53 protein-coding genes and 1 pseudogene are annotated in these 56,872 nt (G+C 65.5%); 35 read left to right on the forward strand and 19 right to left on the reverse strand.

Going from position 1 to position 56,872, the window contains the following annotated elements; genetic code table 11:
* Positions 1 to 127 precede the first annotated feature (127 nt).
* Positions 128 to 1,015, reverse strand: a complete 888-nt coding sequence (locus IWX64_RS05110) for a PAC2 family protein (RefSeq protein ID WP_196866088.1) — start codon at positions 1,013 to 1,015, stop codon at positions 128 to 130.
* A gap of 106 nt (positions 1,016 to 1,121) precedes the next feature.
* Here IWX64_RS05110 and IWX64_RS05115 point away from each other — a divergent pair, with 106 nt between their 5' ends.
* The 18 genes from IWX64_RS05115 to IWX64_RS05200 all read left to right on the forward strand — a co-directional run bounded on the left by IWX64_RS05115 (position 1,122) and on the right by IWX64_RS05200 (position 21,873).
* A complete protein-coding gene (locus IWX64_RS05115; RefSeq protein ID WP_196866089.1) occupies positions 1,122 to 1,910 on the forward strand; it encodes an HAD family hydrolase in 789 nt (262 codons plus the stop codon).
* Positions 1,907 to 3,064: a site-2 protease family protein gene (locus IWX64_RS05120; protein WP_196866090.1), complete on the forward strand. Its 1,158-nt coding sequence runs from the start codon at positions 1,907 to 1,909 to the stop codon at positions 3,062 to 3,064. Before IWX64_RS05115 ends, IWX64_RS05120 begins: the two co-directional genes overlap by 4 nt.
* Before the next feature lie 52 nt (positions 3,065 to 3,116).
* Positions 3,117 to 4,208 carry a tRNA (adenine-N1)-methyltransferase gene (locus IWX64_RS05125; RefSeq protein ID WP_196866091.1) on the forward strand — a complete coding sequence of 364 codons (1,092 nt, stop codon included), beginning with the start codon at positions 3,117 to 3,119 and terminating at the stop codon, positions 4,206 to 4,208.
* A 96-nt stretch (positions 4,209 to 4,304) separates the two neighbouring features.
* Positions 4,305 to 6,074, forward strand: coding sequence for a proteasome ATPase (gene arc / locus IWX64_RS05130; RefSeq protein WP_196866092.1), 1,770 nt, complete (start codon positions 4,305 to 4,307; stop codon positions 6,072 to 6,074).
* A complete protein-coding gene (gene dop / locus IWX64_RS05135) occupies positions 6,071 to 7,726 on the forward strand; it encodes a depupylase/deamidase Dop (RefSeq protein WP_196866093.1) in 1,656 nt (551 codons plus the stop codon). The genes arc and dop overlap by 4 nt, the downstream gene beginning before the upstream one ends.
* Positions 7,727 to 7,776: 50 nt before the next feature.
* Complete coding sequence (locus tag IWX64_RS05140; RefSeq protein WP_196866094.1) at positions 7,777 to 7,992, forward strand: ubiquitin-like protein Pup; 216 nt, start codon at positions 7,777 to 7,779, stop codon at positions 7,990 to 7,992.
* A 5-nt stretch (positions 7,993 to 7,997) separates the two neighbouring features.
* The gene (gene prcB / locus IWX64_RS05145) at positions 7,998 to 8,822 is read left to right on the forward strand and encodes a proteasome subunit beta (protein ID WP_196866095.1); all 825 of its coding nucleotides are present in this window, start codon (positions 7,998 to 8,000) and stop codon (positions 8,820 to 8,822) included.
* A gap of 2 nt (positions 8,823 to 8,824) precedes the next feature.
* Complete coding sequence (gene prcA, locus IWX64_RS05150) at positions 8,825 to 9,562, forward strand: proteasome subunit alpha (protein WP_196866217.1); 738 nt, start codon at positions 8,825 to 8,827, stop codon at positions 9,560 to 9,562.
* Positions 9,562 to 10,923: a Pup--protein ligase gene (gene pafA, locus IWX64_RS05155; RefSeq protein WP_196866096.1), complete on the forward strand. Its 1,362-nt coding sequence runs from the start codon at positions 9,562 to 9,564 to the stop codon at positions 10,921 to 10,923. Before prcA ends, pafA begins: the two co-directional genes overlap by 1 nt.
* A gap of 164 nt (positions 10,924 to 11,087) precedes the next feature.
* Positions 11,088 to 12,005, forward strand: coding sequence for an FKBP-type peptidyl-prolyl cis-trans isomerase (locus IWX64_RS05160; protein ID WP_196866097.1), 918 nt, complete (start codon positions 11,088 to 11,090; stop codon positions 12,003 to 12,005).
* Between the two features lie 39 nt (positions 12,006 to 12,044).
* On the forward strand, positions 12,045 to 12,440 hold the full coding sequence (locus IWX64_RS05165) for an FKBP-type peptidyl-prolyl cis-trans isomerase (RefSeq protein ID WP_171585200.1): 396 nt from the start codon (positions 12,045 to 12,047) through the stop codon (positions 12,438 to 12,440).
* 72 nt (positions 12,441 to 12,512) lie between these two features.
* Positions 12,513 to 14,480: a helix-turn-helix transcriptional regulator gene (locus IWX64_RS05170; RefSeq protein WP_196866098.1), complete on the forward strand. Its 1,968-nt coding sequence runs from the start codon at positions 12,513 to 12,515 to the stop codon at positions 14,478 to 14,480.
* An 87-nt stretch (positions 14,481 to 14,567) separates the two neighbouring features.
* The gene (locus IWX64_RS05175) at positions 14,568 to 14,909 is read left to right on the forward strand and encodes a hypothetical protein (protein ID WP_196866099.1); all 342 of its coding nucleotides are present in this window, start codon (positions 14,568 to 14,570) and stop codon (positions 14,907 to 14,909) included.
* Between the two features lie 75 nt (positions 14,910 to 14,984).
* Positions 14,985 to 15,284, forward strand: coding sequence for a Sec-independent protein translocase subunit TatA (gene tatA, locus IWX64_RS05180; RefSeq protein ID WP_196866100.1), 300 nt, complete (start codon positions 14,985 to 14,987; stop codon positions 15,282 to 15,284).
* A gap of 60 nt (positions 15,285 to 15,344) precedes the next feature.
* A complete protein-coding gene (gene tatC / locus IWX64_RS05185; protein ID WP_196866218.1) occupies positions 15,345 to 16,130 on the forward strand; it encodes a twin-arginine translocase subunit TatC in 786 nt (261 codons plus the stop codon).
* A 54-nt stretch (positions 16,131 to 16,184) separates the two neighbouring features.
* Positions 16,185 to 19,010 (forward strand): DEAD/DEAH box helicase, encoded by a 2,826-nt coding sequence (locus IWX64_RS05190; protein WP_196866101.1) that lies wholly within the window; start codon positions 16,185 to 16,187, stop codon positions 19,008 to 19,010.
* A 32-nt stretch (positions 19,011 to 19,042) separates the two neighbouring features.
* Complete coding sequence (locus IWX64_RS05195; RefSeq protein ID WP_196866102.1) at positions 19,043 to 20,701, forward strand: amidohydrolase; 1,659 nt, start codon at positions 19,043 to 19,045, stop codon at positions 20,699 to 20,701.
* Between the two features lie 425 nt (positions 20,702 to 21,126).
* Positions 21,127 to 21,873 (forward strand): polyprenol monophosphomannose synthase, encoded by a 747-nt coding sequence (locus IWX64_RS05200; RefSeq protein ID WP_196866103.1) that lies wholly within the window; start codon positions 21,127 to 21,129, stop codon positions 21,871 to 21,873.
* 176 nt (positions 21,874 to 22,049) lie between these two features.
* Here the strand turns inward: IWX64_RS05200 and IWX64_RS05205 are convergent, their stop codons facing one another.
* From IWX64_RS05205 to IWX64_RS05220, 4 genes are all read right to left on the reverse strand, one after another.
* Positions 22,050 to 22,397: an RNA polymerase-binding protein RbpA gene (locus tag IWX64_RS05205; protein WP_024477045.1), complete on the reverse strand. Its 348-nt coding sequence runs from the start codon at positions 22,395 to 22,397 to the stop codon at positions 22,050 to 22,052.
* Positions 22,398 to 22,659: 262 nt separating this feature from the next.
* The gene (locus tag IWX64_RS05210) at positions 22,660 to 23,595 is read right to left on the reverse strand and encodes an SPFH domain-containing protein (RefSeq protein WP_196866104.1); all 936 of its coding nucleotides are present in this window, start codon (positions 23,593 to 23,595) and stop codon (positions 22,660 to 22,662) included.
* Between the two features lie 82 nt (positions 23,596 to 23,677).
* Entirely contained in the window at positions 23,678 to 24,157 is a 480-nt protein-coding gene (locus IWX64_RS05215; RefSeq protein ID WP_196866105.1) for an NfeD family protein, read from the reverse strand.
* 104 nt (positions 24,158 to 24,261) lie between these two features.
* Positions 24,262 to 25,134 carry a putative RNA methyltransferase gene (locus IWX64_RS05220; RefSeq protein WP_196866106.1) on the reverse strand — a complete coding sequence of 291 codons (873 nt, stop codon included), beginning with the start codon at positions 25,132 to 25,134 and terminating at the stop codon, positions 24,262 to 24,264.
* A 76-nt stretch (positions 25,135 to 25,210) separates the two neighbouring features.
* Here IWX64_RS05220 and IWX64_RS05225 point away from each other — a divergent pair, with 76 nt between their 5' ends.
* Positions 25,211 to 27,280 (forward strand): S9 family peptidase, encoded by a 2,070-nt coding sequence (locus IWX64_RS05225; RefSeq protein ID WP_196866107.1) that lies wholly within the window; start codon positions 25,211 to 25,213, stop codon positions 27,278 to 27,280.
* 4 nt (positions 27,281 to 27,284) lie between these two features.
* Here the strand turns inward: IWX64_RS05225 and IWX64_RS05230 are convergent, their stop codons facing one another.
* Positions 27,285 to 28,727 (reverse strand): sensor histidine kinase, encoded by a 1,443-nt coding sequence (locus IWX64_RS05230; protein ID WP_196866108.1) that lies wholly within the window; start codon positions 28,725 to 28,727, stop codon positions 27,285 to 27,287.
* Between the two features lie 250 nt (positions 28,728 to 28,977).
* Between IWX64_RS05230 and IWX64_RS05235 the strand changes: the two genes are divergently transcribed.
* Positions 28,978 to 31,368 (forward strand): ATP-binding cassette domain-containing protein, encoded by a 2,391-nt coding sequence (locus tag IWX64_RS05235; protein ID WP_196866109.1) that lies wholly within the window; start codon positions 28,978 to 28,980, stop codon positions 31,366 to 31,368.
* Between the two features lie 32 nt (positions 31,369 to 31,400).
* Entirely contained in the window at positions 31,401 to 32,588 is a 1,188-nt protein-coding gene (locus tag IWX64_RS05240) for a VOC family protein (protein ID WP_245345633.1), read from the forward strand.
* Positions 32,589 to 32,812: 224 nt separating this feature from the next.
* Here IWX64_RS05240 and IWX64_RS05245 read toward each other — a convergent pair whose 3' ends face one another.
* On the reverse strand, positions 32,813 to 33,688 hold the full coding sequence (locus IWX64_RS05245) for a glycosyltransferase family 8 protein (RefSeq protein WP_196866110.1): 876 nt from the start codon (positions 33,686 to 33,688) through the stop codon (positions 32,813 to 32,815).
* A gap of 33 nt (positions 33,689 to 33,721) precedes the next feature.
* Entirely contained in the window at positions 33,722 to 35,104 is a 1,383-nt protein-coding gene (locus IWX64_RS05250) for a D-arabinono-1,4-lactone oxidase (RefSeq protein ID WP_196866111.1), read from the reverse strand.
* 168 nt (positions 35,105 to 35,272) lie between these two features.
* Here IWX64_RS05250 and IWX64_RS05255 point away from each other — a divergent pair, with 168 nt between their 5' ends.
* The gene (locus tag IWX64_RS05255) at positions 35,273 to 36,187 is read left to right on the forward strand and encodes a 2-hydroxyacid dehydrogenase (RefSeq protein ID WP_196866112.1); all 915 of its coding nucleotides are present in this window, start codon (positions 35,273 to 35,275) and stop codon (positions 36,185 to 36,187) included.
* A 4-nt stretch (positions 36,188 to 36,191) separates the two neighbouring features.
* Here the strand turns inward: IWX64_RS05255 and IWX64_RS05260 are convergent, their stop codons facing one another.
* From IWX64_RS05260 to IWX64_RS05280, 6 genes and pseudogenes are all read right to left on the reverse strand, one after another.
* A complete protein-coding gene (locus IWX64_RS05260) occupies positions 36,192 to 37,133 on the reverse strand; it encodes a glycosyltransferase (RefSeq protein WP_196866113.1) in 942 nt (313 codons plus the stop codon).
* 77 nt (positions 37,134 to 37,210) lie between these two features.
* Entirely contained in the window at positions 37,211 to 38,023 is an 813-nt protein-coding gene (locus IWX64_RS05265) for a glycosyltransferase (protein ID WP_196866114.1), read from the reverse strand.
* A 1,006-nt stretch (positions 38,024 to 39,029) separates the two neighbouring features.
* On the reverse strand, positions 39,030 to 39,977 hold the full coding sequence (locus IWX64_RS05270) for an oxygenase MpaB family protein (RefSeq protein ID WP_334683167.1): 948 nt from the start codon (positions 39,975 to 39,977) through the stop codon (positions 39,030 to 39,032).
* 162 nt (positions 39,978 to 40,139) lie between these two features.
* A complete protein-coding gene (locus IWX64_RS05275) occupies positions 40,140 to 40,328 on the reverse strand; it encodes a hypothetical protein (protein ID WP_196866115.1) in 189 nt (62 codons plus the stop codon).
* A 396-nt stretch (positions 40,329 to 40,724) separates the two neighbouring features.
* Positions 40,725 to 40,923 (reverse strand): annotated as a pseudogene (locus IWX64_RS16945) (recombinase family protein); the annotation flags it as partial.
* Positions 40,924 to 41,185: 262 nt separating this feature from the next.
* Positions 41,186 to 41,437 carry a hypothetical protein gene (locus tag IWX64_RS05280; RefSeq protein WP_196866116.1) on the reverse strand — a complete coding sequence of 84 codons (252 nt, stop codon included), beginning with the start codon at positions 41,435 to 41,437 and terminating at the stop codon, positions 41,186 to 41,188.
* A 196-nt stretch (positions 41,438 to 41,633) separates the two neighbouring features.
* Between IWX64_RS05280 and IWX64_RS05285 the strand changes: the two genes are divergently transcribed.
* The 3 genes from IWX64_RS05285 to IWX64_RS05295 all read left to right on the forward strand — a co-directional run bounded on the left by IWX64_RS05285 (position 41,634) and on the right by IWX64_RS05295 (position 43,728).
* The gene (locus tag IWX64_RS05285) at positions 41,634 to 42,176 is read left to right on the forward strand and encodes a DUF421 domain-containing protein (RefSeq protein WP_196866117.1); all 543 of its coding nucleotides are present in this window, start codon (positions 41,634 to 41,636) and stop codon (positions 42,174 to 42,176) included.
* Positions 42,176 to 42,916: a hypothetical protein gene (locus IWX64_RS05290; RefSeq protein ID WP_334683168.1), complete on the forward strand. Its 741-nt coding sequence runs from the start codon at positions 42,176 to 42,178 to the stop codon at positions 42,914 to 42,916. The genes IWX64_RS05285 and IWX64_RS05290 overlap by 1 nt, the downstream gene beginning before the upstream one ends.
* 107 nt (positions 42,917 to 43,023) lie before the next feature.
* Complete coding sequence (locus IWX64_RS05295) at positions 43,024 to 43,728, forward strand: alpha/beta fold hydrolase (RefSeq protein ID WP_196866118.1); 705 nt, start codon at positions 43,024 to 43,026, stop codon at positions 43,726 to 43,728.
* Positions 43,729 to 43,804: 76 nt separating this feature from the next.
* On the opposite strand, the gene IWX64_RS05300 is transcribed toward IWX64_RS05295, so the two are convergent.
* The 3 genes from IWX64_RS05300 to IWX64_RS05310 all read right to left on the reverse strand — a co-directional run bounded on the left by IWX64_RS05300 (position 43,805) and on the right by IWX64_RS05310 (position 45,395).
* A complete protein-coding gene (locus IWX64_RS05300; protein WP_196866119.1) occupies positions 43,805 to 44,566 on the reverse strand; it encodes a class I SAM-dependent methyltransferase in 762 nt (253 codons plus the stop codon).
* 36 nt (positions 44,567 to 44,602) lie between these two features.
* Entirely contained in the window at positions 44,603 to 45,013 is a 411-nt protein-coding gene (locus IWX64_RS05305; RefSeq protein ID WP_196866120.1) for a VOC family protein, read from the reverse strand.
* Positions 45,014 to 45,122: 109 nt separating this feature from the next.
* Positions 45,123 to 45,395, reverse strand: coding sequence for a DUF2277 domain-containing protein (locus IWX64_RS05310; protein ID WP_196866121.1), 273 nt, complete (start codon positions 45,393 to 45,395; stop codon positions 45,123 to 45,125).
* Positions 45,396 to 45,501: 106 nt separating this feature from the next.
* Between IWX64_RS05310 and IWX64_RS05315 the strand changes: the two genes are divergently transcribed.
* Genes IWX64_RS05315 through IWX64_RS05330 form a run of 4 tightly spaced genes read left to right on the forward strand, consistent with a single transcriptional unit; the run spans position 45,502 to position 47,767 of the window.
* Entirely contained in the window at positions 45,502 to 46,254 is a 753-nt protein-coding gene (locus tag IWX64_RS05315) for an alpha/beta fold hydrolase (protein WP_334683169.1), read from the forward strand.
* 31 nt (positions 46,255 to 46,285) lie between these two features.
* Complete coding sequence (locus IWX64_RS05320) at positions 46,286 to 46,702, forward strand: DUF3054 domain-containing protein (RefSeq protein WP_196866122.1); 417 nt, start codon at positions 46,286 to 46,288, stop codon at positions 46,700 to 46,702.
* Positions 46,703 to 46,757: 55 nt separating this feature from the next.
* Positions 46,758 to 47,039, forward strand: a complete 282-nt coding sequence (locus IWX64_RS05325) for an Lrp/AsnC family transcriptional regulator (RefSeq protein WP_196866123.1) — start codon at positions 46,758 to 46,760, stop codon at positions 47,037 to 47,039.
* Between the two features lie 2 nt (positions 47,040 to 47,041).
* Positions 47,042 to 47,767, forward strand: a complete 726-nt coding sequence (locus tag IWX64_RS05330; protein WP_196866124.1) for a copper homeostasis protein CutC — start codon at positions 47,042 to 47,044, stop codon at positions 47,765 to 47,767.
* Here IWX64_RS05330 and trpD read toward each other — a convergent pair.
* Positions 47,764 to 48,825: an anthranilate phosphoribosyltransferase gene (gene trpD / locus IWX64_RS05335; RefSeq protein ID WP_196866125.1), complete on the reverse strand. Its 1,062-nt coding sequence runs from the start codon at positions 48,823 to 48,825 to the stop codon at positions 47,764 to 47,766. The genes IWX64_RS05330 and trpD overlap by 4 nt on opposite strands.
* Before the next feature lie 148 nt (positions 48,826 to 48,973).
* On the opposite strand from trpD, the gene ctaE reads away from it, so the two are divergent.
* The 4 genes from ctaE to qcrB all read left to right on the forward strand — a co-directional run bounded on the left by ctaE (position 48,974) and on the right by qcrB (position 53,289).
* Positions 48,974 to 49,612, forward strand: a complete 639-nt coding sequence (gene ctaE / locus IWX64_RS05340; protein ID WP_196866126.1) for an aa3-type cytochrome oxidase subunit III — start codon at positions 48,974 to 48,976, stop codon at positions 49,610 to 49,612.
* A gap of 87 nt (positions 49,613 to 49,699) precedes the next feature.
* On the forward strand, positions 49,700 to 50,485 hold the full coding sequence (qcrC, locus tag IWX64_RS05345) for a cytochrome bc1 complex diheme cytochrome c subunit (RefSeq protein ID WP_196866127.1): 786 nt from the start codon (positions 49,700 to 49,702) through the stop codon (positions 50,483 to 50,485).
* Between the two features lie 94 nt (positions 50,486 to 50,579).
* Entirely contained in the window at positions 50,580 to 51,605 is a 1,026-nt protein-coding gene (gene qcrA, locus IWX64_RS05350) for a cytochrome bc1 complex Rieske iron-sulfur subunit (RefSeq protein ID WP_196866128.1), read from the forward strand.
* 1 nt (position 51,606) lies between these two features.
* The gene (gene qcrB, locus IWX64_RS05355; protein ID WP_196866129.1) at positions 51,607 to 53,289 is read left to right on the forward strand and encodes a cytochrome bc1 complex cytochrome b subunit; all 1,683 of its coding nucleotides are present in this window, start codon (positions 51,607 to 51,609) and stop codon (positions 53,287 to 53,289) included.
* Positions 53,290 to 53,374: 85 nt separating this feature from the next.
* On the opposite strand, the gene IWX64_RS05360 is transcribed toward qcrB, so the two are convergent.
* Complete coding sequence (locus tag IWX64_RS05360) at positions 53,375 to 54,106, reverse strand: GntR family transcriptional regulator (protein ID WP_442859032.1); 732 nt, start codon at positions 54,104 to 54,106, stop codon at positions 53,375 to 53,377.
* A 203-nt stretch (positions 54,107 to 54,309) separates the two neighbouring features.
* Here IWX64_RS05360 and IWX64_RS05365 point away from each other — a divergent pair, with 203 nt between their 5' ends.
* Positions 54,310 to 54,852, forward strand: a complete 543-nt coding sequence (locus IWX64_RS05365; protein ID WP_196866131.1) for a PadR family transcriptional regulator — start codon at positions 54,310 to 54,312, stop codon at positions 54,850 to 54,852.
* A 5-nt stretch (positions 54,853 to 54,857) separates the two neighbouring features.
* Positions 54,858 to 56,573 carry an ABC1 kinase family protein gene (locus tag IWX64_RS05370; RefSeq protein ID WP_196866132.1) on the forward strand — a complete coding sequence of 572 codons (1,716 nt, stop codon included), beginning with the start codon at positions 54,858 to 54,860 and terminating at the stop codon, positions 56,571 to 56,573.
* Positions 56,574 to 56,872 lie beyond the last annotated feature (299 nt).

A 56,872-nucleotide genomic window follows, 5' to 3' on the forward strand; every position in this document is an offset into this window, starting at 1 on the left:
AATCCGAGCCCACTGAGCATCCGACAAAACAGCAGTACGTGACATACCACCAGCATCCCAAAGACCTCACCGAACAATAAGGAGACACGCCCTAGTGCCTGACAGGACGACGGGGGCCGCAGGGGGATCAGTCCTTGCGACGCTTCTTGAGGTACCGCTCGAACTCGCGGGCGATCGATTCACCGCTGGCCTCGGGAAGCTCGGCGGTGTCTTTCGCCTCTTCCAGCTGGCGCACGTAGGCGGCCACCTCGGGGTCCTCGATGGCCAACTCGTCGACGCCGCGCTCCCACGCCTCCGACTCCTCCACCAGAAGGTGCATGTCCAGTGAAAGGTGGAGCATCTCCTCGAGCCGGTTCAACAGGGCAAGCTGTGCCTTGGGCGAGGGTGACTGTCCCACATAATGGGGGACCGCTGCCCAGAGGGACAGGGTCGGAATGTCGGCGAGCAACCCCACCTCGCTGAGTACCCCGACAATCCCGATGGGGCCCTCGTAGGTTGAGGGCTCGACGTTGAGGTTTTCCCGGACCAGCTCGTCGTCCGAGGTGACGGTGACGGGGATGGGGCGGGTGTGCGGCACATCGGCCAGGAGCGCACCCACGAGGATGATGCAGTCAACGTCCAGTTCCTTGGCTGAGGCAATCAGCTCTGCTGTGTAAGCCCGCCACTTGTAGGACGGTTCCACCCCGTGCACCAGGATCAGGTCCACGTTGGTATCCGGAACCGATGCCTTCGTGATCCGCGTGGTGGGCCACTTGATCTTGCGCTGGCCCTTGGAGTTCCGTGACACCACGGGGCGGGTGAACTGGAAGTCGTAGAACTCGTCGGCGTCGATCGTCGCAACCTTTTCGCTGCCCCAGTACCTGCCCATGAACTTCAGGGCGTCGCTGGCCGCTTCGCCGGCGTCGTTCCACCCCTCGAACGCGGCGAGCATGATCGTGACCCTGCGATCGGGAACAGCACTATCCTCGAAAAGGCCACGGACTCCGGGCTGGACGCTCTCATCAAAGGTACTCACCACTTCACCCTAAACCTCAGCGCGTGCTGTTGGCAGGTATTGACTGGCGCTTCGCGCAGAGCCAAAGGGGCCGTTGCCGCGCTGGCAAGCCCCGTAGACTGGAGATATGGCTACCTCCGATCCCAGTACAGCTGCGCCGATTTCCGGACAGGCAACCCGTGAGAACGCAGGGGAACTGCACGACGGGATTCTGCCGGAGGGACTGCTTCAGGCGGTCCTCTGGGACATGGACGGCACCATTGTCGACACCGAGCCTTACTGGATCCAGGCCGAGAAGGATCTGGTCGCGGCGCACGGCGGCAGCTGGTCCACCACCCAGGCGGAGGCCCTGGTGGGCCAGGCACTGTCCTTCTCGGCTGGCGCCCTGCAGGAAGCCGGTGTCGCCCTGTCCATCCGCGACATCATCGATCACCTCATCGCCGAGGTGCAGGCCCGGGTGGCCGAGTCTGCCCCGTGGCGCCCGGGAGCACGCGAACTGTTGGCGGAACTCGTGGCGCACGGCATCCCCTGCGCCATGGTCACCATGTCCGAGAAGCTGCTGGCCGACGAGGTGGTACGGCAGCTCCCACCGGGCACCTTCGATTTCCTGGTCACCGGGGATATGGTGCAGCGCGGGAAGCCTGACCCCGAGCCCTACCAGCTGGCTTTCGACGCCCTCGGCGGGGCTGACGGAGCCCTCCTCAAGCACCGCGTGGTCGCCATCGAAGACTCCCTGCCGGGCGCCACCTCCGCTGAAGCCGCCGGGCTGGTAGCCCTCGCGGTGCCACACATGGGACCCCTGCCGACGGATCGCGGCTGGTACGAGTGGCCCACCCTGGCGGACCGGTCGGTCGCCGACCTCACGCGGCTGGTCCACGGCCACCGCGGAGCACCGGTGGAGCAGGCCGCCCTGTGACCTCACCCGAGCCCGAGGCGCTGCGACGGCGCGAGGGCCTCTCGCTGGGTCGGTTGTGGGGGATACCCATTGTGCTCGCCTGGTCCTGGTTCATCATCGCCATCTTCGTGGTGCTGGTGTTCGGTCCCCAGGTGGAACGCGCGTTCCCCGGTATCGGGCTCGGCGCCTACGGGGTGGCGCTGAGCTACGCGCTGCTGCTCGCCGCCTCCGTTCTGGTCCACGAGTTGGCCCACGCCCTGTCGGCACGCGTCTTCGGCTGGCCGACCGCCCGCATCGTGCTGAACCTCTGGGGCGGACACACCCAGTTTGAACACTTCAACGCCAGTCCTGGGCGGTCCCTCATTGTCGCGCTGGCCGGTCCTGCCGCGAACTTCCTCCTGGCGCTCGGCGGCTGGCTTGCCCTCCCACTGTTCGAACCTCAGTCGGTGGGGCGACTGCTCGCCGACATCTTCATCTGGGCGAACCTCCTGGTCGCCGTGTTCAATGTGCTGCCCGGGCTTCCCCTCGACGGCGGAAGGATCGTTGAATCGGCCGTCTGGAAAGCCACCGGCAACCAGGACAAGGGAACTGTCGCAGCGGGCTGGGCTGGCCGGATCATCGTGATCCTCCTCGTCGCGGCCGTGCTCGGACTTCCCCTGCTGGTGGGCGGCACGCCCGACCTGACGGTCGTCATCATCGCCGCCGTGATGGGCGCGTTCCTGTGGATGGGGGCGACGGCGGCCATCCGCAACGCACAGATGCGGCTTCGCCTGCCCGCGGTCAGCGCGGGACGGCTGAAGCAGCCCGCCCTGAGTATCGCCGCCGGAACCACGGTGCAGACCGTCCGGCGGCTCGTCAGGGACAACCCGGGAGCCGCGGTTGTCCTCACCGGCGCCACCGGGGTGCCTGAGGCCGTGGTGGACACCGGCGCGCTGGTCAGCGTGCCCGACGACGCCGCGGACAGCACCCCAATCAATGCCGTGGCGCGGGCGCTTGCCCCCGGAGCCTATGTGCCCGAGTCCGCGCAGGGCCAGGAACTGGTCCAGTTCCTGGCAAAACTCCCCGGCACCGAATACGCGGTGATCGACCGTCAGGGCCGCGTCACCGGGCTACTCCAGCAGGCGACCGTCATCTCCGCGATTACCGGCAAGCCCCATCCCGGCCAGCACTCCTAAACGCCGCCAGCGGCGCGCACTCACCACCCCACTAGCTAAGGACCTTCGAAAGATGAACACCCCCGGAACTACCCCCGCGGACCACCCACCCCACGGGGCCGCCGCCCGCCGGGGCCCTTTCCGCCCGGGTGAGCGCGTGCAGCTGACCGACGAGAAGGGCAGGATGAACACCATCACCCTGACCCCCGGCGGCGCGTTTCACACCCATAAAGGGTTCCTGCTTCACGACGGGGTGATCGGTTCCCATGAGGGCACCGTCCTGGAAAACACCAGCGGCCAGCTCTACCAGGCACTGCGCCCGTTGCTCTCCGACTTTGTCCTTTCAATGCCCCGCGGGGCGGCAGTGGTCTATCCCAAGGACGCCGGCCAGATCATCACCATGGCCGACATCTATCCGGGGGCGCGCGTGGTCGAGGCCGGTGTCGGTTCGGGAGCGCTGTCCATCTCCCTCCTCCGGGCCGTTGGCGACGCCGGCTACCTCCACTCCTTTGAACGCCGCTCCGAATTCGCAGACATCGCGCAGGGCAACGTCGAAACAATCTTCGGTGGGCCCCACCCGGCATGGAAGATCAGCCTGGGTGACTTCCAGGAACAGGTGGTGGAGCAGGAGGAACCGGGCAGCGTCGACCGCGTGGTCCTCGACATGCTCGCGCCGTGGGAATGCCTGGACGCTGTGGCCACGGTGCTTGCCCCCGGCGGTGTCTGGATCAGCTACGTGGCCACCGTGACCCAGCTGTCCCGGACAGCTGAAGCAATCCGGGCCGACGGACGGTTCACCGAACCGGATGGCTGGGAGTCGATGGTGCGCGGCTGGCACCTGGAAGGACTCGCGGTGCGACCCGACCACCGGATGGTGGCACACACGGGCTTCCTGCTGATCACCCGCCGCCTGGCGCACGGGGTCACCGGGCTGACCACGAAGCGGCGCCCCTCGAAGACCGATTTCAGCGCCGAGGACCTGAACGCGTGGACCCCCCAGGCGGTGGGCGAGCGTGAGGTCTCCGACAAGCGACTGAGGAGGGTCGCGCGCGATGCCAGCTCCACCATCCAGCGCGGCGCCTTGCCGGCCGACGAAGCCCAGGCCCGCCGTGACCAGGTTGCTGCCGATACCCTTCGTGCGTCGGACGAGTCCTCCGACCAGTAGCCCTGAACCTCACACCGGCGACTTTCAGGAATTACCCGGCGCTCTGCGCTATGGTCGAAGGAGAGCAATAACCAAGCACTGAAGGTGGCGACACGCATGGCTGACTTCGAGCACGTTGATCCAACGGAACCATCGGCTGGCGAAGCGCATCAGGCCGGTGCGGCGGCCAGCCAGTTGGCTGCAACCCAGCGGCAGTTGAACGTCCTGCGGGACCGGCTGCGTAACATCGACCGGCAGCTCGCGTCCGCAGCCCAGAACAACACCAAACTGGTTTCGGCACTCGAAACCGCCCGGGCCGAGATCGTCCGGCTCAAGGGCGCCCTCGAAAATGAGGGTGCCACCCCGTTCAGCTTCGGCACGATCATCCAGATCAACGCCCAGCGGGCTGCGGAGCCCGGTTCGACGGCGGCCGCCACCTCGCAGGAGACCGCTGACATCCTGCAGTCCGGCAGGAAACTCCGGGTCTCAGTGAGCCCGCTGATCAACCTGGCGCAGCTGATGCCCGGCCAGGAGGTGCTGCTCAACGAATCCCTGACCATCGTCGCGGGCCTGGCCTTCGAACGCGCCGGCGACCTGGTGACGGTCAAGGAACTGCTGGGATCCGACCGAGCCCTCGTGATCGGCCGCGCCGACGAGGAGCGGGTGGTCCGGCTCAACGGGCCCCTCCAGGCCGAGCGGATCCGCGTCGGGGACGCCCTCTCGGTCGACAACCGGTCCGGGTACGCGCTGGAGAAAATCCCCCGCAGCGAGGTGGAAAACCTGGTCCTGGAGGAGGTTCCGGACATCGCGTACGAGGACATTGGCGGCCTCGGACCCCAGATTGAACAGATCCGCGACGCCGTTGAGCTGCCGTTCCTGCACCCGGACCTGTACCGCGAGCACGGACTGAAAGCCCCGAAGGGGATCCTGCTCTACGGTCCGCCCGGCTGCGGCAAGACCCTCATCGCCAAGGCGGTGGCGAACTCGCTGGCTGCACGGGTGATGGAACGGACCGGCTCCAACGAAACCAGAAGCTACTTCCTGAACATCAAGGGCCCGGAGCTGTTGGACAAGTACGTCGGCGAAACGGAGCGTCACATCCGGCTGATCTTCGCCCGGGCCCGTGAAAAAGCGTCGGACGGCAGCCCTGTCGTGGTTTTCTTCGACGAGATGGACTCCCTCTTCAGGACCCGCGGCACCGGGGTGTCCTCCGACGTCGAGACCACCATCGTCCCGCAGCTCCTCAGCGAGATCGACGGCGTCGAGAAGCTGGAGAACGTCATTGTGATTGGTGCGTCCAACCGGGAGGACATGATCGACCCGGCCATCCTCCGGCCCGGCCGACTGGACGTGAAAATCAAGATCCACCGCCCCGACGCGGAGGGTGCCGCGGAGATTTTCGGGAAGTACATCACCGAGAACCTGCCCCTGCACGCCGAGGACCTGGGCGAGCACGGCGGCAGCCGCTCCGCCACTGTGCAGGCGATCATTCGGCGCACTGTCGAGAAGATGTACTCCACCGAAAAGTCGAACGAATACCTGGAGGTGACCTACGCCAACGGGGACACCGAGATGCTCTACTTCAAGGATTTCAACTCCGGCGCGGTCATCCAAAATGTGGTTGACCGGGCGAAAAAGTACGCGATCAAGGATCTGTTGCTCGATAACCAGAAGGGTCTGCGAATAGAGCATTTCCTGCGTGCCGTCGTCGACGAGTTCCGCGAGCACGAGGACCTTCCCAACACCACCAACCCCGACGACTGGGCGCGTATTTCCGGGAAGAAGGGGGAGCGGATCACCTATATCCGCACCATCGTGCAGGGTAAGGCCGGCCAGGAACCCGGGAAGACCATCGAAACCACAGCCAATACCGGACAGTATCTGTGACGCGAGCCGGACCGCCAACCGATCCCTCAGTTCTCGACCCAGCCCGGTTCTCCGCCCACCGCGTGATGGGCACCGAAACCGAGTACGGCATCATCGCTCCATCCATCCCGGACGCGAACGCGACGGTCCTGTCCTCGCAGGTGGTCAACGCGTACGCTGCGACCCTCCGGGAAGGGCTCGGCAATCTGGCGGGCACCCGGTGGGATTACACCGACGAGGCACCGCTGGCCGACGCGCGGGGTTGGCACCAGACCCGGCATGCCGCGGACCCATCCCAGCTGACCGACGCCCCACCGGTCCTGACCGCCGAAGAGATCGCCATGGTGGACTCGCCGCTTGACGACGTCGGCCCGCTGGACTCCACGGTGCTCATGAACCTGGTCCTGAACAACGGTGCCCGGCTCTACGTCGATCACGCCCACCCCGAGTATTCGTCCCCGGAGGTCACCAACCCCCTGGATGCTGTGCTGTGGGACCGTGCCGGCGACGCCGTCGCACTGGCAGCGATGCGGCGCATCGCCGCCACACCGGGCTTCGCACCCGTCCACCTGTACAAGAACAACACCGACAACAAGAGCGTGTCCTACGGCTCACACGAGAACTACCTGGTGCCCCGCAGCGTCCCGTTCCATCACCTTGCCGCCGTGCTGACCCCGTTCTTCGTCACCCGCCAGACCCTCTGCGGGTCCGGCCGGGTGGGTATCGGCGCGTTGAACCAGGCGCCCGGTTTCCAGCTCAGCCAGCGGGCCGACTTTTTCGAGAACGAGATCGGACTGGAAACCACCGTCCGCCGTCCCATCATCAATACCCGGGATGAGCCGCACGCGGTCGCCGAAAAATACCGCCGCCTGCACGTGATCATCGGCGACGCGAACCTGAGCGAGACGTCCAACTACCTCAAAGTGGGGACCACGTCCCTGGTGTTGTCCCTGATTGACCGGAAGAGGGCCCCGGTCCCGGAAATCCACGATCCGGTCCGCGAACTGCAGGCCATCAGCCACGACCCCACCCTGAAGCACCGCGTCAGGCTGGTGGATGGCCGATCGGTCACGGCACTGGACGTGCAGGAAATGTACCTGGAAGCCTGCCTCAGCGAATCAGCACGGCAGGGCGGTACCGACCAGCAGAGCGCTGACCTGTTGCACCGGTGGGGGGCCCTGATCGACGTCCTGCGACGGAATCCCCTCGACGCGGCACGCCAGCTCGACTGGGTGGCCAAGCTCAAGGTCCTCGAGGCGTACCGGAGTCGCGACGGGATGGCGTGGGACGATCCCCGGCTGGCCCTGGTCGACCTGCAGTACTCGGATCTGCGACCGGAGAAGAGCATTTACCACCGGCTGGCGGCCAGGGGAGAAATCGACCGGTTGGTCACCGACGAGCAGGTCACCGCTGCCGTGTCGAACCCGCCGGAGGACACCAGGGCCTACTTCCGGGGGCACTGCATCAGCAGCTTCCCCCGTGAGGTGGTGGGTGCCAGCTGGGATTCGATCATCTTCGAACTGCCCTCCCAGCGCCGGCTGCAACGGATCCAGACCCGGGAACCGCTCCGGGGTACCGCCGCGCTGACCAGGGAATTGTTCGCCGCGTCGGCGGACGCGGAAGAATTTGTTTCGCGGCTATTGAGCAGGCCACAATCCAACATGGCACCATAGAGATCACTAGGTAGTGCGCATCACATCCGCAGCAATGAAAGGTGCCAGCCATGGCTACACAGGACCGCAGAAACACCGGGTCACGTCCCGCGGAACAGGACGAGGAACAGCACACCGAAGTTCCCGACGCCGGGGGGGCACCTGAGGGCGGAGCACCCACGGTACAGACCCAGGGCGTCGACGACCTGCTGGATGAGATCGACGGGGTGCTCGAATCCAACGCCGAAGAATTTGTTCGCGGATTCGTCCAGAAGGGCGGGCAGTAACCTCCATGAAGTTAGAGGACGCTACCGCGTCGATCGGCCGTGCAGCCTCCACCTCGTTCAGCGGGTATCTCGGGGCAAACCATCCGGAACTGCTGCCCTCCAGCCGCTCCGCCGGGGGACTGACCCCGGCCAGCGCCCCCACCCTCGCGCCGCATGCCACCACGATCGTCTCGATGACCTACGCCGGCGGCGTCCTCATGGCCGGCGACCGGCGGGCGACGATGGGCAACGTCATCGCCAGCCGGCACATCGAAAAGGTCTTCCCGGCCGACATGTACTCGGTGCTGGGGATCGCCGGGAGCGCCGGAATAGCCCTCGACATCATGCGCCTCTTCCAGGTGGAGCTGGAACACTACGAGAAGATCGAGGGCGATCTGATGAGCCTGGACGGCAAGGCCAACCGGTTGGCCGCGATGATCCGGGCCAACCTGCCCCTGGCCTTGCAGGGCCTCTCCGTGGTCCCCCTGTTCGCCGGATTCGACACCGTCCAACGGGTCGGCCGGCTGTTCTCCTTCGACGTGACCGGGGGCCGCTACGAGGAACAGGAACACCACAGCGTCGGATCCGGTGCCGCCTTCGCCCGCGGTGCCCTGAAGAAGCTCTGGAAACCGAACCTTGACGAGGACCGCGCGGTCCGGGTGGCCGTGGAATCGCTCTACGACGCGGCCGACGACGATTCCGCGACGGGCGGCCCCGATGTGGTCCGCCAGCTGTGGCCCGTGGTCTACACGGCCAACAGCGCGGGCGCCCGCAGGGTGCCGGAGCGCGAACTTGCCCTGGCCGCCGCCCAGGTGATCGATTCACGGTCTGTGGCGGGCCGGGAGGCATGAGCGTGACCCAACAGTTCTATGTGTCCCCGGAGCAGCTCACCCGGGACCGCGCCGACTTTGCCCGGAAGGGAATCGCCCGGGGCCGGTCGGTCGTGGTGCTCAGCTGCCGGGACGGGATCGCCCTGGTCGCCGAGAATCCTTCGCCGTCCCTGCACAAGGTCGGCGAGATCTACGACCGGATCGCTTTCGCCGCCGTCGGGAAGTACAACGAGTTCGAGAGCCTGCGGCAGGCGGGGGTTCGCTACGCCGATGTGAGGGGCTACTCCTACGACCGCGGTGACGTGACCGCCCGCGGGCTGGCCAGTGTCTACGCACAGAGCCTCGGCGCCGTCTTTACCGCCGACAGCAAGCCCTTCGAAGTTGAACTGGCCGTCGCCGAGGTGGGTACCCGCACCGACACCGACCATCTGTACCGGCTGACCTTTGACGGGTCAATCGCCGACGAACAACGGTTCATCGTGATGGGTGGGCAGGCCGACGCCGTGGTGGACGCACTCTCCAGCCGCTGGGACGCCGACCACGACTTCGGCGAAGCGGTGCGGACCGCCGTCGACGCCCTCCGCTATGGCGGCGGGAGCGTCGTCGGCGGGGTCAGCGAACCCCGGGTCCGCCTGGACCCCGGCGCCCTGGAGGTCGCGGCCCTGGACCGTGACCCGCTGACCACCCGCGGAGCGCGTCGCGCGTTCCGACGGTTCCTGCCCGCGGAAGTGGCAGCCATGCTCGAAGGGGCGCAGCACTGATGGACCGCAGGATCTTTGGCATCGAGACCGAGTTCGGGATCGCCTATTCCGGGCCGAACTCCCGTCCACTCTCACCCGAGGAGGTGGCCCGCTACCTGTTCCGGAAAGTGGTTAGTTGGGGGAGGTCCTCCAACGTCTTCCTCACCAACGGGTCCCGGCTGTACCTCGACGTCGGCTCACATCCCGAGTACGCGACGGCCGAATGCGACGACGTCGCCCAGCTGATTGCCCATGACCGGGCGGGGGAGCTGATCCTCGAGGACCTCGTTGCCGAGGCACAACGGCGGCTCGCCCACGAGGGGTACGACGGGCGGGTGTACCTGTTCAAGAACAACACCGACTCCGCGGGGAACTCCTACGGCAGCCATGAGAACTACCTCATTCCCCGGAAGCTCGAGTTCAGCCGCCTGGCCGACATCCTGATTCCGTTCCTGGTCACCCGGCAGCTGCTGGTCGGCGCCGGGAAGGTCCTCAAGACGCAGACCGGTTCCATCTACGCCTTCTCACAGCGCGCCGACCACATCTGGGAAGGTGTCTCCTCCGCGACCACCCGGTCACGGCCCATCATCAACACCCGGGACGAGCCCCACGCCGACGCCGAGTACTACCGCAGGCTCCACGTGATCGCCGGGGACTCCAACATGTCCGAGACCACCGCCATGCTCAAGGTGGGGTCGGTCGACCTGATCCTGCGGATGATCGAGGCGGGCGTCATCATGAAAGACTTCCGGCTGGAAAACCCGATCCGCAGCATCAGGGAAATCTCCCACGACCTCACCGGCAGGCAGCCCCTCAAACTGGCCAACGGCCGTCGCATCTCCGCGCTTGAAATGCAGCGGGAGTATCTGGCCCGGGTCCGCCAGTTTGTCGACACGAACGGCGCCCACACCCCGCACGTCGAGCGGATCCTGGAACTGTGGGGCCGCACGCTGGACGCCGTCGACACCGGTGACCACTGGCTTATCGACCGGGAGATCGACTGGGCCATCAAGAAGAAGCTGATCGACCGCTACCGGGTCCGCCACGGGCTGGGGCTCGAATCGGCGCGGGTGGCGCAACTCGACCTCACCTACCACGACATTTCCCGGGAACGTGGACTGTACTTCCTGCTCCAGCAGCGTGGCGAAACCGAGCGGGTGGTGGACGACGTCGACATCAAGAACGCCGTGGACATTCCACCTCAGACCACCCGCGCGCGCCTGAGGGGCGAGTTTGTGCGGCGCGCCAAGGAGGCCAACCGGGACTTCACCGTCGACTGGGTGCACCTCAAACTCAACGACCGCGCCCAGCAGACCATCCTGTGCAAGGACCCGTTCCAGTCGGTCGACGAACGGGTTGAAGCGCTGCTGGCGCAACTGTGAATCCGCCGGGAAACTCCCGGGAAAACGAATGTGCGGGAGAAACTTCAGTCCCCAAACCGTTAGGCTGGTGAGGTTCATTCACCAGTTACGGCCCGTACGTCGCGGCCGGACGGCACGCACCACCGATCAACCGCGAAAGAAGTACCGTGCGAAAAGCTCTCACCATGACTCTGCCCCTTCTGCTTGCGCTGACTGCCTGTGGCGGTGATGCCGGCAGCGATGGCCCGGAGGGGAAGACCGCCGGGGACGCCGCGATTCTCGAATCCGTCCGCATTGAGGGCGGCACCGATGAGGAAGCCCCCGAGGTGACGTTCGAGTCGCCGCTGGAGGTCACCGGCCCCGCAGCCGCGGCCATCACCGCTGGCGACGGCGATCCCATTGCCGACGGCGACCGCGTCTCATTCCACCTGGTGGGGCTCAACGCCGAGGATGGCTCAGTGCTCGGAGACACCTACTCCGCCGGGCAGCCACAGACCCTTGACCTGACCGAGCAGCTGCAGGAGGTCGACCCTGAACTCTACGAGGTGCTGCTGGGCACCACCATCGGCTCCCAGATCGCGTACACCACGGTCCTCGAGGGCCAGGACCCGCAGCAGCTCATCGTCATGCGCGTGCTGAGCGCCGAGGATGCACCCCCAGTGCCCGAGGTCCTCAGCCCCGAGGCGGTCGAGGAACTCGACGCCGACGGCCAGCTGCCCACGTTCACCTTCGACGACGACGACGCGCCGGTCATTGAGATCCCCGACAACGAGCCCTCCGATGACCTGGTCATCAAGGTCCTCGAGGCCGGCGACGGCGATGTCCTCACCGAGGCCGACACCATCACCGCCAACTACGCCGGCTGGCGGTGGGAGGACGGCGAGCAGTTCGACTCCAGCTACCCCGGCGGTGAGCCGGTCGAGTTCCCCCTGACCGGCGTCATCGAAGGCTGGACCAAGGGCCTCGCTGGCCAGACCGTGGGCAGCAAGGTGCTGCTGGTCATCCCTGCGCCCATGGGCTACGGCGACCCGGCACCCGAGGGACGCCCGTCCGGCACCCTCGCGTTCTACGTAGAAATCGTCGAGAAGGTCGCCGCCGAATAGTTTCGGCGACACCGATTCACCACCATTTAAAGGAGAAATATGTCCATCGGATCAAACGGAACCGACCGCACCAAGCCCGAGATCGAATTCCCCGGCACCGAAGTCCCCACCGAACTGGTCATCTCTGACCTGATCGAGGGCTCCGGCGACGAGGCAAAGGCCGGCGACACCGTCTCCGCCCACTACGTGGGTGTCGCATTCTCCACCGGCGAAGAGTTCGACTCCTCCTGGAACCGCGGCGCACCACTCGACTTCAAGGTCGGCATCGGCCAGGTCATCCAGGGTTGGGACCAGGGTCTGCTCGGCATGAAGGTCGGCGGACGACGCCGGCTGGAAATCCCGGCGAACCTCGCCTACGGTGACCGCGGCGCGGGTGGGGCTATTGCTCCCGGCGAATCGCTGATCTTCGTCGTCGACCTGATGGGCCTGCGCTAACCGCAGCATTGTTCGACCGATGGCCGGGGCACAGTGTGCCCCGGCCATCGTCTTGCAGGTACTCTTGCCAACGTGTCAGCTAAACGAACGGAACGCCTCCTCACCCTGGTCATGCTGCTGCTCTCCACGCAGCGCGGCTACACCAAGGAGGAGCTGTTCAGGGAAATAGAACTGTACGGTGGGGCACCCACCCCTTCGGCCCGGGAAAAACTCTTCGACCGGGATAAGGCGATGCTCCGCGAACAGGGCATCCCCGTCCAGTCCTTCAGCGATGATCCCGCCTTCGATCACGACAACTCCATCCGCCGCTACCGGATCGACGCCGCCGAGTACCGGCTGCCCGCCGTGACCTTCAGCGCCGAGGAGTCCGCTGCTCTGACCCTCGCGGCCGGGATGTGGGACGTTGCCACCCTCGACTCCGCGGCCGCCCGGGCCCTGCGTAAGCTGCAGGACCGCGGCGCGGCCGACGGCGGTGCCGCACCACTTCCGGTGGAACCCCGGATCAGGACCAACGAACCCCACTGGGACGAGGTCTGGCGTGCCACCACCTCCCGCCGCCCGATCGCCTTCGGCTACGGTGCGGCGAGCACCGGCCGGGAAGAACCAAGGACCCTTCAGCCCTGGGGGATGGGCAGCCGCTTCGGGCATTGGTACGTGGTCGGCCTGGACCTGGACCGCGGCGAGGAACGGTACTTCAGGCTTTCCCGGATGACCACCGCCCCGCGGCTCCTGGAGGGTACCTACGACGTACCCGAACACTTCGCCATGCTCGATTCCCTCGCCTCCCTCGACCGTGCCGACGAACCCTTTGAAGCACTCGTTGCTGTTCAGCCCGACACCTGCCACCTGCTGCGGACCCGCCGCGGTGCGGTCCTGGACGGCGCCGACGGCGGCTGGGACCTGCTGCGCTTTCCGTACGGCGATCCGGGTGACACCGCAGCCGACATCGCAGCCTTCGGCCCCCGTGCCCGGGCCATCTCCCCGGCCGATCTGGTGGCCCAGGTGCGCAACCGGCTGACCCGCGCGTCCGCCGCCCAGGAGGGGCATCTCCCGGTGGTTGGGTTCACCGGCCCGGCACCACGACCGGCCCGCCGCAAGGCCTCCGCCGACGCCCGGCTGCGGAGGCTCCTCGACCTGGTGCCCTACCTCCTGGACCATCCGGGAGCAGACATGGGGGAGACCGCCAACCGGTTCGGCGTCAGCCGTGACCAGCTGGCGGCCGACCTGGAGCTGTTGTTCGTCAGCGGACCCCGCTACTACCCGGACGGCCTGATCGAGGTCAGCATCGACGGGGACCGCATTTTCCTTGACAACGCCGACAACCTGGCGGCGCCGGTCCGTCTGAACCTGGACGAGGCCTGCACCCTGATCGTGGGACTGGACACGCTGCGCCGCCTCCCCGGCCTGGATCCGGGCTCCGCGGCGGCGACCGCCCACGCCAAGCTTACGGAGGCCGCCGGGGACGCCGGTCGTGCCGGGAAAGCGATCGCCACCACCCTGACCGAAGATGCCGTGGGTCCCACCCTCGAAACCATTCAGACCGCCCTGCGCGACGGGGTGCGGCTGGAGCTGACCTATCTGGTGCCCGCACGTGACGAGGTCACCGAGCGGACGGTTGAACCGATCCGGGCCTTCTCCCGCGACGACGTCTGGTACCTGCAGGCCTGGTGCATCGGCGCCGAGGCAGTGCGGAACTTCCGGCTGGACCGGATCCAGAACGCACAACTGACTGCGGTCCCCGTTCGAGCCGAGCCCCGGCCGGTGCCAGCCGGCGACGCCGTGTTCAGCCCGACCGCCGGTGACGAGCTGGTGACCTTCATCCTCCAGGAGCCCGCCCGATGGGTTGCCGAGCACTACGACGCCGGGCGGACCGTCGAGCTCGCCGATGGGCGCCTGGCGGCAGAAATCCGGGTAGCGACCACCTCATGGATCCCCGGGCTGGTCGGCAGGCTCGGCGGGGATGCCGTCGTCGCTGCCCCCGGGCAGCTGTCAAAGGAATGCTCGGCCTGGCTCTCCGCTGCCCGGCTGAACTATCCCTGACTCCTCTCCCACTAGCGTGTCCGTCCAGCCCGCGAGGGCCCGGCACCGTTGTCCCCGCGACGGCCGGGACTCCCTTAGACTTGATTCATGCCTTGGTGGACGTGGATTGTGATCTGGGTGGCGCTGCTTGCGCTGACCCTCCTGGTTCTTGTCGCGCTCGGGTATTACCTCTTCCGGAAGGTGAAAGCCCTCCTCAAAGAGGTGGAGCACGCCGGTGAGGTGTTGGACCGGTCGACCACTCCCGCGGCCAGCCTGGACGAGGTTGTCCGGGAACCTGTGCCGCTGGCCGTATTCAGGGACCCGGCGGACGTCAGGGACGAGCGGGCGGCAGGGAAGGCCCTGCGGGTCGCGGCACGCCGGGAACGCCGGGTACACCGCCGGGTGAACCGTTCCCAACCGGTCAGCCTGAGAGATCTCCCGCATGTTTAGAACCCCGGTCCGGGCAGGATCAGAGGGTCGCCCCGGGGGGAATTGCCCTGGCAAGAACTATGAAAGGATTTCGTCATGAGACCTGAAGGCTGGGCACTAGTTGTCATTGTGGTTGTCGCACTGCTGCTTTTCGGAGCGCCCAAGCTACCCGGGCTGGCCCGCAGCGTTGGCCAGTCGCTCCGGATTTTCAAGTCCGAGGTGAAGCAAATGAAAGACGACGGTCCCTCCGAGACAGCCGACGACGGCGCACCCGTCGAGGGTCGAGTCGTCCCGCCAGCACGCACCCGGTCGGACCACCCCGACCAGCAGGGGCCAGCCGCGCCCGGAACGAACAACCCGCCGGGTCCAGCCGATCCGACATCACGTACACCCTAGGGTGAGCTGGCGGTGCTGAAGGTGCGCGGCAGAGGTCGCAAATCCAACCCCGAGGCGCGGATGGCTCTCCGGGAGCACCTGCTGGAAGCCCGGAACCGCCTGATCAAATCGGCGATCGCGCTGGTCCTCGGGACGGTGGTGGGGTTCTTTATCTACAACCCTGTCCTCACCGCGCTGTCCCAGCCCATTCTGGACATCAACGCCCGCGAGGGCAGGGAAGCGGTCCTGAACTTCGCCGGCGTCGCCTCGCCGTTCGACCTGCTCGTTCAGATCTCGGTCTTCATCGGAATCATCCTGGCGAGCCCGGTCTGGCTGTATCAACTGTGGGCCTTCATTACCCCCGGGTTGAAAACGAAGGAGCGCCGGGTGGCGTTGTCCTTCATCGCCGTCGCGGTGCCCCTGTTCCTGGCGGGGATCTACCTCGCCTGGCTGGTACTACCCAACGCGGTCCGGGTACTGACCGATTTCACCCCCAGCGGGTTTTCGAACTTCATCCTCGTCACCGAATACATCACCTTCGTGTTGCGCCTCATGCTGGCATTCGGGATCGCCTTTTTGCTCCCGGTGGTGCTGTTCGGGTTGAACCTGGTGGGAATCCTCACCGGTCGGCAGATCCTCAAAGCCTGGCGGATCACCGTCTTCCTGATCTGCGTCTTCGCCGCCATGGCAGCACCCGGCGGCGATGCGCTCGGCATGCTCTACCTGGCGGCCCCGATGGTGGTGCTCTTCTTCATCGCCATCATGCTGTGCCTCCTGAACGACAAGCGGCGTGACCGCCGGAGGGCAGCCCAGGACGCCGAAGTGGAAGCCAACGCCGACACCGCAGCACCCATCGACGAGCTGTAGGCGCCCGGGTCGGACGGTGCAAACCCGCCAGCCGGGACAGATTAGGCTTGAACCATGACCTCCCCCGCCGAGCGGTACCAGCTAGCACAGGCGCGCACCGCGCACTCAGCAACCGCGCTGTTCGCGTTCGAGCAGACGCTGGGATTCGACCTGGACCAGTTTCAGCGGGACGCCTGTGTCTGCCTTGAAGCGGGTCGGGGTGTGCTGGTCGCGGCGCCGACCGGTGCCGGCAAGACGGTCGTTGGAGAATTCGCCGTATACCTGGCTCTGGAGAAGGGCCTGAAGGCGTTCTACACCACCCCGATCAAAGCCCTCAGTAACCAGAAATACTCGGAACTGTGCGCCGTCTATGGCACGGGTCGGGTGGGTCTGCTCACCGGCGACACGACGATCAACCCGGATGCCCCCGTCGTCGTCATGACCACCGAAGTGCTGCGGAACATGCTGTATGCGAACTCTGACACCCTGGACGACCTTGGCTACGTGGTGATGGACGAGGTGCATTACCTTGCGGACCGGTTCCGTGGAGCCGTGTGGGAGGAAGTGATCATCCATCTGCCCTCCGAGGTCCGGCTCGTGTCACTGAGCGCGACGGTGTCCAATGCCGAGGAATTCGGGGCATGGCTGGACACCGTGCGGGGCCACACCGACGTGGTGGTCTCCGAGCACCGCCCCGTTCCCCTCTGGCAACACGTCATGGTGGGCCAGAACCTCCTGGACCTGTTCGCTGGGGAGGTGGCCTTCGATGAGGCCGCCCCCGCTGGAGCCGAGTCCGGCGCGCAGGACCGGTACGAGGTCAACCCCGAACTCCTGGAACTGGCCAGCTCGGAAACCCGGCTGACCCAGCGAGCCAGCTGGGGAGCCGGCGGTGGCTCACGGAGGGGGAGGGGACCGGCGAAACGGCCACCGCAGGCCGCATCCCGTGTCAGGCGTGCCAGCCGCCCCCAGGTGATCAGCGCGCTGGACAAGGACGGGCTGCTCCCGGCGATCACGTTCATCTTTTCCCGCAACGGCTGCGAGGCGGCGGTCAGCCAGTGTCTCGACGCGGGCCTGTGGCTCACCACTGAGGCCGAACGGGAGATTATCAGCCTCCGGGTCGATGAGGCGGCAGTCGACCTGCCGCCCGAGGACCTTGCGGTGCTCGGCTTCTGGGAGTGGCGGGAGGGATTGATCCGCGGCTTCTCCGCCCACCACGCCGGGATGCTGCCCACCTTCAAGGAAGTAGTCGAGAAGCTGTTCGCCAAGGGGCTCGTGAAGGCCGTCTTCGCCACCGAAACCCTGGCGCTCGGTGTGAACATGCCTGCCCGGTCCGTGGTGCTGGAGAAGCTCGACAAGTTCAACGGCGAGGCACACGTGAACGTGACGGCGGGGGAGTACACCCAGCTGACCGGCCGCGCTGGTCGCCGGGGCATCGATGTGGAGGGCCACGCCGTCGTGCTCTGGCAGCCCGGCACCGATCCCGGTGCGGTGGCCGGCCTGGCGTCCCGGCGCACCTACCCGCTGAATTCGAGCTTCCGACCTACCTACAACATGAGCATCAACCTGCTCGCCCAGTTTGGGCAGGACCGCTCCCGCGAAATCCTCGAAACCTCGTTCGCCCAGTTCCAGGCAGACCGCTCGGTGGTGGGGCTGGCGAAGCAGGTGCGGACCCGTGAGGAGTCCCTCAAGGGTTACGAACAGTCGATGACTTGCCATCTGGGGGACTTCACCGAGTACTCGAAGCTGCGCCGGGAACTGTCGGACCTGGAGAACCTCGCCGCGAAAGCAACATCCCGAGACCGCCGGTCGGCCGCCGCATCGTCGCTGGAAATGCTGCGGCCCGGAGATGTCATCGACGTCCCGGCCGGGCGGGTCCAGGGGTACGCAGTGGTCCTCAGCCCCGACACCTCCAGGGAGCCACGGCCCACCGTGCTGACCGAGGACAAACAGATCCGACGGGTGGGGGTCCAGGACCTCACCGGACCACTGGACGTGCTCTCCCACATTCGGATCCCCAAGAACTTCAACGCCCGCAGCCCGAAGGACCGGCGCGACCTGAGCTCCTCGCTCCGCAATGCGCTGCACGAGAAACGCCCGCCCCGCCGTGGCGCGGGGCCCCAGGACGGTTTCCACTCCGGTGCCACTGATCGCCAGGAGGCGGCCATCACGGGGCTGCGCCGGAAACTCCGGGCACACCCCTGCCACGGCTGCAGCGACCGGGAACAGCACGCCCGGTGGGCCGAACGGTGGTGGAAGCTTCGCCGCGAGACCGACCGCCTGACCGGCCAGATCCGTGGGCGCACCAACACCATCGCCAAGACCTTCGACCGGGTCTCCGACGTCCTGCTCCACTACGGGTACCTACAGAACACCCCGTCGGGCACCACGATCACCGCGGCCGGCCGCAAACTCCGCCGGGTGTATGGCGAGAAGGACCTCCTGATCGCCCTCTCCCTCGAACACGGCGCCTTTGACGGTCTGGACGCCGCCGAAACGGCGGCACTGGCCTCGGTCCTCGTGTACCAGGCCAAACGCGAGGAACGTGGACTGCGCCCGAAAATGCCCGGGGCAACCCTGGACCACTCGATCGACGTCGTCGTCCGCCAGTGGTCCACCCTGACAGACCTTGAGGAACAGTTCAGGTTGCCCGTCACCGGGGAACCGGAACTGGGCCTTGTCTGGCCCATGTACAAGTGGGCGCGGGGGAAGGCCCTCCAGCCCTCACTGAGCGGAACCGACCTGGCCGCAGGGGACTTCGTCCGGTGGACCAAGCAGGTCATCGACCTGCTCGATCAGCTGGCCAAGATCGACGACCTGCCGAGCGGTCAGCGGCGGCTATGCATTGATGCCATCGGGCTCATCCGTCGCGGCGTGGTGGCCTACTCGGCCATCGGCGACTAACCATCACCTTCCACCACCTGTCTGGAGCACGCATGACCCCGCCCCGCCCTGTTCTGTACCGCAACGGCTCCGTCTACAGCGCCGCGGACCCGTTTGCGACGGCCATGCTGGTAGACGGCGACACGGTCGCCTGGATCGGCTCCGAGCATGCCGCCGAGTCCCTCGCGGATTCGACGATGACCGTGGTCGACCTCGCCGGTGCGCTCATCACCCCAGGCTTCGTCGACTCCCACGTCCACACCACCGAGACCGGCCTCGCTCTGGAGTCCATTGACCTGGCAGGCTGCGGCAGCCTCACCGAACTGCTGGACCTGGTCGCCGCAGCCGCGCGGAGCGGTGTGGCCACGGTCCTGGGCCACGGCTGGGACGAATCCCGCTGGCCAGACCGGACCGTACCGACGGCACAGCAGCTGGACGCGGCCGGCGGCGGTAAACCTGTATACCTGGCGCGCGCGGACGTCCATTCGGCGGTGGTCTCCGGCTCCCTGGCAGCTGCCCTCGGGTTGGCAGCCCTCGACGGCTGGGACAACGGCTTCGTGGTGCGCGACGCCCACGTCGCCGCCCGGCTGGCCTCACGGAACCTCAATGACACCCAACGGTCCACGTACCAGCGGGCAGCCCTTCGCCAGGCGGCAGCCAACGGAATCGTCGCTGTCGCCGAGATGGGCGCACCGCACATCTCACCGACCGCGGACCTGCAGGCGTTGCTGGGGCTCGGCCAGGGCCCCGAGGACGAGCTGCTTCCCGAGGTACTGGCCTACTGGGGTCAGGCCGTCGGGTCGGTGTCCGAGCTGAGGGACATCCTGGATACTTTCGACGGGCGCCTGGCCGGACTCGGTGGCGACCTGAACGTTGACGGGTCGATCGGTTCCCGCACAGCAGCGTTGAGGCAGCCCTACGCCGATGACTCCCACCAGGGCACCGTCTTCCTGGATGCCGGCGCTGTCGCCGCGCATCTGGGCGCTGCAACGAGCGTCGGGGTGCAGTCCGGATTCCACGTGATCGGGGACGCCGGACTGGACGTAGTCCTCGACGGCCTGTCCCGTGCTGCAGAGGCGCACGGCATCGAGAACGTCCGGAAGGCCCGCCACCGGCTGGAACACGTGGAGCTCGCCGACAGCGGGGCCATCGCCCAGCTGGTTCACTTCGGCGTGACCGTCAGCGCCCAACCGGCGTTCGACGCCCGCTGGGGCGCCGCTGACGGCCTCTACAGCCAGCGGCTGAGCGACACCCGGATGGCTGGCATGAACCCCTTTGCCAGTTTCCTTGCGGCGGGGGTGCCTCTGTGCTTCGGATCCGACAGTCCCGTCACGTCGCTCGACCCGTGGTCCACACTTCGAGCCGCCGTCCTGCACAATAATCCGGCCCAGCGCATCTCCGCCCGTGCCGCTTTCATCGCCCACACCCGGGCGGGGTGGCGGGCCGTGGGGTCCAGGAATCCCCTCCTCGGACAGTTGGTCCCCGGGGCTCCGGCGTCCTACGCGGTCTGGGAGGTAGAGGAACTGATGGTGCAGACAGCGGACAGCCGGGTCCAGTCCTGGAGTACCGATCCGCGGGCCGGAACACCGTTGCTGCCCGCTCTCGATACGGGGTCGGATCCGCGCTGCCTCGAAACGGTGCACCACGGCCGGCAACTGTACCGGGCAGAAGGTTTTGACGAATTACCATCTGCCCTGCGGTCCGCGTCCTGACCTGCGGAAACGGAAGTTTCCCCAGGTCAGCGGGCTGTTGACACGTACTCCACAGCGCGTAGGCTGTGGAATCAACGGGTTGATCCAAGTCAGGCACCATGGCTGACCCGACCGGACCGACTCGACTCATGACTGAGGCAACCACCACCACGCTGGACGGGTAGTCATGTGTCGCGGTATCGGTAGTGATGAAATGGGTAGATTCGCGCGTCAGTAGAAAACAGCTGTGATCGTTGTCGATCCGTGCTGGCCCGAAGGCGCGCGAATCTACCCCACCATTGAGCGAATCCTCCCAAGCATGGAGGCGCCCCCTGGCCCCACCGGCTTTTCGGTCCTGCGAGGGCATCCAATATACTGGGCGTTTGGTTCCGACCCCCGGGACGTGCGCTGCGGCGCACCTACTTACTTGACCAAAGGTTGCCTGAGTGCGAGTCGTCACCATCATTCCCACCTACAACGAGATAGAGTCGCTGCCCCTGACGGTTTCCCGTCTCCGCCGCGCCGTACCCCACTCGGATGTCCTGGTGGTTGACGACAACAGTCCGGACGGCACCGGTGACCTTGCCGATACTCTTGCTGCTGCCGACCCCCAGATCCACGTGCTGCACCGCCAGGGCAAGGCGGGACTCGGCGCCGCCTACATTGCCGGTTTCACCTGGGGACTCGACGCCGGCTACGACGTCCTGGTGGAGATGGATGCTGATGGGTCCCACCGGCCTGAACAGCTGCAGTCGCTGCTCGAGAGGGTGGCCGACGCCGACCTGGTAATCGGCTCCCGGTGGGTCCCGGGAGGATCTGTGGTGAACTGGCCGCGCCGCCGGAAACTCCTGTCGAGGGCCGGCAGTACCTATTCGAGGATCATGCTCGGCATCGAGGTCAGGGACATCACCGCCGGGTACCGGGCGTTCCGCCGCGAGACCCTCGAGAAACTCGATCTGGCCCAGGTGGATTCGGTCGGTTACGGTTTCCAGGTGGACATGACCTTCCGGGTTGCCAAACTGGGTCTGAAAATCGTCGAGGTGCCGATCACGTTCGTGGAACGGGAGTTCGGGGCGTCGAAGATGAGTGGCGGAATTGTTCTGGAAGCCATCGGCAACGTCACCCGGTGGGGAATTGTTGCCCGCTGGCGTGCTCTTACCACCCGCGGCGCGCCCAGCAACATCACCGGCTGACCGGGTCCTCGGCCAAAAGCCTCCTCGGCTAAAAGGCCGGCTTGAAGCCAGGCTTTTAGAACACGAAAAAGCCGGGTCTGCTGCCCTATGGCAGCCGACCCGGCTGAATCAGTACTTGCTTGAAACAGGGTTAGCGCTGAATCAGCGTGTGCCTGAATCAGGCTGTAACTGTCACTCTAGGCGGACTGACGCTCTCCGCGGCGCTCCCGAAGAATGGTCAGGCGGTCCTGGAGGATCTGCTCCAGTTCGTCCATGCTGCGGCGTTCCAGCAGCATGTCCCAGTGCGTACGCACCGGCTTGTCGCCTGAGGTGTCGGGGCGCTCTCCATCGACAAGCAACGCCTCCTTGCCGGTTTTGGATACCCAGACCGGTGGAACGTCAGCTTCCGCCGCAAAAGTGACGAACACCCTTTCGCCGTCTCCGCAGCGGTATTCGACCCGCTGACGGGGAGCTGGCTCAACCCCGGATTCTGTCTCCATGCTCTGCGCCCCGAGGCGCATTCCGCGCAAGCTACGATCGCTCATGTATTCTCCTACTCAACAATTTGGCATCCGTGACGGCGGATGGTGGTGTGGCGTTTTCCGCCACGTCCTGCCATCTACATAACGCTGTGGAATATGAGTCTGTTCCCGATCACAGCAGCGAAACCACGGCAAACACACAATTATACGCCGGAGTGGCAGCCAAACAGAAACCGGCCAGCTAGCGGTCGGCTAGCCAGCCGGCATCAGTGGGGCGAACCCCCTTCACCCGGGTCCATCGAGGGACATCCCGGTAGAGGTTCTCCTAGGGGGTGTAGGTGGGCGAGGTGCTTTCGCCGTCGGGAGCGTCAGCGGTCGTGTTGCCGAGGACGTTACCGATTCCCTTGAGCGCTTCTCCGACCTCGCTGGGAATGATCCACAGTTTGTTGGATGACCCTTCGGCGAGCTTCGGAAGCGTCTGGAGGTACTGGTAGGCCAGGAGTTTCTGGGTCGGGTTGCCCTTGTGGATGGCGTCGAAGACCTTCTGAATGGCCTGGGACTCACCGTCGGCGCGCAGGATGGCTGCCTTCGCGTCACCTTCCGCGGCGAGGATCGCTGCCTGCCGCTGACCTTCGGCGGTGAGAATCTGGGACTGCTTGGTGCCTTCGGCGGTCAGGATCGCCGCGCGACGGTCCCGCTCGGCACGCATCTGCTTCTCCATCGAGTCCTGGATGGACAGGGGAGGATCGATGGCCTTCAGTTCCACGCGGGAAACGCGGATGCCCCACCGGCCGGTGGCTTCGTCGAGCACTCCACGCAGCTGCCCATTAATCTGGTCACGGGAGGTCAGCGCCTCTTCAAGGTTCAGGCCACCGACGACGTTACGCAGGGTGGTGGTGGTCAGCTGTTCAACGGCCTGGATGTAATTGGCGATCTCGTAGGTCGCCGCCCGTGGGTCGGTGACCTGGAAATAGACCACCGTGTCAATCGATACCACCAGGTTGTCTTCAGTGATGACCGGCTGTGGTGGGAAAGACACCACCTGCTCGCGCAGATCCAGCAGGGGCAGCAACCGGTCCACAAAGGGGATCAGGATCGTCAGGCCGGGCTGGAGGGTCCGCTGGTACTTTCCCAGCCGTTCCACCACGCCAGCGCGAGCCTGCGGAATGATCCGCACCGATTTAACCAGCACGATCAGGACGAAGATGATCAGGGCAATCAGGACGACTGTCAGTCCGATTGCCCCTGCGTCGCTAGGCATGTGTTCCCCTTTGAGGTTGATGGCACAGGTTCAGTGTCACGGGTAAGTGGCACTGGGATAAGTGGACGGTTGGGGGTGGAGCCTAGACCGCGCCGGAGTCGGCGGCTTTCGGCTGGGCGGGTGCTGAGATCAGGGCGGTAGCCCCATCGATTCGGGACACTGCCACCCGTTCGCCGGCAGGAATCAGGGAGCCGTCGACCGTCCGTGCGGACCAGGTGTCCCCGCCGATCTTCACCGTGCCGGATTCCCCGGTCACCACGTCGAGGGTCAACGCTGATTCGCCGATGAGCCGGTCAATATTGCTCAGTTGTTCGGGAGAGCCCCGCTTCAGATGTTTCAGGGCAACCGGCCGGACCACCAGCACCATGAGCAGGGACACCACGCAGAACACCACGACCTGCAGGAAGAACGCCGCCCCGACGAAGGTGCTGATCATGGCGGCGAGGGCGCCCATGGCCATCATGACGAAGAACAGGTCCAGAGTCAGGGTTTCCACAGCGGCAAGCCCCAGGAACAGGACGAGCCAGAGTATCCAGCCGTTCTCCATAAGCCACTCAAACATGTCTTCCCCTCGGGCTAGGGCGCCATTGGGCGCGTATTGCGTACCTCCATCATGCCAAAGCGGAGGGGCGAAACCTAGGGATGGGAGGCCCGGCAGAGCGGTTGTTATAGATCCGCAAGGGTCGCACTCCCCGCTGACCTCCTGAAAACCTGGACGGTGAAACGAGCGCTTGCCGCGGTCCACTCCGGCAGGCCGGCGAGCCGGGCCGAGAGCCCGACCGGGTCCAGGTGGTGTCCCGCCGGACCCATCAGGGCAGCGTTGTAGACGTCGGCTCGTGAGAGCCGCAGCTGGTAGTCAACAGCCACCGCCTCAATCTCGTGGAACAAGCCGGCCAGCGTGGCGGACACCCCGCCGGCCTTGTCTTCGGGCACCTCGAGCAGTCCAGCATCGTCGGCGATCTCCGCCAGATGACCGGGCAGGGGAGTCACCACCACCAGCACGCCGTCCGGCCGCAGTACGCGGTGGAACTCCTCAGGATTGCGGGGGGCGAAGATGTTCGTCAGGAGGTCGACCACTCCATCCTGGATGGGCAGGGGGCGCCAGACGTCCCAGACGAGGCAGACGCCGTCGTCGTCGAGAAGCCGTGCGGCACGGCGCAAGGCGAACTTGGAGATGTCCAGGGCGAGCAGGGCGGTGTCCTGGTGTCCGCGGCGCAGTCCGTGAAGGTAGTAGCCGGTGCCGGCTCCGGCGTCCAGGATCACCCGCGGTGCAGCGATCTGCCGCTGTGCCAGGGCCGATACCGTGTCCCGGAGGCGGTCGTAGTGGCCGGCTCCGAGGAAGTCGGTCCGGGCCTGCACCATTGCGGCGGTATCGGGCTGGAACGCGGTGCCCCGGCCGGTGAGCAGGTTGAAGTACCCCTGCTTCGCCGCGTCGAACCGGTGCCCCGACGCGCATCCGAGGGTCCGGCCCGCTGTCGACAGTTCCATCCCCACCGCGCACACAGGGCAGCGTAGAACGTTCTCCGGAAGGTGAGGCATCCCTTCATCCTAGGGCCGGCACAGAGCCCACGTGCCCGAATTGGGAAGTCCCGATGACTGATCTAGTCTCGAACCTGTGAAACCACATGAGCTGAACCTTCTCCAGTCCGTAAGTTCACCGTCACTCTCACCCGACGCGCAGCACTGCGTCGTCTCGGTGACCCGACCCGATTTCCAGGCCGACTCCTACGTCGGACAACTGTGGGACCTCCCCGTCTCCGGTGGCGTCGCCCGCCGGCTGACCCGCGGCTTCCGCGACACGGCACCGCAGTACTCGCCCGATGGCCGGCTCCTCGCGTTCCTTCGGTCAGCCCCAGGCGGCACGCCACAGCTGATGATGGTGGACAGCCGCGGTGGCGAACCGCAGCCTTTGACCGATCAGAAAATGGGCGTCGGAGCGTTCAGTTTCTCGCCGGATTCGTCGAAGATCACCTTCACCTCACGGGTGCCCGAGCATGGCCGGTACGGAACCGTCGACGGCGTCGGGCCCGGTCTTGAAGACCCACGCCGGATCACTACGTTCAAATACCGCATGAACGGGCTGGGCTACTCGGTGGACAAGCGCAACCACATTTTTGTGCTCGAGCTACCGGACCTGGATGCCGCACCCTTCGTGGAAGCGGTCGGCCGTGCCAAGGAGGCTGAGGCGGCCGAGAGCTCGGAAGCAGCTGGCGGATCGGCGGGGGCTGGTGAGTCGGCAGGGGCTGGCTCCAAGGGTCTCCCCACCGCGGTCCAGCTGACCACCGCCAATGCCGACCACAACGAGCCGGTGTTTTCCCGCGACGGGCAGCGGATCCTCTTCACCGCGGCGCTGCACCCGGAAGCGGACACCACCCTGTACACCGACGTTCACTCGATGGCGGTGGATGGAACCGGCCTGTCCCGGCTGACCAACAACGGCGCAGGCACCCGGCTCGGCTGCAACCGGCCGGTGGAAAGCCTCGACGGGAAATGGCTTTTCTTCCTGGGCAGTGACCTGTCCGAGGATGGACTCGACTTCCTCGCCAGGAACACCGCCCTCTACGTCGTTCCGGTGGACGCGCCCGGCGAGGCCCGTGCCCTCACCGACGCCGAGACGGTCGACCTCGGGGAGGTCGGCGACATGGTGCCCCGCGGTGCTGACTCGGTGCTCGTCTTCAACCGCACCCGGGGGAAGGGAACCCTCCTGGAGGTGTCAGCTGATGGAACGCTGACGGAGCTTGCCGACGGCGAGCTGATCATCACGGGCGCGGCAGCGGCCGGCGACGTGGTCGTCGCTGCCTATACCGACGCGCACACCATGGGCGACGTCGCGGTGGTGTCCGGCGGAACCCTGTCCCCGCTGACCGATTTCTCCAACGACCTGCGGGACCAGACCACGGTGGTCACACCGGTGGAGGAGACCTTCACCGCAAGCGACGGTCACCCGGTGCACGGGTGGGTCCTCGAACCCGCGGGGGAGGGCCCCCATCCGGTTCTGCTGAACATCCACGGCGGCCCGTTCGCCCAGTATGGCTGGGGATACTTTGATGAGGCCCAGGTGTACGTCGATGCCGGCTACGCCGTGGTGATGTGCAATCCGCGCGGCGCTGCGGGCTACGGGCAGGAGCACGGACGCGTCATCAAGGGAGCCATGGGCACCGTCGACCTGCAGGACGTGTTGGGCTTCCTCGAGGGTGCCCTGGAGAAGTACCCGGCGATGGACCGGGAACGGCTGGGCGTGATGGGTGGATCCTATGGAGGCTACCTGACCGCGTGGACCATCTCCCAGGACCACCGGTTCACTGCGGCAGTGGTGGAGCGCGGGTACCTTGACCCGCCATCCTTCGTCGGGTCGTCGGACATTGGCTGGTTCTTCTCCGACGCGTACACCGGGTCCGATCCGGAGCAGATCAAGGCACAGAACCCCTTCGCGCAGGTGGACAAGGTGCAGACCCCCACCTTCGTGGTGCATTCGGAGGAGGATCTGCGCTGCCCGCTGGAGCAGGCACAACGCTATTACACGGCGCTGAAGCTGCGGGGCGTGCCCACCGAACTGTTGGTCTTCCCGGGGGAGACCCACGAACTGTCGCGGGCAGGATCGCCGTGGCATCGCCGGCAGCGGTTCGAGCACATCCTGCAGTGGTGGGCGACCTATCTGCCCACATCGCGGAACCAGCCGGCCTGATGGTCTAGCCGGGGTTTGCCGGCGGCACCACGGCGGGGCGGGGGAGCAGTATTTCGAAGCATGCTCCCCAGCCCGGCCGTGTCACCAGCGACGCGCTGCCGCCGTGAGCTTCGGCAATCGCGGCCACGATTGACAGGCCCAGACCGGCGCCGCCGGTTTTCGCGGTATTGCGTCCCGAGCCCCGCTTGAAACGGGTGAAGATCTGGTCCGCGTCCTGTGCGGGAATGCCGGGTCCGGAGTCCATCACCCACAGCCGCACCGCCTGGGGCGATACCTCGGCGTCGAGGCGGATGGTGGCGCCGGCCTCCGTGAACTTGACCGCATTGTCTGCCAGCTGGAGGAGCGCCTGCGTCACCCGATGCCGGTCCGCAAGAATGACCGTCGGCTCGGGGGCGTGGACCTGCCAGTCCCGGGCGGCGAGGGCCGTCATCTTCCGGTACACGCCCAGCACCAGCTCCCGCACCTCGACCCGGTCGAGGGCCAGGAAGTCCGGCCGCTCGGCGCGGGCCAGAACGAACAGGTCGGAGACGATCTGGGTCATCCGGTCCACCTCGTCGGTGACCAGAGCAACCGTTTCGGCTCGCTCTTCGGGGGTCTCGTCGAGATCGATCAACTCCATCTGCCCGCGGATCACTGTGAGGGGTGTCCTCAGCTCGTGGCTGGTGTCGTCGAGGAACTGCCGCTGGGTGGTGAAAGACTGTTCAAGCCGTGCCAGCATGTCGTTGAAAGCGTCAGCTATCTGGGATGCCTCGTCCTTGCCCGTGGTATCGATCCGCCGGCTGAGATCGGTGTCTGAAATGATCCGCGCGGTCTCCGCCAGGGACTTCAGGGGGCGAAGTACCCGCCCGGCAAGGGCCAGGCTGAGAAGCGACGCCAGAATGGTGGTGCCCAGCTGGACCACCAGCTGCGTCTGGACCGCCTGGTCGATTTCGCTCTGCTCATTGGCGGGGAAGTTCGCGACCACGAAAATACCGTCGAAGGGATCCCCCTCGAACGGCACTGCCACGTAGCTGGTCTGCCCGGCCGGCGTGTCGATGGTCCCCTTTGCCATCTCCTCCAGCCCCAGCCAGTACTGAACAGTGCTGCGGAACTCCCCAGGATCGGGCACCTGCGGCGCCCGCCGGGATTCGTACAGTTCGCCGTCCAGGAAGGCCAGCAGCGTCTCACCCTCGTCGGCAATCTCGCGGGAGAAGTAGACATCGAAAATGGCTGAGAGGTCCTCACCGAACGGTTCACCGGTTCTCGGGTCGACGCCGCCGGCGAGCAGCCGGAACTCCTCCGCCTCACGATCCAGACTGGTGCCGATCTCTTCATTGAGCCGTTCAAACAGGACCAGGCGAAGCAACAGCACCGACCCCACCGAGGAGAGGACCAGGAGCACGACGACCACCGCGACGATCCGCACGCGGATGCTCGACGTCCAGCGCCACGGGCTAGTGCTCTTCATATCGCAAGGGTAAGCCCCAGACCTCGACTGCTGGACAACGGTGCGCGGCAGGAACCGGATGCCAGTCTCGCCTTCTATCGCGACCCGTCAGGACATCTGGTCCGGATCAACGATCTCGGCTGAACCCATCAGAGCGTTGCCACCGAACCGACCTCTGCAGCAGAATCAGTCGTAGTGTGATGGTGGAAAGCACCAGGCCGACGACGCCGTCTGGCACCGGCGCACGGGGCAAACGCCAGGAGGAGACACCATGAGCACGCCGACGGGGACCGAAACTCCTCCCTCTGCCTCACACACGGCGGATCAGCACGACCTGATCCGGGTACAGGGTGCCCGCGAGAACAACCTCAAGGACGTTTCCGTGGAGATACCGAAGCGCCGGCTGAGCGTGTTCACCGGCGTCTCGGGATCCGGGAAAAGCTCATTGGTGTTCGCCACCATCGCCGCCGAGTCGCAGCGGATGATCAATGAGACCTACAGCGCGTTCGTGCAGGGATTCATGCCGAATCTGGCCCGGCCCGACGTCGACCACCTGGAGGGTCTAACCACGGCGATCATCGTCGACCAGGAGCGGATGGGCGCCAACCCCCGGTCGACCGTCGGCACGGCCACCGATGCCAACGCCATGCTCAGGATCCTGTTCAGCCGACTGGGGTCCCCCTATGTGGGGCCACCGACGGCGTTCTCCTTCAACGTCCCCACCAGGAAGGCGAGCGGGGTGATGAGCACAGACAAGGGCGGCAGGGTCGAGAAGAGCGTCGTCAAAGACGCGGTCTACCTGGGCGGGATGTGCCCGCGCTGCGAGGGCATGGGTTCGGTGTCGGACTTTAACCTCAAGGCGCTGTTTGACGAGACCAAGTCGCTGGGGGAGGGGGCCTTGACCATCCCCGGCTACAGCATGGACGGCTGGTACGGCCGGATCTTCGCCGGCGCCGGATTCGACATCGACAAGCCGCTCGCGAAGTTCACCAAGAGGGAACTCGACGATCTCCTGTACAAGGAACCGACGAAGGTCAAGGTCGAGGGAATCAACCTCACTTTTGAGGGGGTGATCCCGAAGATCCAGAAATCAATGCTTTCCAAGGACGTCGAAGCAATGCAGCCCCACATCAGGGCTTTCGTGGAACGGGCCATCACCTTCCAGCCGTGCCCCGAGTGTCATGGCACCCGGCTCAGCCCCGAGGCACGGTCGTCGAAGATCCAGGGCAAAAACATTGCCGATCTGTGCGTCCTGCAGATCGATGAGCTGGCGGCCTGGGTGCGGGGCCTCGGCGAACCTTCGGTGGCACCGCTGCTGCGGGGCCTGCAGCACCTCCTCGACTCGTTCGCCGAAATTGGGCTGGGTTACCTGTCCCTCGACCGGCCGGCCGGCACCCTGTCCGGGGGAGAGGCGCAGCGGACCAAGATGATCCGGCACCTCGGGTCGTCCCTGACCGACATTACCTATGTCTTCGACGAACCGACCATCGGCCTGCACCCCCACGACATCGAACGGATGAACGGCCTGCTGCTCCAGCTGCGGGACAAGGGAAACACGGTGCTCGTCGTCGAGCACAAACCCGAAACCATCGCCATCGCCGATCACGTGATTGATCTGGGTCCCGGCGCCGGGACCGAGGGCGGCAGCGTCTGCTTCGAAGGAACCGTTGACGGACTGCGGACCAGTGACACAATCACCGGCCGCCACCTCGATGCCCGGGCCGCCGTCAAGGAGACGGTGCGGGCGCCGTCGGGAACGCTCGAGATACGTGACGCCACGATGCACAACCTGCAGGACGTGGACGTTGACATTCCGCTGGGGGTCCTGTGCGTCATCACCGGGGTGGCAGGTTCGGGCAAGAGTTCGCTGATCCACGGGTCGGTGGCGGGCCGCGACGGCGTAGTGGTGATCGACCAGGGCGCGATCAAGGGGTCCCGTCGCAGCAACCCCGCTACGTACACAGGGCTGCTGGAACCGATCCGCAAGGCCTTCGCGAAGTCCAACGGGGTGAAGCCTGCCCTGTTCAGCTCCAACTCCGAGGGCGCATGCCCCACCTGCAACGGCGCCGGAATCATTTTCACCGAGTTGGGCGTCATGGCCACGGTCGAGTCGACCTGCGAGGACTGCGAGGGCAGGAGATTCCAGGCCTCGGTCCTGGAGTACACCCTCGGTGGCCGCAACATTTCCGAGGTGCTGTCGATGTCGATGACCGAGGCGAAGGCGTTCTTCAGCGACGGGGACGCCAAGACACCCGCCGCGCACAAGATCCTCGACCGACTTGTCGACGTGGGTCTGGGGTACCTCACCCTTGGTCAGCCGCTCACCACCCTGTCCGGGGGCGAGCGGCAGCGTGTCAAGCTAGCCACCCAGATGTCCGACAAGGGCGACGTCTACGTGCTGGACGAGCCGACCACAGGCCTCCACCTTGCCGACGTCCAGAACCTGCTCGGATTGCTGGACCGGCTGGTTGACTCCGGTAAATCGGTCATCGTGATTGAACACCACCAGGCGGTGATGGCTCACGCCGACTGGATCATCGATCTGGGTCCGGGAGCCGGCAACGACGGCGGTCTGGTGGTCTTTGAGGGAACGCCGGCCGACCTCGTCGCAGCCAAGTCAACACTCACCGGTGAACATCTGGCGACCTACGTCGGCGGGTGATTCGGGCAGGAACGTCTGGAAGGGGTTGCAGAATGTCGGGGAGGACAGGCAGTGCAGGGCTCGGAACGGATTGGCGGGTGGTGGACGGCGTCACGACGGCGTGGTTCGCTGCGCCCTCGTTGGTGGAGGGTGCGGAGCTGGCCGGGCGTATCGTGGAGCTCTCACCCGGGACGGCAGTAGACCTCCGCGCGACAGGGGTGCGGGTACGCCTGAATTCGGCCGGGCACACCGAGGCAGTATCCGCCGTCGCGCGGAACCTCGGATTGGCCGGGGACCCTGCGGGGCTCCAACACCTGAGCATCGTGTTTGAATCGGGGAACCCGTCAGAACTCCGGACCTTCTGGCAGCGTGCCCTCGGCTACGTTCCCGCTGGGGACCGTGGTCTGGCTGATCCGTTGGAGCGCGACCCGGCGCTGCGGATCCGGCCCTTGGCCGAGGCCCGACCCTTGAGGAATCGCATCCATCTCGACGTCGTGCGGCCGGCTGGGGCGGTCGGACAGGCAGGTCTGGGTGAATCCTCGGGACCGTACGGGGTCTGCCATACGGATCCCGACGGCAACGAGGTTGATCTGGTGCCGGGCGCGACGTTGGGCGGGGGGAGTGAGACTGCCGACTGGCAGGCAGTCTTCAGCGCCCTGGCGTGCTACCGCATCACCTCGCCAGCGCAGCAGCGTGACCTTGCCGCCGCAGCGGCGGCACTGGCGAACGCCGCGCGCTTTCCCTTGCTGATCGACCTGCGGCCAGGACTGGTGATTCTGGACAGTGGAAAGGACCGGTGGGAGGGCAACACCGATGGGGTCGACTTCACTGACCTCGCCATGAAGCTCCAGAGCGCTGCGCGCGGGTTGGGCGCGGTTGCCGATCCGGGGCTGCCACGCTTCGTCCAGCTGTTCCTCGACGCCGCGGATCTTCCCGTGGTGCGTGCGTTCTGGAGTGGGGCGCTCGGATACGTCGCGGACCGGCGGGACGGTATCAGCGATATCTTCGATCCGTTGCGCCTGAATCCGGTTCTGGTGTTTCAGGAACTCGACGCGACGGACGAGGCGCGGCGCCGCCAGCGCAACCGGATCCATGTCGAGCTCGCCGTGCCGTCGGATTTTGTCCAGACGCGACTCGCTGCGTGCCTCGCTGCCGGTGGTCGGCTCCTTGAGGAGTCGTCAAAGCGCTGGAGTGTTGCCGACCCCGAGGGTAACGAGCTGGTCATCGTCAGCGGGTTCTAGACGCGTGATTCCTGCCCCGCTTCACTCCGTCGATAAAGCGCCGATAATCTACATTATGTCAACTAATGCTGAGGAAGCTGGGTTGTTACCTGACTGCAATTGGCCAACCTGCCATGCAACCCCTCAGTCGAAGTAGTGCCGGCTCCGAGCTCCATCGAAGAACCCGTTGATGGCCGGAACCTTTCGAGACCAGCTTCGGTCGGTGACTGGCGTTAGGCTAGTCCTCAGTCCAACTTTCGGTCCGCCGTCCCGCGGGGGCAGGAGTCGGCGGGTACGCGCAGAGTGCCGGCCATCCCCCACCAGAGCCGGTTCACCTCGACGTACCGATCTGTGGAGTCGAGCGGTTTTTCCCACGGCTTGTCGATGATGTAGTGGATGTTTTTCACCGACGCAGAATCCCAGACCGACGGGTGCTGGTGCTGCAGGGTCTTCAGCGCGTTATACACGTAGGGCAGCGGACGCCAGCGGTCGCGGAAAAACTCGTTGAGGAAGTCCTGTTCGGCGAACGGGAAGCGGGACAGATCGTCCACGGCCGCCAGCCGCCCCACCATGTCGGCGAAGACGGCCTCGTCGGGCGACAACAGGAGGAAGCCGCCGTTCAGGTAGTTGTCGGTCGCACCCGGTTCGGTGACGTGGTCCCTGCCCCCGCAGTGCGTGTAAAAGCAGGTCTCGGGTGTCCAGCTCGGCGGATAGCTCGCGATTCGGTTGGGGTTGCAACGGCAGGCGTGGCAGGCGGCGATGGCCCCGTCGGCCAATTCCAGCGAGAACAGCTCATCCATGTTCTGGGTCACCAGCATGTCGGCATCCAAGAAGACGACACGCTCAAACTCGGTAAGCCCCCAGACGGCCAGCTTGGTCCAGACCTCCGCGAACCGGGAGTTGGCGTAGCTGTCCACCGCCCCCCCGGCGGGACGCAACGGTGCCACGTCGCGCAGGAGGCACCCGTCGTCCTGCAGGAGGCGTCGGGTCTGCTCGTCGATCCCCTCGGTCACCATGACGACGAAGGGGACGGTGCTGTCGGAGCGCTCGAGCGAGGCCCGGAGCGTCCGGACCCCGATCAGGTAGTTGGGTTGCGTCAGCAAGGTCACCCATGCGTTCATCGGTGGTGCTCCTGTCCTAGTGGCCGGGTCGAGTCAGTCGAGCAGGGCAGCGGTGAACGTGTTGGCGAAGCGGTGCTGCGGGTCGAGCGTCTCGCGCACGCGGCGGAAGGCCTCCCACTGCGGGTAGAGTGCCGGCCAGTCGTAAAGGGACTCGTCGAAGTACTTGCCCCAGTGGGGCCGGCCACCCTCCTCGGACAGGGCCCGTTCCACGTTCCGGAGGAAGCTGTCGCCCTCCTCGGACAGCGAACCATCAGCCGCGTAGTAGACCACGAAGCCGAAGTAACAGGTGTCCTGGCCGTTGGACGGGCTCAGCCATCCGTCGGACGCACCGGTACAGCGCAGGATCACCGGGTAGTGCATCCGCGGGCGCGTCTCCGCGTGCCAGTCCTTGATCTTCCTGATCACCGCTCCGGCCTGCGCGAGCGGGATGCCGATCTCGACGTTGATCTGTGGGGTCGCGATCCCTCGGCAGAACACCTGGTAGATGTCACCCGTGACGTCGGTGAAGTCCCGGAAGCGTGACACCGTGCGGAGCGACTTGCCGTTGTCGGCAACACCCTTGCTGTCATCGCGCAGCTGCTGCAGCGTAGACTCCACGGTGCTGTTCATGGACGCATTGGTTCTCGCATATTCCACGAGCTGACTGCCGCCGGCTCGGTACCGGGAAATCTCGTCGTCGGTCGCCTCGTTGGCGGTCCACACCTGGACCTGGTTCTCCTGCGGGAACCACCAGGCCTTGGCCAGGATGTTCTCCCGGTTCCAGGTCTCCAAATCCGTCTCGAGCGTGCCTGCGTCGACGGCCTTCTTGACACAGGTGTAAATCATGGTCTCCCGCGCACGCAGGGTCACGGCGGTGATCACGCCCAGTGAACCGAGGCTGAGCTGGACGGCGGGGAAGTCCGGGTGGTCCTGCGCGTACTCCGCGACCGTGCCGTCCGCCAGCACCATCCGGATCGCCAGCGCGGCACCGGCTATCGAGCTCTGCTGCAGGCCCTGACCGTGGGTTCCAGTGGACAGGGCACCGGCCAGGGTCTGCTCGCTGATCACCCCAGGTGAGGCGTCCAGCATTTGCCCGCGCGCGGAGAGGAACGCGTACACCTCGGCCAGTGGGGTGGAACCGCCGAAGGTCGCGGTGTCATCGGTGCTGGAGATCAAGCCGCTCAGCCTGCTCAGGTCCAGGAGCGCGCCCGCCCCGTCCGCGACCTGGATCATCCGGCCGGGCGACATCCGGCTCCCGATCATCCGGACCGGGCCGTCGCTCGTGGACAGGAAGTCGCACAACTCCTCCTCGGTGGCTGGAGCAACTACCGATCCGGGTGGCCCCAGCCGGGAGTTCCTGGCCCAGTTGCGGAGCCGGGTGTCCTCACCGGTGAGCTCCGGCTCCTGGTGTGGGTAGGCGAGCTGTGTGATAGCCATGACGCGTCTCCTGTAGAAGTTCGGTTCTGCCTTCGAAGCTGCACTGACGTGCAGGGCTAATCCACCAGCACGAGTGTCTCCCACTGACGTGAACGAACTTCTCAGTTCTGTAGAAGACATGACATGACAATAGCCTAGCCTCGTTAAGGGAATGTATACACTGACAAAATGACTGTCGTATGCGTACCCGACTCGAATGCTCGTAATCTCCTCGGAACCCTTCCCGAAGACGTCGAGGTGATCGTCTGGGATGGCGGGGGCGACAGGCCCGAGCGCCTGGCGGATACCGTCTTCTGGGTGCCGCAGGTCGAGGACTCCACAAACCTCGCCGACAAGTTCGCCGCCATGCCGAAGCTCGAAGTCACCCAGCTGACGAGTGCCGGTGTGGAGGACATCCTCGAGCACGTCCCGGACGGTGTGACACTGTGCAGCGCGCGTGGCGTACACGGCCCGGCTGTCGCTGAGCTGGTCCTGGCCGTCGTCCTGGCCACGTTGCGTCGGCTGCCTCACTTCGGCGAAGCGCAACGACAGGGCAGGTGGGATCCGATGGAGGCCGACGACCTGCGCGACAAGCGCGTCCTGATTATCGGCGCCGGTGACCTCGGAAAACAGACCGCCCGCCGGCTGCGGAGCTTCGACGCCGCTCCCGTGCTCGTGGCGCACACGGCACGGGACGGCATCCACGCCACCTCGGAGCTGCCGAGCCTGTTGCCCGAGGCTGACGTGGTGGTGCTGACCGTTCCACTGACCTCGGACACGAGCGGGCTCGTGGACGCCGAGTTCCTCTCCCGGATGCCCGACGGCGCCCTGCTGGTCAATGTCGCGCGCGGTAAGGTCGTCGACACCTCGGCACTGCTCGCAGAACTGACGGCCGGCCGGCTGCACGCCGCCCTGGACGTGATGGAGCCGGAGCCGCTACCCGCTGACCACCCGCTGTGGAAGGCACCGAACCTGATCATCACCCCGCACGCAGCCGGCTCCATTGTGCAGTCCGGTCCGCGAGCCTTCGCGCTGGTCAACGCACAGGTCCGCCGCTACGTGGCCGGCGAGGACCTCGTCAACGTCGTGAAGGGTGCCGACTGAGCCCTCAGGCGTACGCCGTGAAGTGCGGGCCGAGACTGTCGAGCCAGGCGACCGGATGCACCGCCACGGCGTCACTGCCAGGCCGGGCCCACACAGCGGCGACCGCCTCCTCCAGCGCCGCACCGGTTCGGGCGAACTGGTAGCGGTCCAGCACCCAGCGGCGATTCGCCGCGCGGACCGGCGCCAGGGCCTCGAGGTCTTGGATCAGGTCCGCCACCTGGTCCCGGATCAGCAGCGGTCGCTGGTCCGGGACCCGCCAGGCACCAGGTGCCTCGAACAGCTCGTGACCGCCGCCGCCGTCGTAGCCGACCACGAGACAGCCCGAGGCCAGCGCCTCGGCGACGGGCAGACCGAAGCTCTCGGTGTGCCCGAGTGCGACGAAGACCGCCGAGCTCCCCAGAGTGGCGGCCACCTCCGCCCGTGGGGCCTGGACCAGTTCCACCAGATCCACCCCCGAGAGCCGTGGCTCGTCAGTCAGCAGCCGTATCAGCAGTGAGGCCTCCCGCGGCCGCTTCTTGGGGAACCAGCTCACCCGGAGCTGCCCGGTCGCACCGGGAACGAACAGCTCGCCGTCTACCGGGTTGGGAACCACGCTCAACGGCAGGCCGGGCAGCGCGGCGGCCAAAACGTCGCGGCTCTCCGCGGACACCACCCAGATCGCGGGCGCCGGCGTCCACCCAGGAAAATCCTCGCCGGGGGCACCGGCGGCGAAGGTGTAGAAGTGGTTCTGATTGAAGATGACCTTGCGGGCTCCGGGTGCCGGATCGCTGCCCTGGACGGTCGGTGTCTCCGGAAGCACCAGAAGGTCGTTGGCGCCGATCGGAGTGGTGGCCCCGAACACCTTCGGCACGTCGTCGGCGATCCAGTCGGTACGGTCGTCCGGGTCGGGCAGCCACAACCAGGCCTCGTGGCCGCGCTCACGCAGCAGCCGCACGTGCTGGGTCATTACGTGCACGCCGCCGCTGTGGTGGCGAGTGGCGAAACCCGCGTAGATAATCCGCCTCGGAGATGGTCGGGGACGGCTCACCATGCCGGAGGGGTGAGGTACCAGGACGCACCGCTTCCGACGTTGTGGGCGGGGAACGAGTCCGGGCCGAGGCCGACGTCCGCCCGCCACCCGTTGCCCCACTTGGCGTCCAGGCCGTGGAGGATTTCCGCCCGGTTGCCCTCGGAGGTCTGACCGGTCCGGTTCATCGTCTGCCGCCGCAGGTGCGAGACGTAGGCGCCCTCCGTGATCACGCATCGCAAGCCGGCCGCCCGCACACGGATCGCCAGGTCGATGTCCGCGCCGTAGCCGTGCCGTGGGAAGGCGACCTCGTCCAGACCCCCCAGCTCGACGACGGGAGCCACTGCGAACGCTATCGCGGTGCCGTCACAGAAGTGGACGTCGCGAATTACATCGCGCGGGACGTACTCCGCAGCGGTAGGCGGAATTGCATGGGCCCGCTGGTGGAGCCAAAAGTCGTCATAGCAGGCCGCCGCAAGCGCGATGTCGTTCGCGGTTGAGAAGGGCGCGAGCAATCCGTCGAGGAACCCGGGCGACAGCCGGATGTCGTTGTTGAGCACTACGCAGACCGCATGTCTATCGCGCAATGCCGTCTGCAGAGCCCAGTTCGCGGCGCCGATCCACCGGAGGTTGCGCCCTGGGCGGTGGACCGAGATGCGCCCCTCAGGGAGAACGTAGTCACCGGCGTTGTCGACCACCACGATGCGCAGGGCAGGGTCAAGATCGCTTCCGTCGCGGCACAGGTCATGCACGACCGCGTCGGTTAGCTCCGGCGAACCGAATGCGGGGATGACTACCAGTGCCGACGCGGTGGTAGTGGAATCGGTCACGGCTCGGCGCGGGCCGCGCGGCCCCAGCGGTTGCCGTTCAAGGTGGTCACGAACATTGGTTCCCGTCCGGTCGAGTGGCGTTGCACCACGGCACCGAACAATACCGGATTTTTGCTATAACGCTTGCTATTAGACCGCACAGGCCGACGGGACCGGCGCCATATGCATCACCGATGCGTCCGCGCCCCGCGCACGCAAAGCGACGGACCTAGGAACAGGAATAATCATGAACGACCGTGACCGCCTCTCCGGAAAACTGAATTTCAGTCTCCCGGAAGTTCAGTCAACAGGACTACGTCCCATGCCTCATTGTTCTCGATCGCAGTCCGGCGTTCGGCTTTGTCTTCTTCGCTCATCTTCCCAGCGCGGGGCGCTCCGGGCTTGGTGAACCCTGCGGCCTTTCAATCGGTGTAATTGTAGGTCGTGGCGACTCCTGAGTAGGTTCACCGGACATAGGCGGGCCCGCCGAAAACCTCGAAGGAAAGAAGTGACGCAGGAGCGCCGGAGAGGTTTATGGCCGGCCACGTCGCGTCAGCGATTGATGGTGTGGAGCGGGTCGCATAATCCGAAGGACAGCAGCAAAAAACGTCCGGGTCGGGCGCGATGAAGGAGCGCCTGGACCTTATCCGGCTGAAGCGAAGCGCAGGACCGTTCAGGGATTGAGAACGCTCCGTAGGCTCGGCAGATGACGGCCGTGCCAGCCAAAAGACCCAGTCTTTTCGCGTTCCGCGCTACGGCATACTTCACGACCTTGAGGTGGCTCCGCCGCCGAGCGCGTGTCTTCCGCTACTACCTCCGATGGGATGGCAGCACCGGCTTCGTCGCCGCTGAGGACGTTGCGCAGGAAGTTTGCTGTAGGCGGTCCGGGTATGGCCGGGCGACCCGCCGCGCGACCCGAAGAGCTGGCTGGTCATGCTGAGTCGGCCCGGGCGGCGACGAACCTCACCGAACGCACGCACCTGACGCGCCGAGGCGCCCGGCTGAACGCCGGCGGCGCGGCCAAGGCTCAGTCGAGCCAGTCCGGGCGGCCAGCGAGGCCGACCCGGTAGCGCGCCGCGTCCTCGGAGGGGCTATGCGGTCCGAGAGCCAGCTGGAAGGTCCGCAACTGCCAGCGGGTGCGCTGCAAACGGAGGCGGGCCGCGGGCGAGCGGTCACCGCGGCCGGGCACCCCGGCGAGGGGGGCCACGGACGGGGAAACCACCAGCGCCCCGGCGCTGGCGAGGCCGTTGTAGAAGATTCGCTCGGCCCAATTCAGCCCGCCCGGGGCGGAGAGGAAAGTAAGGAGTTCGGCGGGTACGGGTTCGAGGTCGGGCTCCACCGCGCGCAGGGCCTCGGCGAGTTCCCGGCGGTTGACCGGGAGGTCCTCGGCCCCAAGTGCCCGGGCGCTGCGGGACCAGTCGGCGACGTAGGTGTCGGCCCAGTTACGACCGAACTGCGGGGCCAGGTCTTGACCGACGGCCTCCTGGGCCCCGAGGAAGGCGTCGGTGAAGGCCAGGTGAACCCAGCGGAGCAGGGCGGGGTCGGAGGCGGAGTAAGCGCGGCCGTCGTCGGTGCGGCCGCGGACCCGCCCGTGCATGCCGCGGATCCGCGCCGATTCCCGCCCGGCGAGCTCCGCGGAGCCGAAGGTGCTCACGGTGAGCCACCGCGCGGTCCCGGCAAGGCGGGCCCAGGGGTCGCTGCGGTAGGAGGAGTGCCGCGCCACCCCGGCCATCGCCAACGGGTGCGCGCCCTGCCCGAGGAGCGCCGCGACCCCTCCGACGAGGGTGGAGAGGTCGCCGTGGACCCGCCAGACGACGCCATCGGGCTCGAACCAGCCCGGTCCCTCTCCGACCAGGGCGATCTCGCGCACCCAGTCCGGCGCCCCGGTGGGGTCCCCGGAGACCCGGGCGCGGAAGGCGCGGCGGACGCGGTGGGCCAGGTCGGCGGGGTGCGGTATCGGGCTATCAGGCATCATGCTCCAAAGATAGGTCGGGTACGACGGACACCCTGGACAGGACTCCACTACAAAGGGTAGAACATGGCCCTGACACGGCGATTGACGCGGGGACTCAGGGACTGGACTGATACCCGCGAATCGACCAGCAAGTGACCAGATGCCCGAGCGTGCCCTCCATAGTCAGAAGAGCGTTGGGGCTTCGATGTCGATGTCGGTGAGCGGAGGCCAGACGATCGGCTCGTTCCATCCGTGCCCGAGGAGGGCTGTGCGCAGTGTGAGCGACTGGGCGCGGAACTGGGGTCGGCCGACGCCGCGCCACCGGAAGATCGAGGCGTTGGCAAGCTGGCCCTTTTGGGACCGGTCAATCATATTCAACGCCGGGGTACCGCGGTCCAGATCCAGCAGCCACTCGGGCGTGGGCCCTGACGTTCTCCCAGAACCTGTCAGCCTCTCCCCTGCGCTGCCTCATCACCGGCTACCTCCGCAGGGACGTCATCGGACCCGCGCCGGCCGGCGGGCACGATCGGCCGGCGACCCTTCATTCGCACCACACCTGCGATGACCAGAGCGGCTACGCCAATAGCGCCATAGACAGGGCGCCGGCGACCTGATTACGGACCCGCGGCGGAATGGGTAGCAGCAGCATTGGCAGCCGGACGAACCGGTAGCTGTACCGGATTCTCGAGGAAAGCAACCAGCGGATGAGCCGGATCATGATGCGCTGCTGTCGACGGCGTTCGGTTGGAGGTGGCAAATAGGTTTAGCTCGTTCGGTGATAAGTCCACGTTCGTACTTCGCGAGGGTTGCCAGCATATTCAGCATCAGCCGGCCCGTCGAGGTTTACGGATCGATCCCATCCGACAGGGACCGCACCAGGATCTCCCGCTCACAGCAGGTTCACTGTCTTCAGAACATCGATGAGGGACCGAACCATCCGGTTTGCCCGCCAGACCACACGCCGAATATCTTGCCGTTGCCCTCATGCCTGAAACAGAGGGACGTATGGAAGGACTCACTACTGAGTTGGAGCGGCGGGGCGTCATCCTTCAGTGCCCTTTATCCATAGTTATCGGCCTAGCAAGAGCCTTGTTTTGGGGTGGATTCGCGGTATGCCAATTGAATACGCAGAGGTACCAGTACCGGATATTTCAGATCGGAGTCCGCAGCCCTTTTCGCACGACCGCGCTTCGTCCGGGCCACTCTTGCCGCGGCCAGCAGGTTGTTCTTCAGCGCCGTCGCCGGGGGCCGGCTAGCATCCATCCGACGACGCCACCGAGCACGGTGAGGCCGGGAACGAGATTCCACGACAACCCCTGCAGCTCCCGTATCAACCCGGGGCTGGCCTCCAGCACTGGTGTGATCAGCACGTATACGACGTATGCCACGACGAAGCCCAGGATCGCCCCGCTCAACGCCCCCAACAGTCTCCGACGCTTTCCACGCCTGTCCGGTGCCGGGGACGACGGTTGATCCTTCATGGTTCTCTTGAGGATTGCTTGTGGTTGCAAGTATCGCAGGCCGGGCATAACCCAGAAATGATGTCCATCTGTTGTGGTCGCAGACCTTCGACAGGTTCGGTCCCGCGTGATCGCGATGGTCGACGTCCTCAGGGTTGGCCGTGCCACCGGACTCCCCCAGGCCCGCCGAATGCAGCCGGTGTGAAAAGATTTCGGTATGTGGTTTGAATCGTGGGAACAAGTTGTCCGTGTGCTGATCATCGGATCGGTGTCCTATGCCGCCCTGGTCCTGGTGTTGCGGGCGTCGGGCAAACGCACGCTCGGCCAGCTCAACGCCTTCGATTTCATCGTCACGGTTGCCCTCGGATCCACCCTTGCGACAATCCTGCTCAGCGCCGATGTCACCTTCGCCCAGGGATTCACAGCCCTGGTGTTGCTGGCATCCCTCCAATTCATCGTCGCCTGGCTTTCGGCCCGGTGGCCACGGGTCCGGTCAGTGGTTACCGCGAAGCCGGTTGCCCTGGTCATTGATGGCCAGCTCCAGACCGGCCAGCTCCGACGGAACCGCCTGACCGAATCCGAGGTGCTGCAGGCAATCCGGAGCACCGGTACCGGCGCAATATCGGACATTGCCGCAGTGGTCCTCGAAACCAACGGCACCCTCAGCGTCATTCCCCACAGCGCCCTGGGCAACGGGTCAGCGCTGTCCGGGGTGGAGAACTGGCGCGACCATCCCCTGCCCACGAACGGCACCCCGTGATGGCTCCGGCGAGCGGCCCGGAATCCCAGGAGCAGCTGACCGACCGTCTACGCTCTGCTGAGGAATTCGCGCGCAGGCTCGACAAGCCGATGGGGATCCTCGGCATCATCTTCCTGTTCATCGTGCTGGGCCAGCTCCTGGCGGAAGACCCGGTCCTGGTCCTGGTCTTCGGCGTCGTCGGATGGGTCTTCTGGGCGATCTTCGTCGGCGAGTTCCTGTTGCGCGCATATATCGGTAGTTTCAGCCGCGCGTTCTGGCGGAAGAATTGGTGGCAGCTGATCTTTCTGCTGGTTCCTTTCCTCAGATTCTTTAGGGCCCTGCAGGCCTTCCGGTTGATCAGGGTCGCCCGGTTTGCCCGCTTCGGCGGCATCCTTTCGGCCGGCATCAGGGGGTCGCGCTCGGCCGGCAGACTGCTCTCCAGCAGAATTGGCTGGCTCGCGGCCGTGACCGCCGTCGTGATCCTCGCTTCCAGCCAGCTGCTCTACGCGACGGGATCCCACGAGTCCTACACCGATGCCCTCTTCGAAGCCTCAATGGCCACCATCACCGGATCTGGAATCACCCCCACCGACCACTTCGCCCGGATCCTCCAGGTGCTGCTCGCAATCTACTCGGTAGCAGTGTTCGCCACCCTCGCAGGGTCCCTGGGTGCCTTCTTCCTGAGGGACCAGTCGCCAGTGGCCGCCGATACCGACGCCACTCCCCCGGCTGACCGCTCTGGTGCGACCCTGGACCGCTGAACTGGCCCTGATGGTCGCTGGCAGGTTCCCTACCTCCCCAGGGAACGGCGGCTCAGGTCATGCCGGTTGCTTGCCGATAAGCGCCGGATCGGGCTAGGGTCCCGGGCATGGACATCATTCTGGTACCCGGATTCTGGCTGGATGCGTCATCGTGGGATGAGGTGACTCCCACGCTCGCGGCGGCCGGACACCACGTCCATCCCCTCACCCTGCCCGGTCTGGAGGCTAAGGACGCACCCCGGTCCGGGATAGGGCTCCGCCAGCACATTGACGCAGTGGTCACGGCGATCGACGACGTCGACGGGCCCGTGGTGCTGGTGGGTCACTCCGGCGGCGGTGCCATCATCTACGGTGCACTCGATCAGCGCCCCGACAGGGTGCTCCGGGCAGTCTATGTTGACAGCGGCCCCTTGGGCGACGGCGGCAATATCAACGACGAGCTGCCGTCCGACGGTGACGACATTCCGCTTCCCGCCTGGGAGGTGTTCGAGGAGGATGACCTCATCGGCCTGGATGAAACGCTGCGAGCAGCCTTCATCGCCCGTGCCATCCCGCAGCCGAAGGGCGTCGCCATTGACCGGCAGGTATTGCACGACGAACGCCGTCTCGCCGTTCCCGCTACGGTAATCTGTTGCGAATTCACCTCGGAGCAACTCAAACGGTGGATGGCTGCCGGGGATCCGTTCGTCGCCGAGCTCACCCGAATCCAGGACGTCGACTACGTCGATCTACCCACCGGGCACTGGCCACAGTTCACCCGGCCTGCTGATCTTGGCGCGGCGCTACTCGCCGCCGTCGACCGGGCATCTTGAGCTGACCCAGCTGAACAGCCCGTTGATCAGCAGCTGACCAGTCCGGGCGATCGGAGTGTCCGCGGGGCCAGGGTGGTCACCGGGGGCGAGCCCTGACGGTCCAGGCGGTCGCATCAATCCCGAACGGCGCGGCCGGAAGCAACCCGGCGCAGGCGTGCCGCAACTCATCACGGCCCCGGACACCCAGGCGCCTGACATGGTCCCCCGCCGGGCCGACGCCGAGGGTGAAGGGTTCCCACCAGGCGGCGAATGACTCGAATTCCACCCGCACTGACGCACTACCTTGCTCGATCTCCAGCAGACCAGCAGTGTCGAACAGGTCGGCAAGCTGCCCTTCGGCTATGCCGGGCAGGAGTGCTTCGGTGGGTGCCCGGTCATCAATCGACTGGACCGCCTCCCAGAACGTGGCCAGTGGACCTTTCCCTCCGGCGTGGTCCCACACGCATGCCGCCACGACCCCACCGCTGCGGGTGACCCGTGACATTTCCCGCAGGCCGGCGACAGGGTCGGCCAGGAAGTGGATCACCAGTTGCGCGAGGGTCGCATCGAAAACGCTGTCGGCAAAGGGGAGGCGCTCCGCCGCGCCGCGACGGATGTCGACGCCCGGAAGCCGGTCCCGGGCAGCCGCCACGAACGGGGGCGAGGGGTCAACCGCCGCGACCCCACCGGCTCCCAGCAGGGACACCAGCCGGGCGGTCAGGGCGCCCGGGCCGCATCCCACGTCGAGTGCACGATGGCCGCTCCGGACCCCGGCCAGACGCAGGAATTCCCCTGCAAGTGGCCCCGAATACTGGCCCATGAACCGGTCATAGGCATCAGCGGCGACGTCGAAACCCACGTGGATACCCCGCTTGTCCTGCCGGTCCGAATGACGTCAGGAACCGTTAATGTTGACCAGCCAGTCGACCCCGTACTGGTCCTTGCACATACCGAAGCTGTCGCCCCAGGGCGCCCGCTCCAGCGGCACTGTGACGGTGCCTGAACCGGAGAGCCTCTCCCAGTAGCTGCGCAATTCCTCCTCGTCCTCGCCGCTCAATGACACCGAAAAGGTGTCGCCCTCGGTGTAGGGCATACCGGTGGGAATATCGGCGCCCATCAGCACCAGGCCGGCATCCGTTTCGAGGTGCCCATGCATGATTTTTTCGGCGTCGGAAGGGTCCTCGCTCATCTGGTTTTCGCCGAACGTGCTCAGCGTGAGTTCGCCGGCGAAGACCGAGTGGTAGAAGGTCATTGCCTCCCGGGCGTTACCTGCGAAATTCAGGTAGGGATTCAATCGGGTGGTCATCACAAACTCCTGACAGTGCTGGAGGGGTGAAAGCTGGACGGCAGTCATCGATGGCAAGCCCACGACGAGCCTGCCCGACCCCGCAGTGGCGAGCCGGGGCCAGGAACAGCTAAGCGGTCGCGAATCGTTTAGCTGTTCGCGCGCGGTGCTTCTCAGCTTCACTTTCACGGTCCTTGGGAGGAGCCGTGGTTACCAGATCGTCGAGCAGGTGCGCCGTCACGTGGGCGATGCGTTCGACAGCGGTGTCAAACACCTCCTGGTTGACCTTCGAGGGACGGGCGGAACCGCTGACCTTGCGAACGTATTGCAGGGCGGCTGCGTGGATTTCCTCGTTGGTGGCAGACGGTTCGAAGTTAGACAAAGGTCGGATATTTCTGCACATGTTCCATAGCGTAGGCCGACTTGAGTGCGGGGGGAATAGCTGGTCGGGTTCATCTACTCGACGTACGAATGCCTACAGTTGAAGGACTCCCAAGTGAAGGATCCTGATGCATTTCGAACGACATGGCAGCGGCAAACCCCTCCTCCTGGTGCACGGTCTCGGTTCGAGCCTGCGCACCTGGGATCCGATCATGCCGGCGCTGACCGCCGAGCGCGATGTGATCGCCGTCGACCTGCCCGGATTCGGCCGCAGCTCACCCCTCGTAGGCCCGGCGACCGTCGGAACACTCACCGACGCGCTCGAACGGTTTATCGAGGCCGAAGGATTTCAGGGCATAGACCTGGTGGGAAGTTCGATGGGCGCACGGATGGTGCTTGAACTCGCCCGGCGCGGGCACCCGGGCACCACTGTTTCGCTGGACCCTGGTGGATTCTGGAGCGACCGCCAGCGGCTGGTGTTCGGGGTCAGTATCACTGCCTCGGTCGCCCTGGTGCGGGCCGTCCAGCCGGCGCTGTCCTTCCTGACCAGGACTGCGGCCGGGCGGACCGCCCTCCTGGCGCAGTTTTCAGCCCACCCCTGGAAGCTCCACCCCCACCTGGTTCTGACCGACGGGGCTACTCCGCCTCGCCCAGCCTTGACGAGGCACTGCGGTCTCTCATCGAGGGACCACTCCAGCAGGGCGCAGCCCGCGGATCCCTTCCCGGCAGGGTGGTCATCGGGTGGGGCCGGCAGGACCGCGTTACTCCCGCCAGCCAGGCGGCCACCGCGCAGCGGCGCTTCCCGGACGCCTCGCTGCACTGGTTTGATGCGAGCGGACACTTCCCCCACTGGGACCAGCCCGCGCCGGCCGCGCGTCTGATCCTCGACAGCACCTCCTGAACATCCAGTCGATGACTCCCCCAACGGACCACTCGTCCTTTACCCGCAACGCAGCGCCACGCAGGCAGGCTGCGGGCTGGCTGCTGGCCGATCTGTGCCTGATCATCGCCTTTGCAGCAACCGGGCGCTCAACCCACGAGTCCGGGCTGGCGATCCTGGGCATCCTCAGCACCGCTGGGCCTTTCCTTGCTGCCTGCCTGCTCACCTGGGTTGTGCTGAGGGTCTGGCGGTCGCCTGCCGTGCCCTGGCCAACCGGTGTGCTCGTATGGCTTGGTACAGCCGTGGGAGGCCTCGCGATCCGTGCGCTGCTGGGCGGTGGGATGGCGGTGAGTTTCCTCGTGGTCGCCGTCGTGGTTCTGGGCGCGGTCCTGCTCCTCCCCCGCACTGTGGCCTCACTCGTCCTGCGGCGGCGTGGTACTTCGCGATAAGTTAGCTGCAAGCCTGTATCACCAGTCAGTTCCACCTCTGCCAGGGAGACACCCCATGATTACCGCTTTCGTCCTGATCCAGACCGACGCTTCCCGGATCCCCGAATGTGCCCAGGAAATCTCCGAGATCGATGGCATCAGCGAGGTCTATTCGGTGACCGGTGAGTGGGACCTCATTGCCATTGCACGGGTCAGCAGGCACGAGGACCTGGCCGACGTCATCGCCGACCGCCTCTCCAAGGTTGAGGGGGTGGAGTCCACCACCACCCAGATCGCCTTCCGCTCCTATTCACAGCACGACCTCGATACTGCCTTCTCGTTGGGCTTCGAAGGCTGAGGATGCGGGTAGAGATCGCGGTGCAGGACCCCGCCGGCGCGGCGATAGCCGACCACGCTGGTGCGGCGCGCGCTGAACTCTGCGTGGGTCTGCCGCTGGGAGGGCTGACACCCTCCGTCGGGCTGGTCCGCCGGATCAGGGCCATGGTTCCGGCCCTGCCCCTGCACGTGCTGATTCGCCCCCGCCCCGGGGGATTCACCTACTCCCCCGCCGAGCTCGACGTGATGGCCGCGGACATCGATGCGGCTGCGTCCGAGGGTGCGGCGGGCGTCGTCGTCGGGGTCCTGACGGCCGGCGACGACGTCGACGCCGGGGCGCTGAGGATCCTGCGGCAGGCGGCTCCCGCCATCGAGTACACCTTCCACCGGGCGATCGACCACACCCCCTCGCCTGTCCACGCCCTTGAGGCGATCTCCGCGGCTGGGTTCACCAGGGTACTGACCTCCGGCGGCGCGGTTTCCGCGGCACAGGGCCTTGACACTCTCGGGTCGATGGTCGCCGCGCAGAGCGGCCTGACCATCCTCGCGGGCGGTGGCGTGGTCCTTGGCGACCTCCCGGCGCTGTCCGCCGTCGGGATCACCGAGGTCCACCTCTCGGCGAAGGCAACCCACCGTCCGCCCGGAGGCGGCATCTCCCTTGGAGTGTCGGATACGGAGGGCAACAGTTACCAGGTCACCGACCCGCTGCAGGTTGCCGAGGTAATCGGGCGGGCCAACCGACTGCCCTAGGCGCCGCCGGTCACCCGCACCCACTTGTCCAGCGCGGCCTGCGCGGCCCCCGAGTCGATCGAGGCTTCGGCACGCCGCATCGCGGCCGTAAGCCGATCGATCAGTGGCGCCGCATGCTGGGTATCGAACGCCACGAGCCCGGCCGCCGCATTAAGCACCACAGCGTCCCGTACCGGACCCCGCTCCCCCGCCAGCAGTGCACGCACCACTGAGGCGTTGCTTGCCCCGTCTGCGCCACGCAGTGCCTCCACCGGGGCTACCGGCAGCCCGAAGTCGGCGGGGTGGACAGTGTGCTCGGTGACCGTTCCGTTCCTGACCTCCCAGACAGTCGACGAGCCGCTGGTGGTGAGTTTGTCCCTGCCGTCGCTTCCCCTGAACACGAGGGCGCGAATCCCCCGCGCCGCGAGCACCCCGGCCATCAGCGGCGCCATCCGTTCACTGGCGCAGCCCATGGCCTGTGCATCGACGCCGGCCGGGTTACTGAGCGGCCCCAGGAAGTTGAAGGCTGTGGGAACCCCCAGTTCACGCCGCGGGACCGCTACGTGACGCATGGACGGGTGAAACACCTGGGCAAAACAGAACGTGATTCCGGCTTCCTCAGCCGAGCGGGCGACATCGTCGATGGAGAGGTCCAGCCGGACGCCCAGCGCCTCGATGACGTCAGCGGCACCGGCAGATGAGGACGCGCTGCGGTTGCCGTGCTTGACCACCTTCGCTCCCGCGCCTACCGCCACCAGGGAGGACATGGTGGAGATGTTGAGGGTATTCAGGCCATCCCCGCCGGTACCGACAATATCGAGGGTGGGGCCGGGTACCTCGATACGGTGTGCCCGCGAGAGCATTGCCTCCACCAGCCCGACCAGCTCGCCGACGGTTTCCCCCTTGCTCCGCAGGCCAACGAGGAAGCCCGCCACCTGGGCGTGGCTGGCCTCGCCCTCCATGATCTGATCCATGGCCCAGCGGGTCTGGTCAGAGGACAGATCGTCTCCCCGGATCAGGGCGGAGATCAGTACAGGCCAGGTCGGGGAAGCGCTGTCGGGGCTGGAAATCGTCGTCACACCTCAAGGTTATCTACGAATTGTAGAAAGTCATCTGTTCGCGACTTCCGCGCCGTTACTGGGATGGCGAGTCCCCAACGCCCATGGGGACGCGCCGGGAGGGCATCAGCATTGGTGAACTGGTGCTTTTTAGAGACATAATGGATCTGTGACATCTGCGACTCAAGCCCCCAGTACCACGGCGCATCACACGCTGAACCGCCCCAACATGGTTTCCGTCGGAACCGTCGTTTGGCTGTCCAGCGAGCTGATGTTTTTCGCCGGACTATTCGCCATGTACTTCACCCTGCGCTCCACTTCAAGTGAGCTATGGGCAATGGAGACCGAAAAGCTGAACGTTCCGTTCGCGCTGATCAATACGATTATTCTCGTCTTGAGTTCGGTGACCTGCCAGTTCGGAGTGTTCGCCGCCGAGCGGTTGCAGCCTCGCCGCACCGGGAGCGTGTTCTCCCCCGCGAAGTGGGGAATGATCGAGTGGTTCCTCCTGACCTTCATCCTGGGCTCCATCTTCGTCGCGGTGCAGGGCTACGAGTACGCGGTGCTGGTCTCTGAGGGCGTCTCGCTCTCGTCCAACGCCTACGGGTCGGCGTTTTATATCACCACCGGTTTCCACGGACTCCACGTCCTCGGCGGGCTGATCGCCTTCCTGTTCATCATCGGACGAGGGTTCGCAGCCAAACGATTTGGCCATTTTGAGGCCACCTCGGCAATTGTGGTGTCGTATTACTGGCACTTTGTCGACGTCGTCTGGATTGCTTTGTTCATCATTATCTATTTCCTGAAGTAACCCTTAGTTGAACCCTCTTCTACTACGTGTAGAATTTCATCAAGTGGTACTGGCAGTGATTGCACGACAGAAGGCAGGAACCAGCAAGTGAAGGCACTTTCGCAAAGGCGACGTCATCCCCTGGCAGCAGTAGCTTTGTTGCTGATCGGATTACTCCTCACGGGTGGCGTCTACGCCCTAGCGAGCAGTACCAACGAAGCCAAGGCACAGACCTTTTCAGCGGATCAGGTGGACGAGGGCGAGAAGCTTTTCATCGCCAACTGCGCCACCTGCCACGGGATGGGCGCAGTCGGTTCGGAGAACGGGCCATCCCTCGTTGGGGTGGGCGCAGCATCGGTCGACTTCCAGGTAGGCACCGGACGCATGCCGATGCAGATGCAGGGCCCGCAGGCACAGGTCAAGCCACCACAGTTCGGTGACGAGCAGACCATGCAGATGGCCGCCTATGTGGCATCCCTTGGCGCTGGCCCAGCCATCCCCGGGGAAGAAACCCTCGACACGTCCGACGCCGACCCCGCCAACGGCGGCGTGGTCTTCCGCGTCAACTGCGCCATGTGCCACAACGCTGCCGCCGCTGGCGGCGCCTTGACCCGGGGCAAGTACGCTCCCGCCCTCTCCGGCTCCACCGCCAAGCACACCTATGAGGCAATGGTCACCGGGCCGCAGAATATGCCGGTCTTCAGTGACGCGAACATCACCCCCGAGGACAAGCGCGACGTGATCGCGTTCCTCGAGACCATCGACGAGCAGGGCTCCCCCGGCGGAGCGGACCTCGGTTCGCTGGGACCGGTTTCCGAGGGCCTCTTTATCTGGGTAGCGGGACTCGGCGTCATCATCGCCTTTACCGTCTGGCTCACCGCGCGATCGTCCTAGACCGCGATGGCGCACTACAGGCAGCCCACGGGCAGCAACCACAAACTGAACAACAGACCACAAGCAGAGTTTTTCCAGAAGGATGCGAGGGATCATGGCCGATCATAGTCACGGCAGTCCAGAGAGTACTGGCGTCGTAGCTAGGCCCGGTCAGGGCGATGTGCAGAAGTTCCAGAACCCTGGACTGCCTCCGCACCGTCCCCGGCTGGCCGACAGGGATCCGCGTGCCGAGAAGCGCGCGGAGCGGCAGGTAGCGATTCTCTTCCTGGTGTCGATCATTGGCACCGTGTTGTTTTTCGTCGGGTACTTCCTCATCCCCCTGGACGAGACCATCGAAACCCTTCGCCTCCAGAACCTCACACTGGGCCTGGGTACCGCCTTTGCGATGCTCGGGATCGGCGTCGGCATTGTTCACTGGGCCAAGACCCTGATGCCCGATCATGAAGTCTCCGAGGACCGGCACGAGATCCGCACTGAGGCTGACCGCGCCGATGCAGAGAAGATCATCAACGACATCGTTGAGGAAACAGGCATCAAGCGTCGCCCACTGATCCGCAACACGCTGCTGGGTGCAATGCTCCTGGCGCCGCTCCCCGCCGTGTTCATCTTCCGCGATCTGGGTCCATTGCCCGGTGACGTGCTGCGGCAGACCTACTGGGATTCCGGAACCCGTCTGGCCCGGGATCCAAGTGGCACCCCGATCAAGGCCTCCGACGTGACCATCGGTTCGGCCTTCCACGTCATCCCTGAGGGACTGTCTGACTCCGAGCATTACCTCGAAGAAAAAGCCAAGGCTGTTGTCTTGCTGATGCGTCTGAACCCTGACTCCCTGAACCCCTCCCCGGGGCGTGAGGACTGGGGCTACCAGGGCATTGTCGCCTACTCCAAGATTTGTACGCACGTGGGTTGCCCTGTTGCTCTGTACGAACAGCAGACCCACCACCTGCTCTGCCCGTGCCACCAGTCGACGTTCGACCTTACGCAGGAATGCAAGGTCATCTTCGGACCGGCGACACGACCGCTACCGCAGCTGCCCATCGCCGTTGATGACGAGGGCTACCTCATCGCTACCAGCGATTTTCAAGAGCCAGTAGGACCAAGTTTCTGGGAGCGTGGCTGACATGAGCAGCACGGCATCGCAAAGTACCTACCAACCCAAGACGAGCGTCGGGAAGATCACCAACTACGTTGACTCAAGGGTCGGCGGATCCGGAATGGTCAAGGAGTTCGGGCGGAAGATCTTCCCGGATCACTGGACTTTCATGTTCGGTGAGGTGGCGCTGTACTCCTTCGTGATCCTGCTCCTCTCGGGCACCTTCCTGACCTTCTTCTTCGATCCGTCGATGGCGGAAACCCACTACGACGGTAGCTATGTGCCATTGCGTGGGGTCGAAATGTCCGAGGCGTACGCCACGGCCCTGAACATCTCCTTCGATGTCCGCGGCGGACTGTTCATGCGCCAGGTTCACCACTGGTCTGCATTGCTCTTTGTCGCCGCAGTATCGGTTCATATGCTCCGCGTCTTCTTCACCGGAGCGTTCCGGCGCCCCCGCGAACTGAACTGGGTTGTCGGTTGCGTCCTGTTGATCCTGGCCATGGCTGCCGGCTTCACCGGTTACTCGCTCCCCGATGACCTGCTGTCCGGTAACGGCCTGCGGATCATCGACGGCGTCATCAAGGCGGTACCGGTTGTTGGCACGTACATCAGCTTCTTCCTCTTCGGCGGCGAGTTCCCCGGCACAGTGGTGATCCCACGTCTTTACGTGCTGCATATTCTCTTGATCCCCGCGATCATCCTGCTGATGATCGTGATCCACCTCTTCATGGTGGTGACCCACAAGCACACCCAGTTCCCCGGCCCAGGCCGGACGAACGACAACGTGGTCGGCTTCCCCGTCGGCCCGGTCTACGCAGCAAAAGCCGGCGGATTCTTCTTCATCGTCTTCGGCATCATCGCAGCGATCTCGGCAGCGTTCACGATCAACCCGATCTGGAACTACGGCCCGTACGACCCCTCCCCGGTGTCGGCTGGTACGCAGCCCGACTGGTACATCGGCTGGGTGGACGGCGCGCTGCGTCTCATGCCGGGCTGGCTGGGCGGTCTGCCGCTGGAGTGGAACATCCCGATGCCATGGGGTGTCAACACCCTGTCGCTGAACGTGTTGATTCCAGCGCTCGTTCCCGCAGGAATTGTCTTCGGACTCATGTTCATGTGGCCATGGATCGAGTCCTGGCTGACGAAGGACAAGCGGGAGCACCACCTGCTCGACCGTCCGCGGAACGCACCGTTCCGCACCGCGGTGGGCGTGTCCGGCGTCGTGTTCTACTGCGTCATGTGGGCAGCAGCCAGCTCGGACCTCATCGCCACCCACTTCTTCGTATCCCTGAATGATGTGACCTACTGGTTGCGGGTGCTGTTCTTCGTAGGCCCGATCATCGGCTTCATGGTTGCTCAGCGTATTGCCCTGGCCCTCCAGCGCAAGGATCGCGAGATTGCACTGCACGGCCGGGAAACCGGCCGGATTGTGCGACTCCCCCACGGTGAGTTCATCGAGGTCCACGAGCCACTCGATGAATACAAGCGCTACAACCTGGTCAACTACGAGTCCCACGCGGTGCTTCCTGCCGAGGCCGACGTCAACGGTCACGTCACCCGGACCGAAAAGGCACGGGGCCGGTTGTCCCGCTTCTTCTTCGAGGACAGGGTTGCGCCAGTGACCCCGGCCGAACTTGAGGCAGCCCACTCGCACGGACACCACGATGCGATTGCCGAGCAGCACGACAAGGCAGCGGTCTCGCAGTAACACCACGACGAAAGGGCCCGATTCAGCACCAGCTGGATCGGGCCCTTTCTCTTGTCCGCGTGCAGATGCGGTCTGCAGGGCTGTTCTAGGGGCTATTGAGGCGCTTCGCGGTATAGGCGCGGGGCGACCGCACACCGGGGCGTTGCAGCGGCACCCACAGCTTGTAGCGGTCCGCCCGGTAGTACGACACCGAGTAGTCGATCATCGACCGGGCCACATACGCGTGACGCTGGATCTTCAGTAGTGGAGCACCCAGGTCGACGTTGAGCAGGCGCGCGATTGACGCTGAGGCCGCCGTTGCCTCGATAGTGTCTTCTCCCCACTCCATCACCAACCCGAACCGTTCGCTCAACACGTTGTACAGCGAGGTGGGCGCCGGCTCGTCGAGGATCCCCGGCACCCGGTGCGCGGGGATGAAGTTCTCGTCGACGCTCATCGGCTCGCCGTCGGCAAGGAGCTGGCGACGGAACCGCACGACGGGGTGCCCCTGTTCCAGTTGCAGTTCCCTGGCGATCAGCGGCGTAGCCCCGATCTGTTCAAAACTGAGGACCCGCGCATCAGGCACCATCCCCCGGCGGTGCATTTCCTCACTGTAGGAAGTGAGCTTCATCTGTAAGTCCAGCTTGGTGTGTGCCACAAAGGTTCCAAGACCGACAATCCGCTCCAGTACCTCTTCGGCTACCAGAGCATCGATGGCGTGGCGCACCGTCATGCGTGCAACCCCGAAATGTTGGGTCAACTCACGCTCCGAGGGAATGGCGGTTCCCGGCTCGGCGTGAACCGCGATCAGCTCACGCAGGATCTCCCGTAGCTGCACATGTTTGGGGGCGGTCGAATCGGGGCGGAGCCCTTCCTCGAGTAACCGTAGTAGTGTGCTCGACACCGGTGGCGACCTTTCCTGCAACTGCGACAACTGGCTGCTCCCAGTCTAGAGGGGTCCCCCAGCGTTGATTCCCCCGACCCCCGCGGTGTATCGTTGACTATCGTTATATATCGTTGAGCGCGACTGAGGAGAGCATCATGCGAAGTTCCTACCCGGCAAGTGGATTCGGCGGCAACAACATGGACGGCATGTGGCAGGCGGTCGAAGAGCTCCGGTCACGGTTTGAGAAGCGCTCGGGTACCCGCGCCGGACGCGGCGAGGTCCGTTCCGCCATTCTCGCCCTCCTGGCAGAGAGGCCCATGCATGGATACCAAATCATCCATGAGATCGAGGAACGCAGCGGAGGCAGTTGGAAGCCCAGTGCAGGTTCCGTCTACCCCACGCTCCAACTGCTGGCTGACGAGGGCTTTATCAGTGCTGAAGAGTCCAACGGCCGGAAGATTTTTTCGCTGACCGAGGCGGGACGTGAGGAAGTGGCGGGAGCAGGAGGCAGTAGCCCCTGGGGGCCAGCCGATCACTCCGGCGCTGCTGGCTTCGGCGCCCTGCCCAAGGCTGGCGTGGAACTGGCTCAGGCTGCCGCCCAGGTGAGTCGGACCGGGACACCGGCGCAGGTCCAGGAGGCAGCCAAGGTGCTCAACGACGCGCGCCGTCGGTTGTACTCAATCCTCGCCCAAGACTGACCGGCATGGGTTTGGACCGCCGGGGTATGGCGGATTCGCTCCCCGGCGTGAGTGCCTCCCGTGCCCGATACCGTCGCATTGTGCGGTTCGCGGCGTGGCATCTCGCTGTGACCTGGTGGTTTGAGCTCATCCTCCCCCGCATCGGGCTGGGCCGGATCGCCGAGCGCACCAGGACACGACGCATGCTGCGTTTCGCCCGGCGCTTCAGGGTACTGGCGGTGGACCTTGGTGGACTGATGATCAAGGTGGGCCAGTTCCTGTCGTCGAGGCTTGATGTTCTGCCACCTGAGATCACCGCCGAGCTGGAAGGACTGCAGGACGAGGTACCGCCGGTCCCCTTCCCCGCAATTCGGGTCCTCGCCGAGGCGGAGTTGGGTGCGCCCCTAGAGAACGTGTTCGCGGCCATCGAGGAATCACCCATCGCGGCGGCATCGTTTGGGCAGGCACACCGCGCGCAGCTTCGGCCGATGGATGCCGCCGATACGGGGCTGGCTGACGTTGTCGTCAAGGTCCAGCGTCCCGGCATCGATGCGATCATTGATATCGACCTTGCTGCGCTGCGGAAAGTAGGCGGCTGGCTCAATCGCGTCCGCATTGTGTCCGACCGGGCTGACGTACCCGCCCTGGTGGAAGAGTTCGCCCAGATCAGCCTCATGGAGATCGACTACCTGCGGGAAGCTCAGAATCTGGAGCGGTTTGCGTCCGACTTTGCCAGCGACGACCGGGTGGGTGTGCCCGAGGTCGTCTGGGAACGCAGCACCCGCCGCATCCTGACGCTCGAAGATGTCACAGCGATCAAGATCACGGACGCGGCTGCCCTGATCGCCGCGGGAATCGATCCGGTGCAGGTCGCCCCTGTGTTCGCGTCGGTCATGTTCGATCAGATGTTCACCAACGGGTTCTTCCACGCCGATCCGCATCCCGGCAACATTTTTGTCACCGTTGACCGGGGGGATTCCGGGACAGCCCTGACCTGGAAACTCACCTTCATCGACTTCGGAATGATGGGTGAGGTACCACCCAGTACCCGTGATGGCCTGCGGAAACTCCTGATAGCCGCTGCTACCCGTGATGGGAAGGGGCTGGTCGCCGCGATCAAGGACGTGGGCGTGCTGGTCCCTTCGGCGGATACCGGTGAACTTGAGCGGGCGATGACCCACCTGTTTGCCCGGTTTGGCGGCATGGGATTCGCTGAACTCCGGGAGGTGGACCCCAAGGAGTTCCTCGATTTCGCCGTTGAGTTTGGCGATCTGGTCCGCTCGTTGCCTTTCCAGCTGCCCGAGAATTTCCTCCTGATTATCCGTGCCATGTCGCTGACGTCGGGGGTGGCCAGCTCGCTGGACCCCCGGTTCAACCTGTGGGATTCGGTTGAACCCTATGCCGCGCAGCTGTTGCGTGATGAGCGCGGCAACATTGCGCAGGACGTGGCCCAGCAGGCCTTCAAGGCAGCGTCGGTGACCCTGAGACTGCCACAACGCCTTGACGGACTCATCACCCGTGTGGAGGACGGCTCCCTGTCTGTTGCCAACCCCCGCCTGGAGCAGCGTCTGGCGCGCCTCGACCGGACGGCGCAACGTGCCGCCTCGGCCTTGATCTTCGGCGCGTTGCTGATCGCCGGCTCGCTAGTCCGTGCCGATGACACCGTCCTGGGAAACGTCCTGATGCTGGCGTCAGCTGTTCCCCTGCTCCACGGACTATGGGCCGGCCGCCGGGGTCTGTAACCCCGCGCTGTCCGCAGACCGCCAGGGTCAGGAACTGCGGCTTTCGATCCCCCGTTACCGCCTACCCGGCTCATGCGTTCGCCTGCATCCTGCAGCGGACAGAGCCTCCTCCCCGTGTGCTCCCCGCGGACAGGCCCCACTCCATGAGCCGGCTACTGACAAGCCGCCCTCCGTGAACCTGCCGCTGACAAGGTTCCGGTGGGACGGCCACCCTGCGGCAGGCACCCGGAGGGGTCAGCCTGATCGGGGACCCGCCAGCCCTCAGTGTGCCACTGCCCTTCGACCCAAGAACCCGCAGT

This window comes from Arthrobacter sp. CAN_A212 (assembly GCF_015752345.1).
Classification (GTDB): Bacteria; Actinomycetota; Actinomycetes; order Actinomycetales; family Micrococcaceae; genus Arthrobacter_D.

Coding starts and splice junctions, on each gene's coding strand:
- arc (WP_196866092.1), top strand. CDS start 4,305: ATGGCTGACTTCGAGCACGTTGATCCAACGGAACCATCGGCTGGCGAA.
- IWX64_RS05250 (WP_196866111.1), bottom strand. CDS start 35,104: ATGGCTATCACACAGCTCGCCTACCCACACCAGGAGCCGGAGCTCACC.
- IWX64_RS05310 (WP_196866121.1), bottom strand. CDS start 45,395: ATGTGCAGAAATATCCGACCTTTGTCTAACTTCGAACCGTCTGCCACC.
- prcB (WP_196866095.1), top strand. CDS start 7,998: ATGAAGTTAGAGGACGCTACCGCGTCGATCGGCCGTGCAGCCTCCACC.
- IWX64_RS05240 (WP_245345633.1), top strand. CDS start 31,401: ATGTCGGGGAGGACAGGCAGTGCAGGGCTCGGAACGGATTGGCGGGTG.
- IWX64_RS05255 (WP_196866112.1), top strand. CDS start 35,273: ATGACTGTCGTATGCGTACCCGACTCGAATGCTCGTAATCTCCTCGGA.
- IWX64_RS05140 (WP_196866094.1), top strand. CDS start 7,777: ATGGCTACACAGGACCGCAGAAACACCGGGTCACGTCCCGCGGAACAG.
- IWX64_RS05275 (WP_196866115.1), bottom strand. CDS start 40,328: ATGATTGACCGGTCCCAAAAGGGCCAGCTTGCCAACGCCTCGATCTTC.
- IWX64_RS05290 (WP_334683168.1), top strand. CDS start 42,176: ATGGCTCCGGCGAGCGGCCCGGAATCCCAGGAGCAGCTGACCGACCGT.
- IWX64_RS05125 (WP_196866091.1), top strand. CDS start 3,117: ATGAACACCCCCGGAACTACCCCCGCGGACCACCCACCCCACGGGGCC.
- tatC (WP_196866218.1), top strand. CDS start 15,345: ATGGCTCTCCGGGAGCACCTGCTGGAAGCCCGGAACCGCCTGATCAAA.
- IWX64_RS05210 (WP_196866104.1), bottom strand. CDS start 23,595: ATGCCTAGCGACGCAGGGGCAATCGGACTGACAGTCGTCCTGATTGCC.
- IWX64_RS05190 (WP_196866101.1), top strand. CDS start 16,185: ATGACCTCCCCCGCCGAGCGGTACCAGCTAGCACAGGCGCGCACCGCG.
- IWX64_RS05115 (WP_196866089.1), top strand. CDS start 1,122: ATGGCTACCTCCGATCCCAGTACAGCTGCGCCGATTTCCGGACAGGCA.
- IWX64_RS05160 (WP_196866097.1), top strand. CDS start 11,088: ATGACTCTGCCCCTTCTGCTTGCGCTGACTGCCTGTGGCGGTGATGCC.
- IWX64_RS05315 (WP_334683169.1), top strand. CDS start 45,502: ATGCATTTCGAACGACATGGCAGCGGCAAACCCCTCCTCCTGGTGCAC.
- tatA (WP_196866100.1), top strand. CDS start 14,985: ATGAGACCTGAAGGCTGGGCACTAGTTGTCATTGTGGTTGTCGCACTG.
- IWX64_RS05195 (WP_196866102.1), top strand. CDS start 19,043: ATGACCCCGCCCCGCCCTGTTCTGTACCGCAACGGCTCCGTCTACAGC.
- IWX64_RS05175 (WP_196866099.1), top strand. CDS start 14,568: ATGCCTTGGTGGACGTGGATTGTGATCTGGGTGGCGCTGCTTGCGCTG.
- pafA (WP_196866096.1), top strand. CDS start 9,562: ATGGACCGCAGGATCTTTGGCATCGAGACCGAGTTCGGGATCGCCTAT.
- IWX64_RS05325 (WP_196866123.1), top strand. CDS start 46,758: ATGATTACCGCTTTCGTCCTGATCCAGACCGACGCTTCCCGGATCCCC.
- IWX64_RS05320 (WP_196866122.1), top strand. CDS start 46,286: ATGACTCCCCCAACGGACCACTCGTCCTTTACCCGCAACGCAGCGCCA.
- IWX64_RS05230 (WP_196866108.1), bottom strand. CDS start 28,727: ATGAAGAGCACTAGCCCGTGGCGCTGGACGTCGAGCATCCGCGTGCGG.
- qcrA (WP_196866128.1), top strand. CDS start 50,580: ATGGCCGATCATAGTCACGGCAGTCCAGAGAGTACTGGCGTCGTAGCT.
- IWX64_RS05285 (WP_196866117.1), top strand. CDS start 41,634: ATGTGGTTTGAATCGTGGGAACAAGTTGTCCGTGTGCTGATCATCGGA.
- qcrB (WP_196866129.1), top strand. CDS start 51,607: ATGAGCAGCACGGCATCGCAAAGTACCTACCAACCCAAGACGAGCGTC.
- IWX64_RS05330 (WP_196866124.1), top strand. CDS start 47,042: ATGCGGGTAGAGATCGCGGTGCAGGACCCCGCCGGCGCGGCGATAGCC.
- IWX64_RS05235 (WP_196866109.1), top strand. CDS start 28,978: ATGAGCACGCCGACGGGGACCGAAACTCCTCCCTCTGCCTCACACACG.
- IWX64_RS05270 (WP_334683167.1), bottom strand. CDS start 39,977: ATGATGCCTGATAGCCCGATACCGCACCCCGCCGACCTGGCCCACCGC.
- IWX64_RS05295 (WP_196866118.1), top strand. CDS start 43,024: ATGGACATCATTCTGGTACCCGGATTCTGGCTGGATGCGTCATCGTGG.
- IWX64_RS05280 (WP_196866116.1), bottom strand. CDS start 41,437: ATGAAGGATCAACCGTCGTCCCCGGCACCGGACAGGCGTGGAAAGCGT.
- IWX64_RS05260 (WP_196866113.1), bottom strand. CDS start 37,133: ATGACCCAGCACGTGCGGCTGCTGCGTGAGCGCGGCCACGAGGCCTGG.
- IWX64_RS05370 (WP_196866132.1), top strand. CDS start 54,858: ATGGGTTTGGACCGCCGGGGTATGGCGGATTCGCTCCCCGGCGTGAGT.
- IWX64_RS05220 (WP_196866106.1), bottom strand. CDS start 25,134: ATGCCTCACCTTCCGGAGAACGTTCTACGCTGCCCTGTGTGCGCGGTG.
- IWX64_RS05305 (WP_196866120.1), bottom strand. CDS start 45,013: ATGACCACCCGATTGAATCCCTACCTGAATTTCGCAGGTAACGCCCGG.
- IWX64_RS05365 (WP_196866131.1), top strand. CDS start 54,310: ATGCGAAGTTCCTACCCGGCAAGTGGATTCGGCGGCAACAACATGGAC.
- IWX64_RS05205 (WP_024477045.1), bottom strand. CDS start 22,397: ATGAGCGATCGTAGCTTGCGCGGAATGCGCCTCGGGGCGCAGAGCATG.
- IWX64_RS05245 (WP_196866110.1), bottom strand. CDS start 33,688: ATGAACGCATGGGTGACCTTGCTGACGCAACCCAACTACCTGATCGGG.
- IWX64_RS05165 (WP_171585200.1), top strand. CDS start 12,045: ATGTCCATCGGATCAAACGGAACCGACCGCACCAAGCCCGAGATCGAA.
- IWX64_RS05215 (WP_196866105.1), bottom strand. CDS start 24,157: ATGTTTGAGTGGCTTATGGAGAACGGCTGGATACTCTGGCTCGTCCTG.